Origin of the sequence: Rhodococcus sp. BP-241 (assembly GCF_019836145.1) — a bacterium.
Taxonomy (GTDB): Bacteria; Actinomycetota; Actinomycetes; order Mycobacteriales; family Mycobacteriaceae; genus Rhodococcoides.
Genome location: NZ_JABUEI010000015.1, coordinates 1 through 57481, shown reverse-complemented (window position 1 = coordinate 57481; position 57481 = coordinate 1). Strand labels below are relative to the sequence as shown.

Genomic DNA, 57481 nt, shown 5'->3' with positions numbered 1-57481 from the left:
CGACGACGGACGAGCCCGGCGCGATCGCCACCGCGTCGCCCAACTGCTCGGCGGTCGCCTCGACCACGTAGGCGCGCACCGAGGGCGGCTCGTCGGGCGGAGCCACGTCCAGTCGTACGAGGAACCGTTCGAGGGCGGCCGAGTCGTCCACCGCACTCAGCGGGACACAGGCCGTTCCGACAAGTGGGTGCGGTTCGAGGGCCTCCGCCGTCGCCACGTCGTCGACGGTCGCGACGAGCAGGTCGGCGAACAGGGCCTCGGGATCTCGCCGGGGGCGCACGCCCAGGGTCAGCATCGTGGGCACGCTCCGAGTCTAGTTCGACGTCTTGCGCACCGGCGCGAGGGCTGGTTAGCTAACCCTTACCTAATTACTTCCACCCGAGGGGGCCGTCATGAACGGTGTCGTCACCACCACCGCGCCGTCCACCGCCGAGCGGGTGCGCAGCGTGTGTCTGCGTGCCGAGCACACCGTCCTGGCGGTGGAGGGCAGCGCACCCGTCGCCACGACCATGCACTTCCTGCGCTCGCCAGGCGAGATCGTCATGGTGGTGCCCGCGGACAGCACCGTGGGGGCCGTGTCCTTCCAGGCCGGCTCCGCGGGGATCCCCGCCGTGCTCGAACTGACCGACCACACTCCCCTGGACCTGCGCGAACCCGTGCGCTCGCTGGTCTGGCTCAGCGGTGAGCTGCGCCGCGTCCCGGACACCGCCGAGCGTGCGGTCGCCGCGGCGGTCGCCTCCCAGTACCCGCACGCCGGACTGCTCGACATCGGACACAGCGGCATCCTGCTGCGTCTGCTGCTCGAGTCCGTCGTCGTGGCCGATGCAACGGGGGCGGAGCCGGTGCCGGTACGCGACCTCATGAACGCCGATCCCGATCCGTTCTGGGAGGTCGAGGGAGGCTGGCTGCAGCACCTCGACAGCGACCACTCGGACATGGTCGAGCAGATCGCGCGGCGACTCCCACCGTCGTTGCGCATCGGTCGCGCCCGGCCGCTGAGCATCGACCGCTACGGCGTCGGGATCCGGGTGGAGGGGCAGGGCCAGGACCACGATGTGCGGGTGCCGTTCGCGAACCCCGTGTCCGACGTGACCGAGCTCGGTCGCGCGCTGCGCGTGCTCGCCGGATGCCCGTTCATGAACGGCCTGCGGGCGCGCGACCACCACTGACCACGACCCTCGAGACGGGTCACGGGCACAATCGACCGGGTGCATCCGGAGAAGACACCCACCACCGAGTCGCCACGGTCGATCCGGATCGAGATCGTCGTCGTCCTGCTGTTCACGTTCGGGCTCAGCGGACTGTCGAGCATTCTCTCTCTCGTCGAGAGCGCGCTCGAGCAGGGCGCCCTGTCGGACCAGACCGTGGCGATCAACGTGCCGCAGTCGACTCTCGGACCGATCGACTTCCTCCGTCAACTGATCGGCGTCGTCCGGCTCTGCGCATGGGGGGCACTCGGTCTGTACCTGTTGTGGCGCAGCGGAATCGGGCCACGCGCCATCGGCTTCGCACGTCCCCGCCTGCGCCCGCACGTGCTGCACAGCGTGGGGCTCGCCGCGATCATCGGCATCCCGGGCCTGCTGTTCTACCTCGTCGCCGTCGCACTGGATCTCAACGTCACGGTGCTGCCGAGCACCTTGAACGACGTGTGGTGGCGCCCGATCACGCTGACGCTCTCCGCGGTGGCCAACTCGGTCGCCGAGGAGGTCCTGGTGGTGGCGTGGCTGATCTCGCGGCTGCGCGCCCTCGGGTGGACCGACAACCGATCGCTGCTCGCGTCGGCCGTGTTGCGCGGGAGCTACCACCTCTACCAGGGCTTCGGGGCGGGCGTCGGCAACCTCGTCATGGGTCTGATCTTCGGCCGGTACTTCCAGCGCACCGGTCGACTGTGGCCCCTCGTGATCGCCCACGCCCTCATCGACATCGTGGCGTTCGTGGGGTTCGCCGCCCTGCGGGATCACGTTTCGTGGCTGCCGGGCTGACAGGTCGGCCGGTTAGAGTCGCCGGATGAGCCAGCAACCTCCGTACGACCCGCGGCGGCGACCGCCACCCCCTCGCCGTCCGGGTCCGGAGGAACCGCCGGTGGTGCGGCGACGGGCGGGCAGCCCTCCGGGGTGGGCCGACCAGACCCGTGTGCAGCGGGGTCCTCAGCAGCCACCACCCCGGCAGGATCCGCGGGCGTGGTCGGCGGTTCCCCCGGCGCGGGACGCGCCACGGCGTGACGATCGGTACCGGGACGACCGGCGACCGTACGACGACGGGCGTGGGCCGGCCGATCGAGGCCGCGCCCCTGCTCCCGCCCCGGTTCCGCCGCGCCAGGTGCCGCCCGAGCCGACGCGTCGACGCAGGCGGCCACGGTGGGGTCGCCGCATAGGCATCGCCCTGGTGGTGTTGCTCCTGCTCGTCGTCGGGGGCGCCGTCTGGGCGGACACGTCGCTGTCCCGAGTCGACGCGCTCGGGAACTACGAGGGTCGCCCGGGAGACACCCCGGGGACCAACTGGCTGCTCGTCGGATCGGACAGTCGTACCGGACTCACTCCCGAGCAGGAGGCCGAACTCGCGACCGGTGGGGACATCGGTGCGGGCCGGACCGACACGATCCTGCTGATTCACGTGCCGGCGAGCGGCCCGACCACGATGGTCAGCCTCCCGCGCGACTGGTACGTGCCGATTCCCGGCAACGGCACCGACAAGCTCAACGCCTCGTTCTCCCTCGGCGGCGCGCCGCTGCTGGTGCAGACCGTGGAGGGTGTGACGGGCCTGCGCATCGACCACTACGCCGAGGTGGGCTTCGGCGGGTTCGCCGACATGGTCGACGCGATCGGCGGGGTGGACATCTGCGTGCCCTACGACATCGTCGACCCCCTGGCAGGAATCGATCTGCGTGCGGGCTGCCAGGAGCTCTCGGGTCCGCAGGCGCTCGGCTTCGTCCGCAGCCGCGCGACGGCACTCGCCGACATCGATCGGATGAACAACCAACGACTTTTCCTGTCGTCGTTGCTCTCGAAGGCGACCAGCCCGACCACCTTCCTGAACCCGTTCCGGGCGGTGCCGCTGGTACGGGGGGTCGTGAAGTCGCTGCAGGTCGACGACGGCGACCACATCTGGAATCTGGCGTCCCTCGGCTGGGCGCTGCGCGGGGAGATGGTCACCACCACCATTCCCGTCTCCGGGTTCGAGGACGTCGACGGCTCGGGCAACGTCCTGCTGTCCGACCGCGAGCGGGCGTCCCGGTTCTTCGAGCTCCTGGCCACCGATCAGCAGCTGCCCCCCGACCTCGTCGGCGGCGGATGACGCGTCCCGACGGACACGCTCGACCCAGTACCGTGTGTCGTCATGAGCCTCGACGACGTGTCCGCTGCCTCCGACGCCCGGGATTCCGGGGTGTTCCACGACAGGGAGTCCAGCGCGTTCCACCTTCTCCTCCGTGAACAGGTGCGACACGAGTTCACCGCCTCGCAGCAGTACATCGCGATCGCGGTCCACTTCGACGGGGCGGATCTGCCGCAGCTCGCCGCGCGGTTCTACGCCCAGGCCGACGAGGAACGCGGCCACGCCATGATGATGATCCAGTACCTGCTGGACAACGACCTCGAGGTCCGGGTGCCCGGGGTCGACGACGTCGTGAACGCGTTCGGGTCGGTGCGCGAGCCGGTCGAGCTGGCGCTGCGGCAGGAGAAGAAGGTCACCGAGCAGATCACGACGCTGGCACGCACCGCCCGCGACACCGGCGACTACCTGGGCGAGCAGTTCATGCAGTGGTTCCTCGCCGAGCAGATCGAAGAGGTGGCGTCGATGACGACGCTGCTCACCATCGTCGACCGTGCCGGCGAGAACCTCTTCCACATCGAGGACTTCATCGCCCGCGAGATGACGAGCGAGTCCCGCGGCGGCGGCAACGCGCCGAGGGCCGCCGGGGGACTCGCCTGATCGTCAGCGCAGGGTGACCTGGCGGCTGCGCAGGCCGTCACGGGCGCGCCGCTGCTCGGAGGTGAGCTCGCTGGTGTCGGCCAGGGTCTCGTCGAGCCTGCGGCCGAGAGCCGCTGTGCCCGTTGCCCATTCGTCGGGATGAACCTCGGGATCGAGGTCGAAGACGGGCACGAGCAGGCCGCGGGTACGGAACGAGCCGGCGAAGCGCGATCCCTCCCCCACATGCAGTTCACCCACCGACTGCAAGCGAGCCAGCGCGATCATCAACTGATCCTCGTCCTCGGGGCGGACCCAGCGGATGTGCGCCTTGTCGCCGGCGTCGACCCACCAGGCCGCGGACACACCGTCGGCCGTGATGCGGGCGGACGGGAGGATCGCACCGTTGGCGCGCTCGATGGTGGCGTCGACCTCGGGGTCCGCTCCCGCGCCCTCCGGGATCCACCACCAGAAGTCCTTGTGGACGGTGATGTCCAGGGGCGACGTCGCGTCCACGAGTTCCGTGAGCGCGGGCGTCTCGGCGGACGGGTTCGACGCCGCCGTCGAGGTTCCGGGCGTCGCCGAGGAGGCCCACACGACGGAGGCGGCGAGGTCGGCCGACAGATCCTCCGAGAAGGTCTGGACCTGCATCGCGACGAACGCGTTCTTCTGCTCGTCGTCACGCACGAGTGCGGCGACGGCACCGGGGAGCACGGTCGCGAGGGTGAAGGGACGGTCGCTTCCCGTCACCGGGAGGGATGCCGACGCGGAGGCGACGAACTCGCGCATCGCCACGATGTCGCACTCGAAGGCGAGGCCCTCGAACGGCCGCACCGGCGCGGACGACAGCGCCTCACGCTCGGCTCTGCGCTGTTCCAGCAGCTCCGCGCGTCGACTGTCGGGCTTCGGTCCGCTGTTTCTCTTGCTCTTCTTACCCACGAGCGTCGAACCTACCGGGTGATGCTGTCGTCCAACCACGCGAGCGCCTGACCCGGATGATCGGTGGCGAGCCAGCGCACCCCGAGGTCGTGGCACAGATGCACGTCCTCCTCGGTGTTCACGGTCCAGCAGTACGTCGCTCGACCGGCCGCCGCGGCGTGATCGACCAGGTTCGGATGATCACGCAGCGTCTTGATCGAGGGCCCGACCGCCGTGGCGCCTACCGTGGTCGCGGCGCCGCCGCCGATGTAGCGCGACGCGGTGCCGAGCAGCACGGTCGGCAGCATCGGCGCCGATCGCCGCACCCGCCACACCGCCGACGGCGCGAACGACATCACGACGGCGCGGGACAGGGATGCCGACCCGGGTCGGCCGATGCCGAAGCGGTGCAGTTCCGCCAGCACGGCGTTCTCGATCAGGCCTCCGTAGCGCACCGGGTGCTTGGTCTCGATGAAAATCTTGGCGGGCTTCGCCTTCCACGCCATGACCATGTCGATGAGATCGCTCAGCAGCAGCACGTTCGCCGGATCGTCGGCTGTCCCGTAGTCGTGGCCGGACAGTGCCTCGTAGGTGAGGGCACTGACGATCCCGGTTCCCGACGACGTCCGGTCGATCCGTCGGTCGTGGACGCACACCACCCGGCCGTCGCGCGTGAGCCGCACGTCGCACTCGACGCCGTCGGCCCCCTCGCGCAGCGCCTGTTCGTACGCCACCAGTGTGTGTTCCGGCCGCGTTCCCGACGAGCCTCGATGCGCGACGACGAGGGGTGTGGCCTCGTGTGCGGAGTAGATCATCGGACGTCGGCGAGCTGGTCGGGTGCGGTGTCCTCCGGGGCCGGGGTCGTGTCGGACACGGGGGTGGTCGGCAGGACCGTCCATCGCGTGAGGGTGCGGGTGTCGCCGCGCACGGTGCGGCCGTCGGCTCGGCGGATCACGGTGAGCGTGAGGGCGGCCACCCCCGCGGCGACCAGGTCGGTGATCGCGGTGAGGACCACACCGTTCGCCTGCGCCTGGATGCCGTCGACGGTGCGCCACGCGACAGTTGCCGCGATCAGCAGCCAGTTGCCGACCCAGGCCGCCCACCACCACGGCACCAGACGCTCGAGTCGGAGCCGGTGCTCGCTCGTGCGGGCCAGCTCCGTGAGGAAGACCCCGGGCAACAGCAGGGTGACGATCGGCAGCAGCGATCCGAGGTACAGGGTTCGCGTGCGCCGCGGATCGGTGAGTCCGTGACGGGCGTAGGCGCTGCGGCGCAACCGGACCACGCGGGCGACCGTCGCCACCGCGGCGACCAGACCGACTCCGAGGGACAGGAACGACAGGCACCACACGGCGGCGTCCGACAGTGCGAGGACCGCGGCGGGCATCAGTCGGTCGCGACTGACGAGCAGCACGACGTACCGGGCCAGCTCGGCGACAGCCGCCGCGACGAACAGGGCGCCGGTCGCCGTGAGCAGGGAGGTCGAGCGCCGGGCCAGCCGGTCCGTGGCGCTCCCCGGCGCACTCGGGTGCGGGCGCGGCGCGATCGGCAGACCCCAGGTGGGCATGACGTCGTAACGGGGGGTGGGGGTCGGCACCCGGCGGACACGGCGCCGCGGCGCGGATCCGGGCGCGGTGGCCACCCAGCGGAAGTTACGACGGACGGCCATCGGCGACTGCCCGACCGGGGCAGTCGACTGCCCGACCGGCACCGGGGAGAGCAGGACCCCGTGGCAGACGGGACACCACTGCCGCGGCGACGGCCCCACGTCGATGCGCCGTGTGCAGCGCGCACAGATCTGGAACCAGGCCACCGGCCGAGGAGCGGTCACAGCGTCAGTACACGGTGGCCGGGCGACCGGCGTCGTCGACGACCGGGAGGCCGGCCTGCTGCCACGCCACCATGCCGCCGTCCACGTTCACCGCGTCGACTCCCGCGTGCTGCAGGTACTCGACGACGCGGGCCGAACGCCCACCCTGGCGGCACACCACGTAGAGGGTGCCGTCAACGCTGATGTCGGCCATCCGCGACGGGACGTCGCCCATCGGGACGTGCAGCGCGCCGGGAGCGTGCCCGGCGGTCCACTCGTCGTCCTCACGGACGTCGAGCAGGGCGGCGCTGGGACCGGGCTCCGGGACGTCGGAGACGGACACGGACGGTACGGATCCGAAGCTCACGCACTCGATCCTGTCACGCCCCTCGCCCCGGTGCCACCGTCGACTACCAGTCGTTCTCGAACCGCCCGCTCTCGAACCGTCGTGCGCCGCGGGCCACCACCCACGTGGTCCCCACCTTCGCCGCGGGCAGGGTGCCCGCCGCGATCTGCGCGAGCACGGCCTGTCGGGAGATCGCCCGCTCCGCCGCCACCTCGGACACCGACGACCACCCGTCGGTGGGCGGCAGTCCGGAGACCGACTCGTGGTCTCGTGCCGAGCGGACGGACAGCGACACGAGGTCGCGACCGCCGACGAGATCTCGCAGCAGAGCCGAGGCGAGGGTGACGGCCTGCGGCAGGCCGTCGGCCGAGAGTGTGACCACCAAGCGCGCGCGGCCGAGATGGCTCCGGGTGAGGCGTCCGCGAAACGGCGCGACCGCCGAGGCCAGGGAGTCGATCTCCGCGGCGTGCAGGTCGTCGAGCGCGGCGGACAATTCGGCCTCGGCGGTGAAGTCCATGGGGAGCAGTATTGTCGATCGGCACCTTCTGCCTGCTTTGCGGGTTGCTGATCGACAATCACCATCCCCATCATCCACAGAAACATCCACAGAAACGGGACTCGATCCCGTTTCCTCCGCGTGTGTCGCACCCACGGTCGCTCCCCGACTCCGGCACGCCCTTCTACTGTCGAACCATGGACCTCAGAATTTTCACCGAACCGCAGCAGGGCGCGACCTACGACGACCTGGTCCGCGTGGCGCGCGCCGCCGAGGACTTCGGGTACGACGCCTTCTTCCGCTCCGACCACTACCTGGCGATGAGCACGGACGGCCTCCCCGGACCAACGGACGCCTGGATCACGCTGGCCGGCATCGCTCGCGAGACCTCCACGATCCGCCTCGGCACCCTCGTCACCTCGGCCACCTTCCGGTACCCGGGTCCCCTGGCGATCTCGGTCGCGCAGGTCGACGCGATGAGCGCCGGCCGCGTCGAACTGGGGCTCGGAGCAGGCTGGTACGCAGAGGAGCACGCGGCGTACGCGATCCCGTTCCCGTCGGTGGGCACGCGCTTCGATCGCTTCGAGGAGACCCTCGCGATCGTCACCGGTCTGTGGGGCACTCCCGCGGGTGAGACGTTCTCGTACCAGGGCGACCACTTCACCGTGACCGAGTCACCCGCTCTGCCGAAGCCGGTGCAGAGTCCGCCGCCCATCATCATCGGCGGCATGGGGAAGAAGCGGACGCCGGAACTCGCCGCGCGTCACGCGACGGAGTTCAATCTCCCGTTCGCGGACACCGACGCGACGGCGACACAGTTCGACCGGGTGCGCGCAGCGTGCTCGGACATCGGCCGTGATCCGTCGTCGATGACGTTCTCCAACGCGCTGGTGCTGTGCTGCGGCACCACGGAGGACGAGATCGCCCGCCGCGCCGCCGCGATCGGACGGGACGTGGAGGAGCTCCGGGCGAACGGCGCGGCAGGGACGCCTGCCGAGATCGTCGACAAGCTCGGAACGTACGCCGAGCTCGGATCGACCCGGTTCTACCTGCAGATGCTGGACCTGTCCGATCTCGACCACATCGAGCTGGTCGCCGCCGAGGTGATGCGTCAGCTGGCCTGAGGGCCGGAGGTCGGGTCACTCGAGGTCGGCTCGTTCGCGGTCGGGGCAGGCGTCCGCGGATGCCCCGACCAGTGGCGGGCGATCCACCGTGCCGCCGGCGTCTCGACGTAGCGGTACACGAGATCCGAGAGCACACCGGTGATCAGCGCGAAGACGAGCACCGCGACGGTCGCACCGAGATGCGGCTCGACGAGCGAGTAGATGCGGTAGAGCACCAGGGTGTGGACCAGATAGATCGTGTAGCTGCGCGTCGCGAGCCAGTGGATCACGCGCGAGCGGCCGAACGCGGTGTCGGTGGGAGCCACCAGCACCACCGCGACGACGAGCACCAGCACCGTCCACAGGTGACCCTGCTGACCGACGTGGAAGGCGTCCACCGTCGTCGCGAACCGGATGACGGCGAACTGGGCGAGACCCGCGAGAAGAAGGGACCGCCACGACGCCAGCCGGGCGAACGCGAGGTACACGATCTGGCCCAGGAAGACGGTGGGCAACGTCGCCGCGACCTTGTCGACCATGGGGATCGTGTACTCGTACGGCACCAGATCGGTGTAGAGCAGGATCAGCCAGCACACGACCGCGCCGACGACCGGAACCAGCACGGGGCGGGACGCGAGCACCCGGCGCATGCTCACCGCGTACACGTAGAAGACCCCCTGGACCACGAGCGTCCAGGTGACCCCGAGGACCACGACCTCCGGGCGCACGAAGAAGCCGCCGAGCACGAAGCTCATGGCGGCCTCGGCGTTGCTGATGCCCACGGTCTGCGAGAACATCCCGTTCACCCCGAGGCGGACCAGGACGATCGCGGCGAGGACCGACAGCCAGAACACCGGGAGCAGCCGCGCTGCCCGCCCCACGAGGAAGGCGCGCGGCGAGTTGCGGACGACGGACGCGGTCGCGACCAGTCCGGTGAGGATCATGAAGAACGCGACGCCCACGAACGAGAGATGGTGGTTCAGACCGCCGTGCTCGACGAACACGAGGGTGACGACGTCGATGAGCCACCACGGTGTTCCGAGATCGTCGACCAGGAAGTACGAGACGTGCGAGTACACGACGGTCAGGACCGCCAGCGCACGCAGGATGTCGACTCCGCCGAACCGGATCCGCGGCGGATCGGCCGCCGTACGGACGGAGACCACCCCACCGTCCGAGTCGGGCGTCGAGGAGGTCATCACCCTCGATCTTAAGGTTCCGTTCACCTGTCGGTCGAGTTCGCCCACGTCATCGCTGCGCGCGGGCAAGGGGACCACGGTCCGCATCGGCGTGTCTGCGCTGCACTCCGACTGCGTCGAACTCTTGCGCGAGGTGTACGAATGACGTTGGCTGGGTAACGCCAGCAGTCAGCTACAACAGATGCAAGAGAAGGGAAACACGTGTCCGAGTACACACTGCCCGACCTCGACTACGACTATGCAGCTCTCGAGCCCCACATCTCCGGGGAGATCAACGAGCTGCATCACTCCAAGCACCACGCCACCTACGTCGCCGGCGTGAACACCGCACTGGAGAAGCTGGCCGACGCCCGTGACAAGGACGATCACGGCTCGATCTTCCTGCAGGAGAAGAACCTCGCGTTCCACCTCGGTGGCCACGTGAACCACTCCATCTGGTGGAAGAACCTCTCCCCCAACGGTGGAGACAAGCCCGAGGGCGAGCTCGCGGCCGCACTGGACGACCACTTCGGCTCGTTCGACAAGTTCCGCGCGCAGTTCACCGCCGCGGCCAACGGTCTGCAGGGCTCCGGCTGGGCAGTGCTCGGCTACGACACGCTGGGCAAGAAGCTCCTCACGTTCCAGCTGTACGACCAGCAGGCGAACGTGCCGCTCGGCATCATTCCCCTGCTGCAGGTCGACATGTGGGAGCACGCCTTCTACCTGCAGTACAAGAACGTCAAGGCCGACTACGTGAAGGCGTTCTGGAACGTCGTCAACTGGGCCGACGTGCAGCAGCGCTTCGCCGCAGCCACGTCGCAGACCTCGGGTCTCATCTTCCCGTAGTCCCGCCGCACAGTCGCACCGCGAATGCCGCGTCCCACGAGGGCGCGGCATTCGTCGTCTCACCGGCCACATCTGGCACTCGTGACCACTTGTGTGCCAGCGCGATGGTGGTGTTCTCTTCCTCTACCCGACGTTGTGTGCCGATGGTCCGCGCACGTTCCGCGCAGGCCGTCCCGCTCGATGCCGGCCAGTGCGAGGAGAACGTCATGACCAGTCCCGATCGTCGCATCATCGGTGTGGCCCCGTTCCACGCCTCGGGAACCCTGCGCGGCTTCGTCATCTCCGGCCGGTGGCCCGACACGACGAAGGAATGGGCGCAGCTTCTCGCCTTCACGGTGCGGGTCGCGTCGACCCCCGGCCTGCTGGACACCAGCACCGTCTTCTGTGTCCGCGAGGAACTGCCCGACGACCCGCACGAGGGGACCGTGGGCATCGTGGTGTCCGAGGGCCCCGTCATCGGGGACCACGCGGTGACCCCGGAGCGCTTCGCGCTGCATCAGCCGGCCGCGCTGATGATGCTGCATCCGCCGTCGGAGACGATGCCGACGCTGCCGGAGTGCGCCGGGGCCGCGTCGGGGTGCGTGCTGTTGCCGGGTCTGCCGCACCTCGGGCTGGACCATCGCGCCGCCTGGGTCGAGGCCGAGGCGGACGGCACCGTGACGTCGATGATCAGCCGTGTGGGCCTTGATCCCATCAGCCATCCCGATACGGCCGTCCTCGCGATGTTGCTCGCTGCATGACACGACAAATTTCGGGTAGCCGAACAGGTTTGTCGAAGTTGCAGAAGCCTGACCAGGGCTTTAGCCTGGAGATCAGCGAAGGGGAGTAGCCCCCGATCATCCAGTCGACATACTGGCGCGCACCGGTTCGCCGGGGCGCTCCCGGCTCGGTGAACCGAGCTTCCACACACGTGGCAGCAGGTGGGCGAAACCTTTCGTCGACCGGCCGGCCTCCGGCCTTCCCGCACCGGTCCCGATGACCGCACGGTGCACTGCACCGAGCGTCGGCCAGGTTCTCCCCTCGTGTCGGTCGACGCGCCCTGTCCTGGAGGTTCGACGTGCTCGCCGCCCTGCTGCTCAGCTTCGGAGTCATCTTCGTCGCCGAACTCGGCGACAAATCCCAGCTGATGGCCATGACGTTCGCCCTGAAGTACCGCTGGTGGGTCGTCATCGGCGGCATCACGGTCGCCACGACGCTCGTCCACCTCGTCTCCGTCGCCGTGGGCCACTACCTCGGTGTCGCGTTGCCCACGCACCTGATCGGCATCGTCGGCGGCGTCGCGTTCCTGGTCTTCGGCCTGTGGACGCTACGCGGCGATTCGCTCGACGACGAGGAGAAGACGAAGGCCGACCGGGTGACGAAGTCCGCCTTCATCGCCGTCGCGTCCGCCTTCTTCCTCGCCGAGCTCGGCGACAAGACGATGTTGGCCACCGTCACGCTCGCCTCCGACAAAGACTGGGTCGGCGTGTGGATCGGCTCGACGCTGGGCATGGTCGCCGCCGACGCTCTGGCCATCGTCATCGGCGCGACCCTGGGCAAGCACCTGCCCGAGCGGCTCATCACCCTCGGTGCCGCGACCCTGTTCTTCGTCTTCGGCGTGTGGCTGATCCTCGAGGGGCTGCTTCCCGGCACACCCGTCGGACTGATCGCCGCGGCCGTGGTCCTCGCCCTCGGTATCGCGGCGACGAGCTGGACTCTCACCCGTCCGACGGCAGACCGGCATTCCGACGATGAAGTGACCGCATCTCCGCGCTGACCTCCGGTACGGGCCCCCGCACCCGGATCCGCGGCGCCACGTCGCCAATGGGCAGCGCGGCGACAGGGCCCGGCTCCAGACCCCACTCCGACCGCCACGCAGTGAGCTGAGCACTCGTCACCGCGACGACGATGTCGCCGAGCCCCACCCACGCGTGCGCCGCCGAACACATCGGGCAGTGCTCCCCCGACGTGTACACCGTGGTCCGGGCGCGCTCGTCGCTCGTCAGGTTCCGCACGGACCACTCCACGATCGTGAACTCGGGATGGCGCGTGGAGTCCCCGCCGCCCACGCGATTGCGGTCCTCGAAGAGCACCCGACCGTCCGCGTCGACCAGCACCGACCCGAACGGCTCGTCACCGGCGTCGAGTGCCTCGCGCGCGAGCGCGACACAACGCCGGACATGGACCTCGTCTGCCGAACCGGGGAACGTCATGTCCCGAGTCTGCACCCACCGACTAGGGTTCGTTTCAGTGAGCGGCCGGTAACCGAGTCGGCCGTCCGACGAGAGGACACGGCAGTGGAGATCGCGGGAACAGCGGCATTGGTCACCGGCGGCGCATCGGGGCTCGGCGCGGCCACGGCGAAGCGGTTCGCCGACAACGGCGTCACCGTCTTCGGCCTCGACCTGCAGCAGTCCATCGACAAGGCCGGTGACTCCGTACCGGACGGCGTGACGCTCATCGCCGCCGACGTCACCAGCGACGAGGAGGTACGGGCCGCCCTCGCACAGATCGGCGATGCCGGCGTCCCGCTGCGCATCGTCGTGAACTGCGCAGGCGTGGGCTGGGCGGGACGCATCCTGTCCAAGAAGGGCGTGCACGATCTCGAGCTCTTCCGCACGGTCATCACCATCAACCTGCTCGGCACCTTCAACGTCATGCGTCTGGCGGCCGATCACATGCAGACGCTGCCGACCGTCGACGAGGCCGGACAGCGCGGCGTCATCATCAACACCGCGTCGGTGGCCGCGTTCGAGGGCCAGATCGGTCAGATCGCCTACTCCGCGTCCAAGGGCGGCGTGCACGGCATGACCGTCCCCGCGGCGCGCGACCTCGCCCAGGTGGGCATCCGCGTCAACACCATCGCCCCCGGCATCGTCGACACCCCGATGCTCGCCGGCGTCACCCCGGAGTACCGCGCCGGCCTCGAGGCGGGCGTCCCGTTCCCGTCCCGACTCGCTCAGCCCACCGAGTACGCGCAGCTCGCACAGATGATCGTCGAGCACGACTACCTCAACGGCGAGACCATCCGCATGGACGGCGCACTCCGGATGGCACCGCGGTAACTGCTCGAAAAAAAGTTTTTCGTCACCACCCATCCACACCGGGTACTGGGACGAATCACATCTCGAGACGCTCGTCGTCGCTGCCAACCCCCGACTGGTAGCGATGGCGAGCGTTTCACTTCGTTACAGAGGAAATCCCGCCGAGCTCGTCCGCAGTCGGAATCTCCCGCGCGGCCGCCCCGTCCATCCAGACCCGCAGCGCGCGGGTGGCCTGCACGTCGTCCTCGTTGTACTCGAGCAACCGCGTGCGTTGCGACGCGTCGACGTCTCCGTCGTATCCCACCGCGCGGCGGTACCAGGCCATCGACGCCTCGCCGCCCGCCTCGTCGTCCCGCCAGTGGAAGCCCGCGACCGGTGCGACCTTCTTGAGGCCCTTGCCCGACGGACACACGAAGTTCTGGGACACCGCGATGTAGATGTCGACCCAGTCCGGCCCGTCGATGAACTCCCGCACCTCGGCCTCGGTGGGGACACCGGGCATGCCGGCGAACCGCCGCGCGGATCCCAGCAGCCATTTGTCCTCGGCGGCGCGCGAGTAGCAGTAGGCCGCGAACGTCAGGCCCTCCGCGTGCGCGTCCGCACGCACGCCCTGCATCCAGGACCAGAACTCGCCGAACGAGCGCGCCTCGTCCATCGTGGGGACCGGTTCCCACGTCACGAAGGCGCGGTACTGCGGCTCGGCACCGTCCCGCCGGTCGAGGAGCGTTCCCCACATGTAGGCGCCGTGCTCCTGGTAGCTCTCCATGTCGACGTCCACCTCGACGTCCGCCCGCTGGACCGTCACGGTGTCGCGGCGCCGGACGAGCGGCAGGTCGGCGATCCATGCACGGGCGATGACGACCGTCTCGTCGAAGTCGCCGTGCGGCCACTCGTCGGGCACGCCGCCCGTCCAGTCCGCCAGGTCGTCGATGGTGACGATGCCCGCGGACCGCAGGGCGTCCGCTCGCGACCCCGCCGCCACCAGCGAGACGTCCCGCGTGCGCCGCAGGGTCTCCCCGCACTCGGACCACCACGGACAGGACCGACATTCCGACACCTTCGACGGCGACGTGACGACCGAGCCCGACGCGATGGCCAGTCGGTCACCGAAGCGCGTGTCGTACTCCGCCTCGACCGCCGTCAGATCGTGCACGAGCATCACCTCGGCACCGAAGCCGATGACACCGGCTCGCGCCGACGCACCGGCCTGACCGATGCGGCCCAGGAGCCGATGCACGTGCACGGCCGCCAACTGGTCCCGTAACTGCGGTCGCACCTTGCGCGTGGGATCGAGAGCGGGGGCCCACGACGTGAACGGCGTGGTCACCGCGCCGCTTCCCGGATCGGTGACCTTGTGGTTGACCACCAGTACCGGGATGTACCCGCCGTCCGGATCGCGCACCAGCATGTCGCACCGGCCACGCCGACCGGCGTCCTCGTCGTCGGGGAAGGTCGCGTTCCAGATGCGCTCGACACCGGACTCGCACGCCGCGCGGGTGGCGCGGACCTGCATCGAGCGGGACATCGACGGGGAGATCACCACCCACGACTGCGGATCCGCGGCGACCAGGGTGTCTCGGATCTCGGCTCGGTACGCGGCGGCCGCCTCCCGGCGCATCTGCACCCCCGCGTCCTCCGCGGTGTCGACGAGCAGAGAGCGGTAGGCGGTGTCGAGATACACGCGGTGGCGGCACCGGGTGAGCGACGACGCGTCGATCAGCACGGAGGGGCCGGACGCCGGAGCGGGGGGCGGCACGACGTGGGACATTCTCGCAGCGTAGATCCACGGGCCGACACCTCACGCGGATGCAGCGCACCCGGAGCGGACCGATAGGCTGGCGGCAGGCATTCAGGCGCTCGTCGGTCACCCGGTCGGAGCGTTCTGGCGACGTAGTCGGACACGATAGGGGCACGTACACCATGGCTCTGCGCAAGAAGCGTTCTCGCCGTGCGACCCGGAAGGCCGAGGCCAAGGCCCTGCGCCACAAGGCGGGCCTCGAGGCGAAGTACACCGCCCGGAACGAGCGCAAGCATCTGAAGAAGCTGGCGAAGAACGACGCCAAGGCGCTGACCAGCCAACAGAAGGTGGATCAGGCGCACATCAGGACCCTGGCCGCACGGGAGAAGGCCGCGCGCGAAGGCAAGATCAACGCGGCGAAGGTGCGCAAGTACGTCGGCATCGGTCGCGTCCTGGCCCCCGTCCTCGTGCCGATCGCGTACCGCGCGGCGACCCTCCTGCGGGGTCAGCTCGACCAGTACCGGGCCGGCCGCATCGGCGTCGACGTGAAGGAGCTCGGCCAGTACACCGGACACGGTGCGAAGCTCAGCGCTCGCATCGTCGGTGCCGAGCGCTCCGTCGCCGAGGTCGCCGCGTCGCACCAGGACGCCGAGACGGGCGCCTTCGCCGACGCGATCCGGTCGCGCCTGACCGAGCTCACCACCGCGGTGCACGCCGCCGAGCAGATGCCGCCGTCGCGCCGCAAGCTGGCTCACGGCGCCATCTCCGACGAGCTCGACGGCATCGAGGCCGACATCCTCGCGCGCCTCGGCGTGCGCTGATCCCTGCCTGAGTCGACGATGGGGACCGAGCGCACGCGCGTGTGGCGTGGTGGTGCCGTGGGAGCACTCACGGCCACGCTCGCCGTCGCCGCGCACGGTGTCGGCGGTGGTGGCGTGCCCACCTCGTCCGCTCTCTCCCTGCTGCTCGCCGTCGCGATCGGTGCGGGCGTGCTCGCCGCCGGTGTCGGGACCGCCCGGACCGGCCCCCTCCCGATCCTCCTGTGGCTCGTGGGAGGACAGGTCGTCGCGCACGAAGCACTGGCCGCCGTCGCGGAACACGCCCACCCGCTCGACGCGTCGATGCTCGCGGCGCACGCCGTCGCCGTCGGTGTCGGCGCAGTCCTGGTCGCCTCGTCGGAGCGGCTGTTCGCCGCGATCACGTCGGTGCTGCGCGCACCGCGGCTCACGTTCTCACCGCCGCGTCGCCCCCGACCCGTCACCGCCACCGCGCCGCTCGATCGGCCGGTTCCCGTACCCGTTCTGTCCGCCGTCTCCAGGAGAGGACCACCGCAGGTGCTCGTGCAGCCACTCACACCGCGGTACTCCCTCACCTGAACGGAAGACATCTGTCATGACCAGCTTCTCCACGCGTGCCCTGGGCACGAGTGTCCTCACCGCCGCCGCCCTCCTCGCCTCCGCAGGACTGGCGTCCGCCCACGTCGTCGTGTCCGCTCCGGACGCGGCACAGGGTGGATACGGCGTTCTCACCTTCCGGGTGCCGACCGAGTCGGAGGCGGCGTCCACCACCTCCGTCACCGTCCAGCTGCCCGGCCTCACCTCGGCCCGCACGCAGCCCATGCCCGGCTGGACGGCCGTCGTCGAACGCTCGGCGGACGAACTGGCCACCTCGGTCACCTGGACGGCGGATCCCGGCAACCCCGGTGTCGGGCCCGGACAGTTCGAGCAGTTCCAGCTCTCGGCCGGCCCCCTGCCGGAGGAGGAGAGCGTGTCCTTCCCGGCCCGCCAGACCTACAGTGACGGCGAGGTCGTGAACTGGGACCAGCCGACACCGGAGGACGGTACCGAGCCCGAACTGCCGGCTCCCACACTGGAACTCGCCGCGAGCAGCGGCGATCATCACAGCAGCCCCACGGTGTCGTCAGCGTCCTCGACCACCGAGGCCGCCGCGTCGTCGTCCGACACCACGGCCCGGTGGCTCGGCGGGATCGGGCTGGTTCTCGGAGCACTCGGTGCCGCACTCGGGATCGGCGCCACGGTACGGAGTCGACGCTCGTGAGACGGTTCCTCGCTCTGCTGCTCGCCCTCGCCGCGGCGCTGCTGCTCGGCACCTCGACGGCGTCCGCGCACTCGGTGGTGGTGTCCAGCTCCCCCGAGAACGAGAGTTCCGTCGATCAGGGTCCGGCGGAGGCGACGGTGACGTTCAACGAGGCAGTGCAGTCGCAGTTCGCCTCGCTGACCGTCGTCGGTCCCGACGGCAACCTCTGGTCCGACGGTGACCCGCGGGTGTCGGGTTCCACCGTCGCGGTGGACCTCCGAGAGCTCGGGCCGACGGGCACATACACCATCGCGTTCCGCGTCACGTCAGCCGACGGCCACCCCGTGAGCGGTACGCGGACATTCGAGCTGACGACGGCCGGCACCGGGACCCCCGGTCCCGCGGCCGACACCGGCGCGTCCTCGACCGAGTCGGGGGGCGGTGTGCCGCTCTGGCCGTTCCTGGTCGCCGCCGCGGTGGTGTTCCTCGGCGGTCTCGCGTTCGCTCTGCGGAAGAAGAACTGAGTCGTGGCCGGAACGACGACGGCGCGGTGGTCACCGCTCGCCGTCGTTCCGGCTGCACTGCTCGGAGTGATCGCCGCTCTCGTACTGGCGCCCTCCGACCTTCCGCTCGACTCCCTCGTGCGGACCGGTGCCGACGTCGCCGGTGCCGTGGTGCTCGGGTTCGGTCTGCTGATCCTGTGGGCCCGCGATTCCCGGCACGTCGACGACCACCTCGCGTGGCGCGGCGCCCTCGTCGCGGCCGCGTGCTGGGCAGTCTCCGAGGTCACGCTGCTGGTGCTGGGGGCGGCGCGGTCCGATGCCGTCAGCGCCACCGCGGTGTCGCTCGGCACGTTCACCGACTACGTCCAGAACATCGCGAACGGCCGGATCGGCTCCGCGGTCGTGGTCGTCGCGCTCGCGATGGCCGTGCTGGCGGCCACTGCCCTCCGCACCGATCTGGAAGTCTCCGGCATCGTCGTCGTCGTACCCACCGCCGTCGCCCTCATCGCTCGCCCGATGACCGGCCACATGGCGCAGCAAGCCGTCGGCGCGCTGCTCGTCGCCGTGCACGTCGTGACGGCATCGGTGTGGCTCGGGCTGCTGGTCGCGATGGCGGTGACCCTGCGGTCACGGACCGCCTGGGCGGATCTGCTCCCGCGCTACTCGGCGGCCGCGCTGTGGTGTGTGGTCGCCGTCGCCGTCACCGGTGTCGTCAACGCCGCCGTGCGGCTCAGCTCGGTGACCGCCCTGGTCGACACCGACTACGGGCGGCTGATCCTGCTCAAGTCGGTCCTGCTGGTCGCCCTGGTGATCGGCGGGTGGTGGCGACGGCGCACGTGGGTGAGCGTCATCGGTGCCCACACCACGCACGCCACGGTCTCGACGCGGCGTGCCGTCGTCGAGACCGCGGCGATGGCCGTGGCGTTCGGCGTGGCCGCCGCACTGGCGACCACGGCCTGATCACGCGGGCAGCGGGTCCGCGCTGGGCAGCAACCGGACGAGCACGTCCGACATGGTGATGACACCGACCACCGCACCGCCGTCGCGCACCACCGCGAGATGGTTGCGGGTCTCCCGCATCTCCGCGAGCGCGACGTACACGGGCGCGGCGGCGTCGAGCTCGAAGGCCGGTCGCACGAAGTCGTCCACCGAGCGGGAGTCCTCCGCCTGCAACGTGTCCCGCACGTGGACCAGACCGATCACGTCGGCGCCGTCTCGCACCAGGATGCGCAGATGGCCCGTGCGCAGCGACGCCGCCCGCACGTCGGCGACCGTCGCCGTCGTCGCCACCGCGGTGGGCTCGGAATCGATGCGCACGAGGTCCGCCACCGTGAGCTTCTGCAGTTCCAGCGCACTCGAGAGCTGATCCGAGTAGCCCTTGTCCAGCGATCCGACACTCACCGAGTGCGCGACCAGCTGCTCGAGATCGTCCGGGTTCTGGCCCGACATCACCTGATCGGCCGGCTCCACACCGGCCCGGCGCAGCAGTGCATTCGCCATCCCGTTGAGCGACACCAGGATCGGGCGGGTGAAGAACATGAAGACACGCATCGGGATCGCGAGCATCGTCGCCGACTTCTCGGGATGCGCGATGGCCCACGACTTCGGCGCCATCTCGCCGACGACCAGGTGCAGGAAGGTCACGATGATCAGGGCCAGGACGAAGCCGAGCACGTCGGATGCCCAGTAGGGCAGACCGAGTGACTCGAACAGCGGCCGGAGCCAGTAGTGCACGGCGGGCTTGGTGAACGCACCGAGTGCCAACGTGCACAACGTGATACCCAGCTGCGAGCCGGCGAGCAGCACCGTCAGCTCGGTGGAGCTGCGGAGCGCGGCGCGCGCCGACCGCGAATCGGCCGCCGCGTCCTCGAGCCGGTGCCGCTTGGCGGCGAGGAGCGCGAACTCGACGGCGACGAAGAAGGCGCTGAGCGCGATCAGGCCGACGGTGACGACGAGGAACACCAGGGGGTTGCTCACAGCGCATCCTCCGTCTCACTCATGGCCGGGACGTCGTCGGAAGTGCGCTCCACGACCTCGAGCGTGACCGACGACGGCACGTGGTTGTCGATCTCCTGAATCCTCATGACGAGGAACCGTCGGGGCGGTTCGGCGTCGGTCGCGAGGTCACCGGGGTCGATGGGCAGCTCCAGTTCGATGACGTCGCAGACCTCGGGAAGCGATCCGTGGACGCTTATGGCCAGTCCGGCGATGGTCTCGATGTCACCCTCCGGAAGTTCGCGGTCCAGAGCACGTTCCACCTCGTCGAGGTGGACGTCGCCGGCCACCGTCCACACACCGTCGTCGCCGGGCACGGGTTCCGCGCCGTCGGCGTCGTCGTGCTCGTCGGTGATCTCGCCGACGAGCTCCTCGGCCAGGTCCTCGATGGTGACGACACCGGTGAAGGAGCCGTATTCGTCGATGACGCAGGCGAGTTGGTTCTTCGACGCGCGAAGCTCCCCCATGGCGTCGGGGAGCATCTGGGTCTCGGGGAGCACCAGTGCGTCGCGGGACAGCACGGCGACCGGTGTGTCGCCGGGCAGGTCGGTGGCGAGCACGTCGCGCAGGTGCACGACGCCCTCGATCGAGTCGTCGGCATGGAGCACCGGATACCGCGAGTGCTCGACGCTCATGAGGGCGCGCACCTCGGCGATGGTGGAGTCGGAGCGCACCGTCGCCACCTTCGCGCGGGGGATCATCGCGTGACCCGTGGTCTGGGTGGGGAAGTCGAGGATGCGGTCGAGCAGTGTGGACAGCTCCTCGGGCAGGTCACCGGTGCCCCGGCTCTCGGCCACGATGTGTTCGAGGTCGCGCGGGGTCGCCGAGTGCTCAACGTCGTGGACCGGCTCGATCTTCAGCGCCTTCAGCAGCGCGTTGGACGAGGCGTCGAAGATACGGATGAGCCAGCCGAACAACTTGAGGTAGATCGTCGTCGACAGCGAGAGCCATCGCGCGACGGGTTCGGGGCGGGCGATGGCGAAGTTCTTGGGGAACAGCTCGCCGAAGAGCATCTGCACGAACGTCGACACCACCAGCGCCGTCACCGCACCGACGGCGAGTCCGACACCGCTCGGAATGCCGACGCCGCCGAGCAGAGTCCCGAGGGACTGTCCGATGAGCGGCTCGGCGAAGTTACCGACGAGCAGGCCGGTGACGGTGATGCCCAACTGAGCGCCCGAGAGCATGAAGGACGTGCGCTTCGTGACGGCCAGGGTGCGCGCGGCGACGGTGTCACCCGCTTTCGAGCGCGCTTCGAGCCTCGACCGGTCCACGGTCATGTAGGCGAATTCCTGGGCCACGAAATAGCCTGTGCCGGCGGTGATTCCGACGACGACGACGATACCGAGGAGAAGCGTCAACAACTCGCTCATGTGCCGGTCACCGCCCTGGTCGCATCGGTCGATACGAGGGGGGCCATGACCGGCCCGGGTTTGTCGCTGTCCATTCGTCCTCTAGTCGCTGCGGGTGTTTCGCCCGATTCTACGGGATGCGCGCCGCTACCGTCCCGGCACGTACTTCAGCGCCCGGATGAAGATCGGCAACGTCTTCGCCCAGAGCTTCGGAGGCAGCCGTCGTCCGCCGAGGTTGATCAGGCGCGTCGTGGAGACGGTCTGCGACTCGGTGTACTTCAGGACGCCGTCCGGTCCGTGTCGACGACCGACGCCCGAGACACCCATGCCGCCCATCGGCGCACCGGTGCTTCCCCAGGTCGGCGCGTACCCCTCGTCCACGTTCACGGTGCCGGCGTGCAGTCGCGCGGCGATGGCCTCGCCCTGCGCCTTCGTCTTCGCCCACACGCTGGCGTTCAGTCCGTACTCGGTGGCGTTGGCCCGCTCGACAGCCTCGTCGACACTGGCGACGGGGTAGATGGAGACGAGGGGACCGAACGTCTCGGCTCCCCAGCACTCCATGTCGTCGGTCACGCCGGTGAGCACGGTGGGCTCGTAGAACAGCGGGCCGATGTCGGGGCGTGCCTTGCCGCCGGCGACCACGGTCGCACCCTTCACCTTCGCATCGTCCACGTGGTTCGAGATGGCCTTGACCTGGTCCTCCGAGATGAGGCTGCCCATCTCGACCCCGAACTCGTACGTGGCGGCCAGCGTCATGCGGCGCACCCGCTCACCGAACGCGGCGGTGAACTTGTCGGCGATCGACTTCTCGACGTAGATGCGCTCGATGGAGATGCAGAGCTGACCGGAGTTGGAGAAGCAGGCACGGACGGCCGCGTCGACCACCTCGGGGATCTTGGCGCCGGCGGCGACGATCATGGCGTTCTTGCCGCCGAGCTCGGCGGAGAACCCGATGAGTCGCCGACCGGTCTGCTCGGCGAGAAGCTGGCCGGTGGCGGTGGAACCCGTGAACATCAGGTAGTCGGAGGTGTCGACGATGGCGGTGCCCACCACCGATCCGGGGCCGGGAACCACGGCGAAGAGGTCACGGGGCAGACCGGCCTGGTAGAGCAGTTCGACACATGCGAGCGCGCAGTACGGCGTCTGGCTGTCCGGCTTCAGCACGATGCCGTTGCCGGCCATCAGAGCCGGGATGGCATCGGACACCGCGAGGGTCATCGGGTAGTTCCACGGCGAGATGATGCCGACGATGCCTTTGGGCTGGTAGTTGACCTGCGTCTTGGTCAGCACGGGAAGCATGCCCTTGACGCGCTTGCTCTTCAGCAGTTCGCCGGAGACCCGCGCGTAGTGCCGCGCCGTCATCGCGATGTCGAGCACCTCCTCCTGGGCGGCGGACCGGGACTTCCCGGTCTCTGCCTGCGCCAGGTCGATGAGCGACGCCCGGTGCTTCAACACGAGGTCGCGATACTTGTGGAGGATCTTCGCTCGATCTGCGATGGACGTCGTCGCCCACCGCTTCTGGGCTGCGCGGACCTTGTCGTTCGCCGCCAGCACGTCGTTGCGGGTGCCGACGGGGATGGTCGCCATCTCGCGGCCGGTGAACACCTCGATGACGGGCTTGGTCTCCCGGCCCGGTGCGACCGAGGCGAGGGCGACGAGTCGTGTGAACGTGTCTGCGGTCGGCGCTGACATGCGTATCTCCCAGTGGCGGATGAGTGTGACGACGGTTGACGGATACACCGTCGGTATCGACACGGTACGCCAGGAGTGCGTTCGGACACAGCCCCCGACCGGACGCCTCGGCGGATCGGGCCAAGATTGTGCTTGACCCTCACGCAACGGGAGGCAGGACAGTGACCGGTGTGAACGATGCACTGACCGTGGGACAGGTCGCCGCGCTGGCAGACGTCAGCGTGCGCACCCTGCACCACTACGACGCGGTGGGCCTGGTGGTGCCCGGCGGCAGGTCTCCTGCGGGATACCGCACCTACTCCTCGCAGGACGTGGAGCGCCTGTACTCCGTGCTGACCTATCGCGAACTCGGGTTCCCGCTGACCGAGATCAAGGAGATACTCGACGATCCCGCCGCGGACGCGCTCGAGCATCTCCGACGGCAGCGCACCCTGCTCGACCGGCGCATCGCTCACCTGACAGCCATGGCGAACGCCGTGGACACCGTGATCGAGAGGAAGACGATGGGTACGAACCTGACCCCGGCCGAGCAGCGTGAGATCTGGGGCGACGACTGGGCCGGCGAGAAGTACGAGGACGAGGCCCGCGAGCGCTGGGGAACCACCGATGCGTGGGCCCAGAGCACGGAGCGCACCGCCGCGATGTCGGCCGACGACTGGCGTGCGATCAAGGCCGACACCGAACAACTCGAGGCTGATCTCGCTGCAGCGATGCTCCGCGGCGTGGAGCCCGGTTCGGACGAGGCCGACGTCCTCGCGGAACGCCACCGAGCGTCGATCGACCGTTTCTACGACTGCGATCACGCGATGCATGTCTGCGTGGCCGGGATGTACACCGCCGACGAGCGGTTCCGCGCGCACTACGACGGGCGGGCCGCCGGGCTGGCGGAGTGGATCGTCGCCGTCGTCGGAGCGAACGCCCGCGAGAACGGGGCCTGACACACGGACGGAGCACGAGGCCGAGAGGCCACGTGCTCCGTCGTCAGTTCTGTCGGGGGCTCTAGACGAGGCCCGCGATCCTGCCCACGACACCGAGGACGATCAGCACCACGACGACGCCGACCGCGACCAGGAACACGATCGCGGGTGTCCGAGTGCGCTGGGGCGGTTCATGATTGGGACCCGCGGCCGACGTGGAGTCCGGCGGCGTGTCACCCGGCACGATGCTGCCACCGGGTTCGAGTCCTGCAGTCTCTGCGGGATCGGGGTTCTGGCCGGACATGGGGTGGTCCTCTCGGGTGGCGTCGCGCGCAGTCTCGTCACCGGTGTGACCGTCGTTGCCGTCGTGACTTGTACTCATGACGTGCGGGTTCCCCCGACCTGCACCGTCCAATCGACCTCGAGGGACCGAACCGCCGACGCACCAACCGCCGCCCCGGCGGGTGTCCCCGACAGCGTGACCCGACGTGCCGCAGGACTGCCGCTAGCCTGTGACGCCATGAGCACCTTCATCGCGACCGCCGATCTCGCCGACACCATCGGGCCGGACATCCGGAGCTGCGACACGCAGTTCCGTCAGCTCGGGGCCGTGCGGGAGTTCTGCGGACCCATCACCACCATTCGCTGCTTTCAGGACAACTTGCTGGTCAAGCAGACATTGTCGGAGCCCGGCAACGGCGGAGTCCTGGTGGTCGACGGCGACGCGAGTGTCCACACCGCCCTCGTCGGCGACATCATCGCCGGGCGCGGTGTGGACAACGGGTGGGCGGGCGTCATCGTCAACGGTGCCGTGCGCGACTCGGCCATCCTGACGACTCTCGCCATCGGGGTGAAGGCGCTGGGAACCAACCCGCGCAAGAGCACGCAGACAGGGTCGGGTGAGAAGAACGTCACAGTCGAGTTCGGCGGAGTCACCTTCATCCCCGGCGAGTTCGTCTACAGCGACGACGACGGTGTCGTCGTCGCGGCGCAACCCCTCCCGCCTCAGGGCTGACCGGCAGCTCAGGCCTGAGCGACGCGGGCGGACACCCCGCCGACGGTGACGGTGTCGCCCGCACGGAGCTGACGTCCTCGGCGCAGTTCGGTCTCACCGTTGACTTCGACGAGACCGTCCGCGATGACAGCCTTCGCCTCGGACCCCGACTCGATGAGGTCGGCCAGCTTGAGGAACTGCCCCAGCCTGATCACCTCGTCGCGGATCTCGACCGTTCGATCGCTGCTGTGATCCCGGCCGTCCTCCGGCCTTCCCGCGTGATCCCGGCCGGCCTCCGGCCTTCCCGCGTGATCCCGGCCGGCCTCCGGCCTTCCCGCGTGATCCCGGCCGGCCTCCGGCCTTCCCGCAGTCACAGGAACGTCACCCCCTGGGCGAGCGGCAGCTCCGAGCTGTAGTTGACCGTGTTGGTGGTGCGTCGCATGTAGGACTTCCAGGCGTCACTGCCCGATTCGCGCCCGCCACCGGTCTCCTTCTCGCCGCCGAACGCGCCGCCGATCTCCGCGCCCGACGGGCCGATGTTCACGTTCGCGATGCCGCAGTCCGACCCTGCCGCCGACAGGAAGCGTTCCGCCTCGCGCAGGTCGGTCGTGAAGATCGACGACGACAGCCCCTGCGGTACGTCGTTGTGGAGGGCGATGGCCTCGTCCAGATCGCTGTAGGTCATGACGTACAGAATGGGCGCGAACGTCTCACGGCGCACCACGTCGGTCTGCGCGGGCATCCGCACGATGGCCGGCTGGACGTAGACACCGTCCTCGGCGCCCGCCACTCGCACCCGCTCACCACCCGCGACGACGGTGCCGCCGTCCTTCCGCGCGAGCTCCAACGCGTCGGCGTACCCGTCGTGCGCGGCCTCGTCGATCAGCGGTCCGACCAGCGTCGACGAGTCGAGCGGCGACCCGACGGGCAACGACGAGTACGCGGTACCCAGTCGGTCGACGAGGGTGTCGGCGACGGACTCGTGCACGATGACGCGGCGCAGGGACGTGCACCGTTGACCGGCCGTGCCGGCCGCGGAGAACACCAGGCCGCGGACGGTGAGGTCGAGATCGGCGCTCGGACAGACGATCGCGGCGTTGTTGCCGCCGAGTTCGAGGAGCACGCGGCCGAACCGTGCCGCGACGCGGGGGCCCACCTCGCGGCCCATGCGGGTCGATCCGGTGGCGGAGACCAGGGCGATGCGCGGATCGTCGACGAGGGTCTCACCGACGGCACGGTCACCGACGACGAGTTGCGCCACCGCCGGCGACACCCCGGCACGGCGTGCGGCTTCCTCGAACAGCGCCTGCACGGCCACCGCGGTGACGGGCGTCTTCTCCGACGGCTTCCACACCACCGTGTCGCCGGCGACGAGGGCGAGCACGGTGTTCCACGACCACACCGCGACCGGGAAGTTGAAGGCCGTGATCACGGCGACGACTCCGAGTGGGTGCCACTGCTCCATCATCCGGTGGCCGGGCCGCTCGGTGGCGATGGTGTTGCCGTAGAGCTGGCGGGACAGTCCGACGCCGAAGTCGCAGATGTCGATCATCTCCTGGACCTCGCCGAGGCCCTCGCTGACGATCTTGCCGGCCTCGATGGACACCAGCTCACCGAGTGCGTCCTTGTGTTCGCGGAGCAGTTCACCCAGCTCACGCACCAGACCGCCGCGTACCGGCGCGGGAACGAGAGACCACGACCGGTAGGCGTCCGCGGCTGCGGCGATCACCGAGTCCACGTCGCTCGTGAGCGGCACGTGGCCCAGCACCGCACCGGTGATCGGGCTGGTCGCGGCCAGGCCGGAGTCGTGGTCGAGCGGCGCGGCCCCGACTGCGGCGAGCAGCTCGGACGTACGGGCGGACAGGTCGACGGTCGATGTCATGGATTCATTGTCTCCGATGGTCGTGACCGGATTTATTCCGGCTTAGATGTTGTTTGACAGTATTTTATCGCGTACTTTCGCCTTCATGACGCAGGTACTGCCATCGCGGCCCACCACCCCCGTTCCCGCCGGTGCGCCGGAGTCGGTCCACGACGTGCTGTCGCGTCACATTCTGGCCGACGGCTTCGACATGGTTCTCGACCTCGAGCGGTCGCACGGCTCCACACTCGTCGATGCGCGGACCGGTGCGTCCTATCTCGACATGTTCACGTTCTTCGCCTCGAACGCGCTCGGGATGAACCATCCGTCTCTCGCCCGCGACGACGAGTTCCGGGCGGATCTGCTGACGGCCGCGCTGCACAAGCCGAGCAACTCCGACCTCTACTCCGAGCCGATGGCCCGCTTCGTCGCGACCTTCGCGCGCGTGCTCGGCATCCCCGAACTACCCCACCTCTTCTTCGTCGAGGGCGGTGCGCTCGCCGTCGAGAACGCCCTGAAGGTGGCCTTCGACTGGAAGAGCAGGTTGAACGAGTCCCGCGGTCTCGACCCGGCACTGGGCGGACGGATCCTGCACCTCGAGCACGCCTTCCACGGCCGGTCGGGCTACACCATGTCGCTCACCAACACGGATCCGATCAAGGTCGCGCGTTTCCCGAAGTTCGACTGGCCCCGCATCCCGTCGCCGTACCTGCGCGAGGGCGCGGACATGGACGCTCTCGAGGCGCGCTCACTGGCCGCTGCGCGGGCCGCGTTCGAGTCCTTCCCCGACGACATCGCCGCCGCCATCGTCGAGCCGATCCAGGGCGAGGGCGGCGACCATCACTTCCGACCGTCGTTCCTCCTCGAGCTGCAGGCTCTGTGCCACGAGTTCGACGCGTTGTTCGTCGTCGACGAGGTCCAGTCCGGGGCGGGCATCACCGGCACCGCGTGGGCGCACCAGCAGCTGGGCGTCGAACCCGATGTCCTCGCCTTCGGCAAGAAGACCCAGGTGTGCGGCATCATGGCGGGCCGCCGCGTGGACATGGTGCGCGACAACGTCTTCGAGGTCGGATCACGGATCAACTCGACGTGGGGCGGCGGCCTGGCCGACATGGTGCGAGCACGGCGGATCCTCGAGGTGATCGAACGCGACGGCCTCATCGCCCGCGCCGCGGAGAGGGGCGCGATCCTCGGCGCCGCTCTCGACGCACTCGCGGTGCGTCACCCGTCGATCTCCGACGTGCGGGGACGCGGCCTGTTCCGGGCGTTCTCACTGCCGGACACCGCGACTCGCGATCGACTGATCACGCGGCTCCTCGTCGACGAGCGCGTGATCATGCTGGGGTGCGGCTCGCGCAGCGTCCGGTTCCGTCCCGCGCTGACCGTGACCGAGGAGGCGCTGGCCGACGCCGTCGCGGCGATCGACCGGGTTCTCAGCTCGTGACCGGATTGTCTGTGTACGCCGAGTGACAGGCACTGCGCCGGGCTCCGCTACCATCCGCCCATGACACTGCGCTACGACGTCGACGGTCACGGTCCCACCCTCGTACTGGTGCACGGAGTCGTTCACCGCCGCCAGGCGTGGGACGCGGTGCTGGACCTGCTCACGCCCTATCGGCGGGTCGTGACCGTGGACCTGCCCGGGCACGGGGAGTCGGAGCCGCTGCACGAGTCCGGTGAGAACGTGCTGCTCACGCTCCAGAACGAGGTCACCGAGTTCGTCCGCGAGATCGAGGAGCCGGACCACCAGGTGCACATCGCCGGCAACTCGCTCGGCGGCTACGTCGCGCTGTGTCTCGCCGCGCAGGGCGAGGTGGCGTCGGCCACCGCGCTGTCCCCCGCCGGCTTCTTCCTCAACCACACCGACCAGGCTCGGACCATGGTGACGTTCCGCGCGATGCGGACCGTCGCGCGCACGTTCGGCAAGGCCACACCGACTGCGCTCAAGATGCGGGCGGTGCGGTACCCCACGCTGCTGCCGTTCTTCGCGCATCCGAGCAGGGTGTCGTACGAGGCCGCCGTCGTCGACGCCTCGTCACTCACCACCAACGCGATGATCGACGCGGGCATCGACGCGCCGTTCGAGTTCCCGCCACTCACCGAACCGCTGGTGCCGGTGACGGTGGCGTGGGGCACGCGAGACCTGATCCTGCCGCACTACCAGGTGCGGGGCGTCCGTCGCCGCTTCCCGCACGCCCGCGTCATCTCGGTCCCCGGGGTCGGCCACGTGCCGATGACGGACAATCCCGAGCTGATCGCGTCGATCCTCCTCGCGGGAAGTCAGGACCGGTCCCCGACAGCAGATCCGTCCTGAGGTTCTAGGCGGTCTCCATCTCGGCGACGATCCGCGCGACGATGTCCGCGGCCGGCGCGGCGGTCACCGAACGCCACCCGGTACCGGCCCACAGGTTGGGCACGTCCGCTCGGCCGGCAGCCGTCGCCGCGGTGCGGATCGGGCCCGTGATCGCGTTGACATCGGGATAGCCGGCCGGTGCGGAGGCCGTGAACTGCGCGGCGAACTCGTTCTCGAGTCCCCGAGCCGGTCGTCCCGAGAACGCACGCGTCACCACGGTGCGCCGGTAGCGGCGGTCCAGCAGTGCGGCGCGGTGCACCGCCGAGGTACCGGCCTCGTCGGAGCACAGGAACGCGGTGCCCATCTGCGCAGCGACGGCGCCGAGTCCGAGAGCGGCCACCACGCCGGACCCGTCCATGATCCCGCCGGCCGCGATCAGGGGCACGTCGACCGACAGTCCGACGGCGAGCAGCAGGGACGGCAGCGACATCGCGTCACCGCCTCGAGGAGACGACGCGTCGTCGGTGAAAACGCCCCGGTGTCCGCCGGCCTCGCTGCCCTGGACGACGAGCATGTCGGCCCCGTCCTCGACGGCCTCGCGGGCCTCGTCGACGGAGGTGACCGTCCCGATCATCAGGGCGCCGATCTCGTGCACGCGGGCGGTGAGTTCGGCGCCGGGTCGACCGAACGTGACCGATACGGCCGCCGGGCGGTGGGCGAGCACCACGTCGATCACCGCGTCGATGTCGTCGGGGCCGGGTGTCGCCGGGCCGGGTTCGACCCCGAACTCGGCGGCGATCGGGGCCAGCGCGGCGCGGTACGACTCCATCTCGTCGGCGACCGCGATGTGCGCTGACGGGAGGAAGAGATTGACGCCGTACGGCGCCGACGTGAGGGACTCGATCTCGGAGAGCCGGCCGTCGAGCGCCTCCGGGCTCAGCAGCGCTCCGGCCAGGAACCCCAGGCCACCGGCATCGCTCACGGCGGCGGTCAGGGCGGGGGTGGACGGGCCTCCGGCCATCGGCGCGCACACGACGGGAAGCCTGGCAGGGAACACAGCGGTCATGCGGCCGATCGTACGTCGAGGGATGATCTCGGCTACCTACCACGAATACCCGATGTTTCACCGGTTTCGGGCCGACCAAACCGACTACACGTACACTTCACTGGTCACCAGCAGGGACACACGCCGCGTCGGGGGTCGCATCGAGTTCGAAGGGATTCTCCACGCATGTCGCACCCGACCCGTCCGCCGGTCACGCAGCGCGTCCGCGCGTCCCGCGATCGCGCTCGCCCGGGTCGACACAGCGGATCCCGGCGCATCCGCAACGCGCAACGCAGACCCCTCACCCACCGGCCTCGGGACAACGCACTCGACGTCGTGCGTCGGTGGCTGACCACGCCGCACGATTTCGACTGGATCTTCGTCCATCACTCCACCCGGTCCATACACGGCATCATCCGGCTGGTCTTCGCCGGCGCGGTGCTGCTCAACGCGACCGTGTCCATGTTGATGCTCGCCTCGCCCAACGGCCCCTCCGGCACGCCGGCGATCGTCTACGTCTTCCTCGTGCTGGCACTGCAGATCGCCGCGATGATCTGGGTGCTCACGGGACCGACGCCGGACACGAAGGCGCAGTTCCTCGGGTTCCTGATCTTCGGCGACGTCGGCATCACGTCCGTGATCCTGCTGGACACCCCGACGTCGGCACTGATCGGCACCTTCCTGTTCGCGATCAACGGCGCTCTCTGCACGTTCTTCCTCAGCCCACGAGTGCTGCTCGCCCATCTCGCGTTCACCAATGCCGTCATCGTCCTCATCGGCACCCTGGCGTACGTCCAGAACCTGTGGGGGCCGTGGGACGCGATCGCCGCGGTGCTGGTGGCCAGCGGCGCGAGCAGTGGGGTGCCGGTCTTCGCGTCCATCGCGTGGTCACTCGTCTCGACGGACGCGAAAGCCTCGGACCTCGATTCGCTGACCGGCGTCAGGAACCGCCGCGGTCTGCAGAACTCGGTCGAGGATCTGTGGGAGACGGCACTCGCGACCACATCGCCCGTGGTGGTCGTGATGATCGACATCGATCGTTTCAAGAGCGTCAACGACCGCTTCGGACACGATCAGGGCGACACCGTGATCGTCCTGGTCGCGACCCGGCTCGCCGAGCTCTTCGACGGCCACGGGGTGCTCGCGCGAACCGGCGGCGAGGAGTTCGTGGCGGTCCTCACCGATGTGGACGGTGACGTCGAGTCGGTGGTCGCCCGTGTCACCGAGACGGTCCACGATCGACAGGACACCATTCCCGTGACCGCCAGCGTCGGCGTCGCCGTGTTGACTCCCGACTCGTCGCTGTGGAGTTCCGGACCCGGGGCGATCGACCGCGCGACGCGGGGTGCGGACTCGATGATGTACCGAGCCAAGGCCGCCGGCGGGCATCGGCTGCTCTCGACCTTCCTGTGACACCCGCCCTGCACCGGACCCAGACGAGGAAACCCACCCCGTGATCGACATCTTCCACGCACTCGTGGTCATGAACTCGCTGTTCGCCGCGTCGGCGTGGTGCCTGGCGCGGCCGAACGCCTGGTCGATCTCCGCGGTGGTGCTCGCGTCGATCGGCTGGCTGCTCTTCAACGCGCCGCTCGAGGGCCGTGTGCTGGTGGTGTTCTCACTCCAGCACGGATTCACCGAGTCGGACGTGCTGTCCATCGTGGGCATGATCATCGGGGCGGGCGGCGTCGTGCGCGCGAGGCGACGAGCCGACCGCCCCGAGATCAGGCGTCGAGACTGATCAGACGCTGATGCCGAAGTCGCGGGCGATGCCGGCGAGTCCGGAGGCGTAGCCCTGGCCGACGGCGCGGAACTTCCACTCCGCACCGTTGCGGTACAGCTCGCCGAAGACCATGGCGGTCTCCGTCGAGGCGTCCTCGGTGAGGTCGTAACGGGCGAGCTCGGTGCCGTTCGACTTGTCGATCACGCGGATGTAGGCGCCGCGGACCTGGCCGAACGACTGCGAGCGCGCGTCGGCCTCGTAGATCGAGACGGGGAACGTGACGATGTCGACGGTGGACGGGACCGCTGCGAGATCGACGTCGATGACCTCGTCGTCGCCGTCGCCCTCACCGGTCTTGTTGTCACCCGTGTGCTGGATCGAGCCGTCCGGAGTCTTCAGATTGTTGAAGAAGACGAAGTACTCGTTGCCGGGCGCCTTCTTGTCCGGGCCGAGCGCGATGGCGCTGGCGTCGAGATCGAAATCCGTTCCGGTCGTCGTGCGCAGATCCCATCCGAGTCCGACGGACACCGCGGTCAGATTCGGTGCGGCCTTCGTGAGAGACACGTTGCCACCCTTGGTCAGGCTGACGCCCATGTGAGAGATCCCTTCTCGTTTCGCCCGATTCATCCGTATTCGGATCGGTGCTGCCCGGCCAACGAACCCGACGTCGTTCCGGTTCCCGGCCCTTCGTGACGACCCGCCGCGCAGCACAGGGCGCGCGGCGGCATCGAACGCTGCATAGTTGTCTGTCACAGCCTGTGTCCTGCGGAGCACGGGCTCGTCCCGTCATCCACGGTCCCGGCAGGAGGCGCTCGATCATGGCCACACAGGCGACCCCGGCGGCATCCGCCGCGGGCACTGCATCACCGTCCCCGTCAGGCCTGTCCGACGCGTCCCGCGTCGCCCGCGCCGATCGCCGGTCGCGCCACAAGGGGCGCCTGCGGCAGGTGCCGCACCACGTCGGCCTCGTGCTCGGTGTCTACGCGACGCTGGTCCTCCTGTGGAGCCTGTCACCCGCGCTCCGAGCCCTCGTCCACGTACCCCGCGAGTGGCTCGACTCGTACGTCATCGACGCTCCCGACACGAGCCTGTCCTACGGCTTCGTGGTCGCTCTGGTCGCCGCGGCGCTGTCGACGCGCAAACGCGTCGCGTGGTGGATCGCTCTTCTCTACACGGCCGGATCCGCGGTGGTGAACGTATCGACCCTGGTGGACGATCCCGGCAGCGTCGGGTCCTGGATCGGCCTCGTCCTGCAGGTCGCGGTGCTCGCACTGCTGCTCGCCTCCCGCACCGAGTTCGACACCAAGGTCCGACGCGGCGCCGGATGGAAGGCACTCGGTGTTCTCGTCACCGGTCTGATCGTCGGCATCCTCGCCGGCTGGGCGCTGCTCGAGGCCTTCCCGGGTTCGCTGCCGCGGAACGAGACCTTCCTGTGGTCACTCAACCGAGTGGCCGGCCTGGCACTGGTGGACAACGAGCAGTTCAGCGGCCGACCACACGGATTCCTCGACTTTCTTCTGGGACTGCTCGCCTTCGTCGCCCTCGCCGCGGCGGTGGTGACACTGTTCCGCTCGCAGCGTGCGAGCAACGCCCTCACCGGCACGGACGAGTCGGCGCTACGCGGACTCATCGCCCGCTCCGGCCACGACGACTCGTTGGCCTACTTCGCCACCCGCCGCGACAAGGCGGTGGTCTTCGCACCGAACGGCAAGGCCGCCATCACCTATCGCGTCGAGGTCGGAGTGTGCCTCGCCAGCGGCGATCCCATCGGCCTCGAGGAGTCCTGGCCTCACGCGATCGAGGCGTGGCTCGAGATGTCGTCTCGGTACGGGTGGGCCCCGGCGGTGATGGGAGCGAGCGAGACCGGTGCCGCCGCGTTCCGGCGGGCGGGACTCGCCGTGCTCGAACTCGGCGACGAGGCGATCTTGCAGACCCGATCGTTCAGCCTGAACGGACCCGACATGCGCCCGGTGCGTCAGGCGGTCAATCGGGCGCGCGGCAAGGGCGTGACGGTGCGCATCCGACGGCATCGCGACATCCCCGAGGACGAGTGGCCGGGCATCGTCGAGCGTGCCGACCGCTGGCGTGACACCGAGACCGAACGCGGGTTCTCCATGGCACTCGGGCGCATCGGCGACCCTCTCGACGGCGACTGCCTGCTCGTCGAGGCCGTGCTCGATGCGGACGACCGCGTCGTCGGCACCCTCTCCCTCGTGCCCTGGGGCGCGAGCGGAGCATCGCTCGACCTCATGCGCCGTGATCCCGCCTCACCCAACGGCACCGTCGAGCTCATGGTCTCCGAGCTCGCGTCCCGCTCGGACACCGTGGGCATCACCAAGGTGTCCCTGAACTTCGCCGTCTTCCGCTCCGTGTTCGAGGAGGGCGGCCGCATCGGTGCGGGACCTGTTCTGCGCCTGTGGCGTTCGACGCTCGTGTTCTTCTCGCGATGGTGGCAGCTCGAGGCGCTGTACCGATCGAACCTCAAGTACCAGCCCGAGTGGGTACCGCGGTACCTGTGCTTCGAGGACAACCGCGATCTGCCGAAGGTGGGTACCGCATCGGCCATCGCGGAGGGCTTCCTCACGCTGCCGGGCCTCGGTGCACGCACTCACACCGGCACCCGACAGGCTGTTCCCGCCGCGCTGCTGGCCGACGGCACGCTGCACGCCGACGGGAGCGAGCCCGACGACACACCCGTCGACACGCTGCCCGGCCGGCGACGGCCGGAACAGGTCCGGGTGCGGATGTCCAAGCTGGACAGGCTCTCCGCGGACGGCGTCGACGCCTACCCCGTCGCGCATCCGCCCACCCACACCGTGGACTCCGCGGCGAACGCCCCGGAGGGCACCACCGTGCGCGTGTCCGGTCGCCTGCTGCGCATCCGCGACTACGGCGGCGTCGTCTTCGGCCTCGTGCGCGACTGGAGCGGGGACCTGCAGATCCTCCTCGACAGCGAGCGCATCGATCGAGATCGGTTGCGACGCTTCACGTCCGATTTCGACCTGGGCGACCTGATCTCCTGCACGGGAGTGGTCGGTCGCAGTCGCACCGGAGCGCTCGCGCTGCTGGTGAGCGACTGGCGCATGAACGCGAAATCGCTGCACCCGCTGCCCGACAAGTTCCGCGGGCTCACCGATCCCGAGGCGCGGGTGCGTCAGCGCTACGTCGACATGGAGATCAATCCGCAGGCGCGCGCCCTCATGCGTGCCCGCAGCGCGGTGGTGAAGTCGCTGCGCGACACGTTGGGCGACCGCGGATACATGGAGGTGGAAACGCCGATCCTGCAACAGATTCACGGCGGCGCGAACGCGGCACCCTTCCTCACGCACATCAATGCCTACAACCTCGATCTCTACCTCCGTATCGCGCCGGAGCTGTACCTCAAGCGGCTGTGCGTCGGCGGCATGGAGCGGGTCTTCGAGATCGGTCGCGTGTTCCGCAACGAGGGCGCCGACTTCAAGCACAATCCGGAGTTCACGATCCTCGAGGCCTACGAGGCGCACAGCGACTACGAGCGCGCGATGGTGTTGTGCCGGGAGCTGATCCAGCGCGCCGCCGTGGCCGCGCACGGCCGCGAGGTGATCTACCGGCCGGCCGAGGACGGCACCATGACGGAGATCGACATCTCCGGCGAGTGGCCGGTGAAGACCATGCACGGCGCCGTCGCGGAGAAGATCGGTGCCGACGTCCGGCCCGACACACCGCTCGCGGAGCTGCAGCGTCTGTGCGATCTGCACGACGTCCCGTATCAGTCGACCTGGGACGAGGGGGCCGTGGCGCAGGAGATGTACGAGCACCTCGTCGAGGACTTCACCGAGTTCCCGACGTTCTACACCAATTTTCCCACGTCGATGTCCCCGTTGACCCGGCCCCACCGCAGCATCGCGGGCGTCGCCGAGAAGTGGGATCTGGTGGCGTGGGGGGTCGAGTTGGGCACCGCGTACAGCGAGTTGACCGACCCCGTGGACCAACGCGCTCGTCTCACCGCGCAGTCGATGCTCGCCGCGGGCGGCGATCCCGAGGCGATGGAACTGGACGAGGACTTCCTCCAGGCGCTCGAGCACGGCATGCCGCCGACCGGTGGCCTCGGAATGGGTGTCGACCGGGTGGTCATGCTCATCACGGGCGGGTCGATCCGCGAGACCCTCGCGTTCCCGTTGGCCAAGCCGCGGAGCTGAATGTTTCACATGAAACCGAACGGCGAGGTGGTCGTCGACGTACTGGGGACCGCCGTGCACGTGGTGGTCTCCCGTCCCGACGCGGCGGCGGCGCCCGCCCCGGTCGTCGTGCTGTGCGGGGGGCTCGCCTCGACGTGGCACGACTGGATCGACGTGTCCGCGCTGCTGGTGGCGGCCGGCCACACGACGGTGGCCATCGATCGACCAGGCTTCGGCTACAGCGAACCGCTGCCTCCGGACCGGGTGCCGACGGTGCACGAGGAGGCCGATCGCATCCTCGTCGTCCTGGACGCCCTCGCGATGACGGACCCCGTGGTCCTGGTGGGGCACTCGATGGCCGGCTTCTACGTCGAGGGCTTCGCGCGGTCGTACCCCGCGCGCACGGCGGGGCTCGTGCTGCTCGACTCGAGCGTCGAGAAGTCGCCGTCGGCCCTGGTGCCGCCGCGCATCCGCATTCCGGTGACTCGCGTGATCGCCCGCATCGTCTCGGCCGCCGGTCTGCAACGGTTGCTCGCCGATCCGGTGCGCCACGTCCTGACGCAGGCCATTCCCCCGGACGGGTACGCGCCCGACCGGGTCGACGATCTCCGCCGCATCTACCGCGATCCCTCCTATCTGGAGGCCGCCGCGATCGAGTACGCGGTGTACGCCGACATGGCCCTCGAGTTGAACCGCCTGCGCCGCACGACGCCCGTTCCGTCCGTCCCCGTCATCGTGGCCGCCGCGCACACGGGGCGACGGACCCCGTGGGGAGCGCAGTGGTTGCGGCGCCAGCAGCGTCTGGCCCGCTACCTCGGCGGCCGCTTCGCCGTGGTGTCCCCGTCGCACCACCACGCCATGATCGATCAGCCCCGGCGAGTCGCGGCGCTGGTGAGAACTGTCTCCACCGGCTGAACGCCGCACGAGCGCACACTGGAGAGATGAATCCTCTGCGCACGGTCCAGACCCGAGTGGGCGAGACCATCTTCGCGCGGGTCGCGGGCGACGAGGGCCCCGCTCGACGCGACCGGATCCACCTGGCCGAGGGGCCGCGTCGGTACGGCCCCGATTCGGCGATCCAGCGCGTCCACGCCGATGCGTCGATGTTCGTCGGCGGAATGCGCGCCCTGCTCCTGCAGTCGTTGCACCCGCTGGCGATGGCTGCCGTGGACGAGCACTCCGGCTACCGCGGCGACCCGTGGGGCCGTCTGCAACGCACCAGCACGTTCCTCGCCGAGACCACGTTCGGCACCATCGAGGACGCGGAGCGCGCCGTGCGAATCGTGCGCGCCGTGCACAAGCGCATCACGGGAGTCGCGCCGGACGGGCGGCCGTACGCCGCGTCGGATCCGCACCTGCTGCGGTGGGTCCACGTCGCGGAGATCGACAGCTTCCTGCGCGCGCACGATCGTTACGGTGCCCGACCTCTCGATGCCGGCGGCCGCGACGCCTACGTCCGGGAGTCGGCCTGGGTCGCTCGCGGGCTCGGCGCCGAGGACGTGCCCGAGACGGTCGACGAGCTGAACGAGATGCTGGCGATGTACCGGCCCGAACTGCGCGGCACTCCCGCAGCACGTCGCACCGCCCGCTTCATCCTGCTCAACCCACCGATCCCGTTGGCAGTACGCCCCGCCTACGGTCTGCTGTCGTCGGTGGCGGTGTCGATGATGCCGCGGTGGACCCGCTTCCCCCTCCGGTTGCCCTACCTTCCGATCACCGAGGCCACCGCCGTGCGCGCGAGCGGCATCGCCGTCACCACCGCCATCCGGTGGGCACTGGGCGCGGGCCCGACGGCGCAGGACGAGCTGACTCGCACCACGGCGTGACGCAGCGTCCGAACCGTGTGCATCTCAGCGGTCCATCCGACCTGACCGCGACAGACCGGCCAGCGCTGGTGCCGCGGCCCTCATCGACTGCTGGTCGTGGCGTGACAGGACTTCACCGGCGTCACGAACGCGCTCGTGTCTCAGGGTCATGACACTTCTCCTGGTAGCGGGAGAAGTGGCAGCTCGGGGAGCGGCGTGTGAGCGGAGCCGACGGCCTCACTTTCACTTCCAGTGCCGCCGGGCCAGCAGCCGGCGGACAGAGAAGGATTCCGCGACGTTTTCCTCACTCCTCCTCGGGTATGCGCCCGCCACGCAGACCTGAGGAGTGGTGGACGTGAGCATCGTCGAGACAGCGCGCAACGCGGTGAAGGCGGCAGCCGAGACCGCGCTGCAGAACCCCGCAGTGCAGAAGGTGACCGGCCGCGGCGAGACCGAGTCCGCCGGGCCCGTGACCCTGACCATCGCCGTGGACGTTCCCACCGCGCGCGCCTTCTGGACGGACACCCCGCAGTTGTCCCGCGTCCTGGGCGACATCGCCTCGGTGTCGGACGACGGCGGGGACGTGGTCACGTGGACCGTCTCCGACGGGAACGACGTCGCCGTCGCCGTGGAGACCACTCGGTCGGCCGACGACCACGGAGTGCGGTTCACCCGCCGCGACGACAGCGGCGACCTCGCCGTCGTGCGCTTCGCCGAGGCTCCGCTCGACCTCGGGACCGAGGTGACGCTGGAGCTCGATCTCCCCCTCCCCGACGTCGCGACGCGCATCGCGGCCTACAAGATCCTCTACCGCGCTCGGGCACTGCTGCAGACGGGCGAGATCCCGACACTCGTGCCCACTCCGTCCGCCCGACCGAGCGAGAAGTAGGAGACCGACATGCGTGCACTCTGCTGGACCGGCGTGAACACCCTGTCCGTCGAGACCGTGGACGATCCTGTGATCGTCAATCCCCACGACGCCGTTCTGGAGGTGTCGGTGACGACGACGTGCGGGTCCGACCTGCACTTCCTGAGCGGCTACCTCCCCGGCATGCGGGAGGGCGACGTCATCGGCCACGAGTTCATGGGCCGGGTGGTCGAGGTCGGCGCGGAGGTGACGGCCACGAGTGTGGGATCCCGCGTGGTGGTGCCGTCGTTCATCGCGTGCAACAACTGCTGGTACTGCGACCACGAGCAGTACTCACTGTGCGACACCACCAACCCGAACGCGGATCTGCAGCGACCGATCATGGGCTATCCCACCGGCGGCATCTACGGCTACACGCATCCGTTCGGCGGCTACCAGGGGTCGCACGCGCAGTACATTCGCGTGCCGTTCGCCGATCAGAACTGCTTCGCCGTTCCCGACGGCGTCACCGACGAGCAGGCGCTGTTCGCCTCGGACGCGATTCCCACCGGGTACATGGGTGCGGACTTCTGCTCGATCACCGGCGGGGAGACGATCGCCGTGTGGGGAGCGGGAGGCGTCGGCCTGATGGCGGCGCGCAGTGCACAGCTGATGGGGGCCGGCCGCGTGATCGTCGTCGACCGGATCCCGGAGCGACTGGCCATGGCGCGCGACGAGATCGGTGCCGAGACCGTCGACTACACCGCCTCGGACAGCGTCACCGACGAGATCCGCGAAATGACCGGCGGCCGCGGACCCGACGCGGTGATCGAGGCCGTCGGCATGGAGGGCCACGGCACCGGTGTCGGCCAGATCTACGACAAGGCGAAGCAGGCGCTGCGCCTCGAGAGCGACCGCGCGACGGCGCTGCGGGAGGCGATCAGGACGGTCCGCAAGGGCGGCGTCGTCTCGGTGCTCGGCGTCTACGGTGTCACCGACAAGTTTCCCATGGGTCTGGTCATGAACAAGGGCCTCACGCTGCGCTCCGCACAGCAGCACGGACAGCGGTACGTCCCGCGTCTTCTGGACCACCTGCAGTCCGGCGAGCTGGACCCGACATTCCTGATAACGCACGACATGTCGCTCGAGGAATCACCCGCGGGGTACGCGATCTTCAAGGAGAAGGCGGACAACTGCGTCCGGGCGATCTTCCGGCCGTGACCGGTGGCATCATGCGGGAGTGACGCGTGACGTATCTGCCCACCTCGACGTGACCGTCGTCGACCCCAGCAACCTCGAGTTCCAGATCGCGGTCGCCGAACTGCCGGGGACGACGGTCACCGAGTCGCTGTCGTTCCGGCTCGACGGCGAGGAGATCACGCCCACGGTGATCCGCGCGGAGACCGGCGGGCGCATCCACCGATTCGATTGTGGGCGTGGTCAACTCGTCGTCGACTACCGCGCCCGCGTGGAGGGCGAGGCGGATCCCGCCCCGGTGGTCGAGCGGGACCTGTCGGTCTACCTGCGGCCGAGCCGCTATAGCGAGTCGGACAAGTTCCTGGGCTTCGCCGAGACCGAGTTCGGGCGCTACACCTCCGACGCCGACGTGCTCGAGCGCGTCTCAGCCTGGGTCGGCCGCCGTCTGCGCTACGTCCCCGGCAGCAGTGACCCCATCGACGGCGCCACCGACACCCTCCTCGCGGGTAGCGGAGTCTGCCGCGACTACACGCATCTCGTCGTCGCGTTGCTGCGGGCGATGACGGTGCCGGCCCGCCTCGTCGCGGTCTACGCGCCCGGCTGCGACCCGATGGACTTCCACGCGGTCGCGGAGGCCTACGTCGACGGCGTCTGGCGCGTCGTCGACGCGACCCGGCTGGCCCCACGGCAGAGCCTCGTGCGCATCGCCACCGGGCGGGACGCGTCCGACACCGCGTTCCTCGACAACCACGACGGGTACATCGTTCTGGACCGCATGCAGGTCATGGCCACGGTGGACGGGATGCTCCCCTACGACGACGTGCACGAACTCGTGTCCATGCGCTGATCGTGATCACCTTCCGGCGGGTCACCGAGGACGACTTCCCGCTGCTCGCGCGCTGGTTGTCGCACCCGCACGTGGCGCGGTGGTGGAACCACGAGGTCAATGCCGAGGCCGTCGCCCGCGACTTCGGAGCGTCCGCCCGCGGCGAGGAGCCGTCCGAGGATGTGCTGGCTCTCGACGACGGAACCCCCGTCGGCCTGCTCCAGCGCGCCCGGTGGCACGACTACCCGGAGTACGTCGACGAGCTGGCGCCGTTCTGGGCGGTGCCCGCGGAGGCCGTCACCATCGACTACCTCATCGGCGAGGCGCACCTCGTCGGGCACGGCCTCGGCACCCGCGTGCTGATCGAGTTCACGGCCGACACGTGGCGGCGGTACCCGAGCGCGACGTGCGTCGTCGTGCCGGTGGCCACGGGCAACGTGGCGTCGTGGCGGGCGCTCGAAAAGGCCGGGTACCGACGTGTCGCCGAGGCCCACCTCACCCCGGACAATCCGATCGACCCCACCGACCACGTGGTGATGGCGATCGACCGCCCGGCTCGATGACGAGGGCCTAGTCTCCTCGGTCATGGAGCATCCTGTGCGATTCCGCGACGACGATCCGTTGTTGGCCACGGTGCGGGAGCGAGCCCTGCGCCTGCCGGGCGCCACCGAGAAGGTCTCCCACGGCCGCCCCAACTTCCGCACCACGAAGGTCTTCGCGATCTACGGCGCCACGGTGAAGGGGGATCACCCCTCCACCCGCTGGGATCGGTCGCTGCAGGTCCTGCCCGACACCGACGAGCGAGCGGCGCTGCTGGACGACGAGCGATTCTTCGAGCCCGCGTACACCGCGGCGAGCGGCTGGGTGGGACTCGACCTGACGATCGGGACCCCCGACTGGACCGAGGTCGACGAACTGCTCGACATGTCGTTCCGGCGGACGGCGCCGGCACGGCTGGTGGCAGAACTCGGAACGCTCTCGTGACCGTGAGACAGTGGCCGCTGTGCAACTGCTGCTGATCCGCCACGCTCTCCCGCTGCGTTCCGACGCGGATGCCGATCCCGCCCTCGCGCCGCTGGGACTCGAGCAGGCCGCGCGCGTGCCCGACGGGCTGCGCGCCCATCGGCTCGCGCGCATCGTCAGCAGTCCACAACTGCGCGCCCGGCAGACCGCGGAACCGCTCGCCGCGGACACCGGACTACCGGTGGACGTGCTCGACGGTCTGGCCGAGTACGACCGCGACTTCCCGGGTTACCTCCCCATCGAGGAGGCGCGCGAGAAGTTCCCCGCCGAGTTCGAGCGCATCAAGGCCGGGCATCTGCCGAGCGCGGTGGACGCCGACGCCTTCCGCCGACGGGTGTTCGACGACATCGCCTCGGTGGTGCGGGACGCGGAGCCGGAGGACACGGTCGCGGTCTTCGCCCACGGCGGGGTGATCAACGTCCACCTGCAGGATCTGCTCGGCACCGCCATGCCTCTGACCTTCCCGATCGACTACGTCTCGGTCACGCGAATACTGTTCTCGCGCAGCGGCAGACGTACGGTAGCGTCGGTGAACGAGACGCAGCACGTGTGGGATCTGCTCCCCCGGAACCGCGCACGATCCTCACCGACTTCTTAATCGCGCAGGTCACAGGGCATTACGGGCACGATCGGTGCTCGGCACGGTCCGTCGAGCGCGTCGGCACCGGTTAGCCTGAGCAGTATCATGACTTCTCCCTCAGCACACGGTGCCCCGCGTTCGGGTCTCGTCGCCACGTTGTCGCGGCCCGTGATCGTCGTTCTCGTGATCGCCCTCCCCCTGCTCCTGGCCGGCCTCTACGCGTCGTTCAGCGGGAACGACGTCGTTCCCCTGGCCTCGCAGAGCAGTTCCGAGACCACCACCTCGGCAGACGGTTCCGAGGGCACGGACGGCGGCACCCCCGCTGCGGGAGACCCGCTGGCGAAGACGCGCTCGGCTCTCACCCAGACGCAGTTGCCCCTGAGCCTGCTCAGCGGTGGACTCACTCAGCTGACCGACGCGGCGCCGCAGCTCACCGACGGAGTCACCCAGCTCTCCGACGGCCTCGGGCAGGCGCGCTCCGGGTCCCAGCAGCTCGCGGACGGCAACTCTCAGCTGGCCGGCGGACTCGTGCAGCTGCAGGGCGGAGTGGGCCAGCTCGGTGACGGCGCCGTGCAGATCAGCGGCGGCGTGAACCAGCTGACGACGCCCCTGTTGGCGCTCGGCGAGAAGCAGGCCCAGGTCACCTCGTCCATCGCGGACGTCGCGAACCGCATCGAGGTGCTGAACAACCCGATCACCACCGACGCGGCACGGCAGCTGCGTGAGCTCATCGACACGCTGAACGCGCAAGGCATCGGCCCCGACACCGTCTCCCAGATCAACCAGCTGCGCGACGGCGCCGCCCTGCTCGCGTTCCAGCTCGACGATCCGTCCAGTGAGTTCGTCACCGGCGTGAACACCGCCGTCGACGGCAGCGCGCTGCTCTCCACGGGCGCCGGCCAGCTGAACGACGGCATCATCCAGCTCGACGACGGTGGCAAGCAGCTGAAGGCGGGCACCGACCAGATCACGACCGGCATCGAGCCGATCGGCGGCGTCGTCAGCACCCTGCAGACCAACGTGAAGACCGCGCAGACCTCGCTGCCCGCGGCCAACGCAGTAGCGGCGACCACGACCACCGACGAGAACGGTCAGACGCAGACCACGCTCGTCGTGCAGGGAAGCACCCCGTCGAACTACTACCTGATCGCGGCACTGGTGGCCGTGGCCGCGGCTGCCGCGGTGAGTCTGATGCGCCTTCTGACGCGTCGGGACCGCGTGGCGCGCATCGCACCCGTCCTCGGGGCCCTCGCGGTCACCGCAGCTGCGGGTATCGCCTACTGGTTCGTCGGCGACGGTCTCAGCTTCGGCTCGCTCCTCGGCGGCATCGTCTTCCTGTTCCTGGGTTCCGCGGCGTTCCTCGCCGCGGCGGGCGCCGTGCAGATGGCGTTCGGCCGTGCCGTCGGCCAGTCGATCAACCTGGTGCTGCTGCTCGTCCAGCTCGTCCTGGCAGGCGGAGCCCTGGTGGGGTCGCCCGACAGCTCCGTCTTCGGCAAGGCCGCGGCCTTCACGCCCGTCGGGTGGCTCGCCGCCGGACTCGAGCGCATCGCGGCGGACGCCATGGACTCGACCGGCTGGCTCGCCGTCCTCGTGATGGTCGCCCTGCTCGCGGTGTCCGGTCTCGTCTACTCGCTCGTCGCCCGGTCCGACCCGGAGGACGACCGCGCGGCCTACCGGGACGAACCGCGCCTCGCCTGACTCAGGCGGGCGTCAACGGGTGGATCGCCAGGGCGCCCAGCTTGGCGCCGTGGCGACCCATGATGTCGGCCATGTGCGGTGACGCCATGTGCCCGTCGAGGGCCGCCTGGTCCCGCCACACCTCGACGGTGACGATGGTGTCGGGCGCCGCGTTCGAGGTGTAGACGTCGTACTCCAGGCAGCCGTCCTCCTCGCGCGTGAGAACGGCGAACTGCCGCATCGCCTCCAGCACCTCGTCGAAGCCGTCCGTCACCGGAATGGTGGCCACCACGTGCAGATCACTCATCGTCGTTCTCGTCTCGCTCGTTCGTCATCGGTCCACCCGAACGTACGGCGAGGAGCGGCGGCGGGCGTCGGTTATCGCCCGACTGCCCCCTGACGACTCAGCCCTGGAACCCCTCGTCGTTCTCGAAGGCCGTGACGACGGCCGCCAGATCGTCGGCGCCGTGCCCCGCGACGCTCGCGTCCACGTACGCACTGCGCACGGCCTGCAGCAGGCGGGAGGTGCGCGGATCCACCGCATCGATCATCAGGTCGACGTCCTTGACCACGCCGTCGATCCCGAACGACGGGGTGAAGTCGCGCTCGATCATCGAGCGGCCCTTCATCTGTGTGTACGGCGCGTTGATCGGACCACCGTCGAGCGCTTCGAGGACGAGCGAGGGCTCCAGGCCCAGTTCCGACGCCATCGCGAGTGACTGCGCCGTGGCCGCCGTGAGCGTGGACACCATCGCGTTGCACGCCAGTTTGAGCGCACTCGCCCGGCCGGGCGCCGTCCCCGCGTTCACGATCTTCACCGTCATCGACTCGAGCACCGGGCGCACCGACTCGAGCGCCTCGGCGGGTCCGGAGGCCAGCGCCGTCAGCTTGCCCGACTCCGCCGGCTCCTTGGTCCCCAGCATCGGGCAGTCGAGAAAGGCGACCCCGTGGTGCTGCGCCAGATCGGCCAGCCGTCGGGCGCCGGCCGGACCGACGGTCGCGGACTGGACCCACACGGCGCCGTCCTTCACCGCGGACAGGAAGGTGGTGGCCGTGTCCGCGGTGGCCGACTCGTCGTAGAGCATCGTGACGATCACGTCGGCGTCAGCGACGCAGGCCGCCGGATCGTCCGCGACGGTCGCCCCCTGGTCCTTCAGCGGCGCCGCGCGATCGGCGTTGCGGTTCCACACCGTCACCTCGTGGTCGCCGCGGAGCAAAGACCCCGCCATGCCCGCGCCCATCGTTCCGGTTCCCAGTACTGCCACCCGCATGTTCGTTCCCTCTCACCGGCTGGAGCGGATTCTTTTCCGACCCGCTCCGTGTGTTGCAATGCAGGGTGTTCCCCTCACGGAGCACCACCACACGCACTCTCGAACGGATCACGCATGACCAGCACCGACACGCCCGCCACCGAACGGGCGGGGCGTCGCGAGTGGTGGGGTCTCGCCGTCCTCGTCGTCCCCATCGTCCTCGTCTCGATGGACATGTCGGTCCTGTACCTCGCCCTGCCCTCGCTGACCGAGGATCTCCAGCCGAGCAGCTCGCAGCAGCTGTGGATCCTCGACATCTACAGCTTCATGCTCGCCGGCCTACTGGTCACGATGGGCTCCCTCGGCGACCGCATCGGCACCCGTCGGCTGCTCATGATCGGGTCGCTCGTCTTCGGCATCGCGTCCGTCGCCGCCGCCTTCTCGCACACCCCGGAGGCCCTCATCGCCTCGCGGGTGCTTCTCGGAATCGGCGGCGCCACCCTCGCGCCGTCGACACTGTCGTTGCTGCGCAAGCTCTTCGTCGACCCCGTGCAGCGCGGTGTCGCCATCGGAATCTGGACGGCCGGATTCGCCGGCGGTGGCTCGTTCGGCCCGGTCATCGCGGGCGCGCTGCTCGAGTACTTCTGGTGGGGCTCGGTGTTCCTCATCAACATCCCGATCATGGTGGTCCTGCTGATCGCCGCGCCGGTGATGCTGCCCGAGGCGAAGAACCCGAACCCCGGCCGCTTCGACCTGCCCGCCGTCGGCGCCTCGATCGTCGCGATGCTCGGTATCGTCTACGCGCTCAAGCACGCCGCGCAGAACGGCCTCGACTGGCAGGTGGCCGCCGCGCTCGCGGTGGGGCTCCTGGTCGGCTGGTGGTTCGTGCGACGTCAACGCGCGAGCACGCACCCCGTCATCGAGTTCGACCTGTTCCGCACCCCGGCCTTCTCCGTCGCGGTGATCGTCATCCTCGTGTCGGTCTTCATCATCACGGGCTTCAATCTGATGCTGTCGCAATATCTTCAGCTCGTCATGGGGCTCGGCACCCTCGAGGCGGGACTGTGGTCGCTGATCCCGGCGATCGCGACGGCCACCGCCTCACTGACGGCCCCCCTGATCATGAAGCGCCGCCCGCCGGCCGTCATCCTCGTCGGCGCCATCTCCGTCATGTTTGTCGGTGCCGTCGTGATCGGTGCGGTGGCCCTCCCCTCGGACGTCGGGTCGGGCGCCACGCTCGCGATCCTGCTGTGCGGCATGGTGATCGCTGCGTTCGGTGTGGGTACCGGCACGACGTTCGGCTCGGATCGGGTGCTCGCCACCGCGGCACCGGAGAAGGCGGGCGCGGCCGGTGCCGTGTCGGAGACGGGCGCGGAACTCGGTGGGGCACTGGGCATCGCCGTGCTCGGCTCCATCAGCGTGGCCACGTACCGCCTGGTGCTGGGGCCCGCCGACACGTCCGGAGACGGCACGCTCGCCGGCACCCTGGCCGAAGCCGGCCGGATGTCACCCGACGTCGGGCCCGACCTCGCGTCCCGCGCCCGCGAGGCGTACGTGGACGGCATCGTCGCCGCGTCCGGGGCCACGCTCGTCACGCTGCTGATCGCCGGCAGCGCGGCCGCCGTCCTGTTCCGTCGAGCGCGCTGACGCACCGACTCCCGACACAGAACACCCCCTGCAGCAGGCTGCAGGGGGTGTTCTGTTCGTACCGGGTGTGTGGGCTCGCTACCGCTGGGGTGCCTGGGTGGGCACGATCGGCGCGGGCAGCGCCGTCTTTCCCATGAGGAACGAATCGACCGCGGACGCGCAGGAGCGGCCCTCGGCGATGGCCCACACGATGAGCGACTGACCGCGGCCCATGTCGCCGGCCACGAAGACGCCGTCGACGTTGGTGTTCCACTTGTCGGTCCGCGACACGTTGCCGCGCTCGTTGAGGTTCACCCCGAGATCGGTGAGCAGGCCCGGCTTCTCGGGTCCGGTGAAGCCCATCGCGAGGAACACGATGTCGGCCTCGAGGTGGAAGTCCGACCCCTCGACCTTGGCGAAGCGACCGTCCTTGAACTCGACCTCGTGCGCGTCGAGTCCGGTGACCATGCCGTTCTCGCCCGTGAAACGCTCCGTGTTGACGGAGAAGACGCGCTCGCCGCCTTCCTCGTGAGCCGAGGACACGCGGTAGACCAGCGGGTACGTCGGCCACGGGGTGGATCCGGCGCGCTCCTCCGGCGGGCGGGGCATGATCTCGAACTGGTGGACGCTGGCCGCGCCCTGACGGTGCGACGTGCCGAGGCAGTCCGCGCCGGTGTCGCCGCCGCCGATGATGACGACCTTCTTGCCCTTCGCCGTGATGGGCGGCTGGCCGTACTGGTCGACGACGTCGTCGCCGAGCTGGACACGGTTGGCCCAGGGCAGGAACTCCATCGCCTGATGGATGCCGCCGTACTCGCGGCCGGGGACCTCGAGGTCGCGGGCCTTGGTGGCACCGCCCGACAGGACGACCGAGTCGAACTCCTCGCGGAGCTCGTCCGCGGTGATGTCGACACCGACATCGACACCGGTGCGGAAGATGGTGCCCTCGGCCTCCATCTGCGCCAACCGGCGATCGATGTGGCGCTTCTCCATCTTGAACTCGGGGATGCCGTAGCGCAGGAGTCCGCCGATGCGATCTGCTCGCTCGAACACGGTGACGGTGTGGCCGGCACGCGTGAGCTGCTGCGCTGCAGCGAGACCCGCGGGGCCGGAACCGACGACGGCCACCTTCTTGCCGGTGAGGTACGTCGGGTAGACGGGCTGGACCCATCCCTCGTCGAAGGCGCGATCGATGATCTCGACCTCGACCTGCTTGATGGTCACCGGGTCCTGGTTGATGCCCAGGACGCACGACGCCTCACACGGGGCCGGGCACAGCCGGCCCGTGAACTCCGGGAAGTTGTTGGTGGCGTGCAACCGGTCGATGCTCTCGCGCCACCGGTCCTTGTACACCAGGTCGTTCCACTCGGGGATCAGATTCCCGAGCGGGCACCCGTTGTGGCAGAACGGAATGCCACAGTCCATGCACCGGCTGGCCTGGGTGCGGAGGGTGTCCGTGGAGAAGTCCTCGTACACCTCCTTCCAGTCCATCAGGCGCAGGTCGACGGGACGCCGCGACGGGAGCTCCCGCGACGTGTTCTTCAGAAATCCTTGTGGATCACCCACGAGCTGCCTCCATGATCGCCTCGTCCACGTCCGCGCCGTTCTTCTCGGCCTCGGAGATCGCGAGCAGTACCTTCTTGTAGTCGCGGGGCATCACCTTCACGAAGTGATTGACCTGCTGCGACCAGTCCGCGAGGATGCGCTCGGCGACCTCGGACCCGGTCTCGTCACGATGCCGCGTGATCGCATCCTTGAGCCACGCGAACTCGTCACCCTGGAGCTCCTCGATGTCGACGAGCTCGGTGTTCAGGTTGTCCTCGAAGGTCGAGTTCGGGTCGAAGACGAACGCCACACCGCCGGACATGCCGGCACCGAAGTTGCGGCCGGTCTCGCCGAGAATGACGACCTTGCCACCGGTCATGTACTCGCACCCGTGGTCACCGACACCCTCGACCACCGCGACGGCGCCCGAGTTACGGACGGCGAACCGCTCACCGACGACACCGCGGATGAGCGCCTCACCCTCGGTGGCACCGAAGAGGATCACGTTGCCGGCGATGATGTTGTTCTCGGCGACGAAGCTCGAGTTGGCCTGGAGCGACGGGCGTACGACGATCCGCCCACCGGACAGACCCTTGCCGACGAAGTCGTTGGCGTCGCCCTGCAGTCGCAGCGTCATGCCCTTGGGCACGAACGCTCCGAAGCTGTTACCGGCCGATCCGGTGAAGGTGATGTCGATCGTGCCTTCCGGCAGACCGTCCTCGCCGTACGCCTTGGTGACCTCGTGGCCGAGCATCGTGCCCACGGTGCGGTTCACGTTGGTGATCCGCGTCGAGAACTCGACCTTCTCGCCCTTGTCCAGTGCCTCGCGGCTCTGCGCGATGAGTTGCTGGTCGAGAGCCTTGTCCAGCGCGTGGTCCTGCGTGCCGGTGCAGTAGAGATCCTGGTTCATGAACGCCGACTCCGCGACGTCCAGGATCGGCGACAGATCGAGCTTCGACGCCTTCCAGTGATCCTTCGCCGCGGTGGTGTCCAGCAGCGCGACCTGGCCGATGGCCTCGTCGAGCGTGCGGAAACCGAACTCCGCGAGGTACTCGCGGACCTCCTCGGCGATGTACAGGAAGAAGTTCTCGACGAACTCCGGCTGACCGGCGAACCGCTTGCGCAGCAGTGGGTTCTGCGTCGCCACGCCCACCGGGCAGGTGTCGAGGTGGCAGACGCGCATCATGATGCAGCCCGAGACCACCAGCGGCGCGGTGGCGAAGCCGAACTCCTCACCACCGAGCAGCGCGGCGACCATGACGTCGCGACCGGTCTTGAGCTGACCGTCGACCTGCACGACGATGCGATCGCGAAGACCGTTGAGCAGCAACGTCTGCTGGGTCTCGGCCAGGCCGAGCTCCCACGGTGCGCCGGCGTGCTTGACCGACGTCAAGGGGGTGGCGCCCGTGCCGCCGTCGTGGCCCGAGATGAGCACCACGTCCGCGTGCGCCTTGGAGACACCGGCGGCGACCGTACCGACACCGACCTCGGAGACGAGCTTCACGTGGATGCGCGCCGACGGGTTGGCGTTCTTCAGGTCGTGGATCAGCTGAGCCAGATCCTCGATCGAGTAGATGTCGTGGTGCGGGGGCGGCGAGATGAGGCCGACACCCGGCGTGGAATGACGCACCTCGGCCACCCACGGGTACACCTTGTGCGCCGGAAGCTGGCCGCCCTCACCGGGCTTGGCGCCCTGCGCCATCTTGATCTGGATGTCGGTGCAGTTGGTCAGGTAGTTCGACGTGACACCGAAACGACCCGACGCGACCTGCTTGATGGCCGACCGACGCCAGTCACCGTTCTCGTCGGGGAGGAAGCGTGCGGTGTCCTCGCCGCCCTCACCCGAGTTCGAGCGACCACCGAGGCGGTTCATCGCGATGGCCAGCGTCTCGTGCGCCTCGGCCGAGATGGAGCCGTAGCTCATCGCACCCGTGGAGAAACGCTTGACGATGTCGCGTGCCGACTCGACCTCGTCGATCGGGATCGGGGTGCGACCCTCGGTCTTGAAGCGGAACAGTCCGCGCAGCGACGCGAGCCGCTCGGACTGGTCGTCCACCATGCGGGTGTACTCCTTGAACACGGAGTACTGACCGGTGCGGGTGGCATGCTGGAGCTTGAACACCGTGTCCGGGTTGAACAGGTGGTACTCGCCCTCGCGGCGCCACTGGTACTCGCCGCCCGTCTCGAGCTCGCGGTGCGCGCGCTCGAACTTGTTGTCCAGGTATGCCACTCCGTGACGCACCGCGACGTCGGCCGCGATCTGATCGAGGTCGATGCCGCCGAGCGGCGACTGCACGCCGTAGAAGTACTCGTCGACCAGGGCCTGCGACAGGCCGATGACCTGGAACAGCTGGGCGCCGGTGTACGAGGCGAGCGTCGAGATACCCATCTTCGACATCACCTTCAGCACGCCCTTGCCGGCGGCCTTGATGTAGTTCTTGACGGCACTGTCGTAGTCGATGCCCTGCAGGGTGTCGCGATCGATCATGTCCTCGATCGACTCGAACGCCATGTAGGGGTTGACCGCTGCGGCACCGAAGCCGACGAGGGTGGCCATGTGGTGGACCTCGCGGGCGTCACCGGCCTCGACGATCAGCCCCACCTTGGTGCGGGTCTTCTCTCGGACGAGGTGGTGATGCACGGCCGAGGTCAGCAGCAGCGACGGAATCGGTGCCAGCCGCTCGCTCGACTCGCGGTCGGACAGGATGACGATGCGCGCGCCGCCGTCGATCGCCGCGGAGACCTGCGAACGAATGATCTCGAGCGAACGACGTAGTCCCTCACCGCCTTCGGCGACCGGGTAGAGGCCGCGGACCACCACGGAGCGCAGTCCGTCCTGGGTGCCGTCGTCGTTGATGTGGACCAGCTTCGCCAGCTCGTCGTTGTGCAGGATCGGCGACTTCAGCACGATCTGCCGGCATGCTTCGGCACTGGGCTGCAGGAGATCCCGCTCGGGTCCGATGGTGCCGCCGAGGCTGGTGACCACCTCTTCCCGGATGGCGTCCAGGGGCGGATTCGTCACCTGGGCGAACAGCTGGGAGAAGTAGTCGAACAGCATGCGCGGGCGGTTCGAGAGCACGGCGACGGGCGTGTCGGTGCCCATGGACCCGATGGCCTCGGCGCCGGCCTTGGCCATGGGAGCGACCAGCATGGTCAGTTCCTCGGTGGTGTAGCCGAAGATCTGCTGACGGATCAGCACACGGTCGTGCGTCATGTGGACGTGCGGGCGCTCGGGCAGGTCGTCGATCTCGACGAGACCCTCGTCGAGCCACTCCTGGTAGGGGTGCTCGGCGGCGAGCTCGTCCTTGATCTCGTCGTCGCTGACGATGCGGCCCTGCGCGGTGTCCACCAGGAACATGCGGCCGGGCTGCAGGCGAACCTTGCGCACGATCTTCGACGGCTCGATGTCGAGGACGCCGACCTCGGACGCCATGATGACCAGGCCGTCCTCGGTGACCCAGAGACGGCTCGGACGCAGGCCGTTGCGGTCGAGGACCGCGCCGATGACGGTGCCGTCGGTGAAGCACACCGACGCCGGTCCGTCCCACGGCTCCATCAGAGTCGAGTGGTACTGGTAGAACGCCCGGCGAGCCGGATCCATCTTGTCGTGGTGCTCCCACGCCTCGGGGATCATCATCAGCACGGCGTGCGGCAGGCTGCGACCGCCGAGGTGCAGGAACTCCAGCACCTCGTCGAAGCGCGCGGTGTCCGACGCTCCGTGCGTGTTCACCGGGAAGATCTTCTCGAGCTTCTCCGGGCCACCGAAGACGTCCGACTCGATGAGGGCCTCGCGGGCACGCATCCAGTTCTCGTTGCCGGTGACGGTGTTGATCTCACCGTTGTGCGCGACCCGGCGGAACGGGTGTGCCAGCGGCCAGGAGGGGAACGTGTTGGTGGAGAAGCGCGAGTGCACCAGACCGAGGGCACTGACGACGCGCTCGTCCTGCAGATCGAGGTAGAAGCCTCGCAGCTGCGGCGTCGTGAGCATGCCCTTGTAGACGATGGTCGACGGCGACAGCGACGGGAAGTACACGGACTCGCGTCCGGGACCGTCCTTGCCGGGGCCTTCGAGGCCGAGCTCGTGCTCGACGCGCTTGCGCACGACGAACGCGCGGCGCTCGAGATCGATGCCGGACAGTGCACGGTCGGGAGCGGCGACGAACAGCTGGCGGAACGTCGGCATGGCGTCGCGCGCCAGCGCGCCCAGGGAGGCGTCGTCCGTCTCGATGTCGCGCCAGCCGAGAACCTCGAGGCCCTCCTCGGTCACGACACGCTCGACACCGGCGACAGCCTCGGCGGACGCGGCGCGCGCCTGCGGGAGGAACGCGATACCGGTGGCATAGGAACCCTCGGGCGGCAGATCGAAGTCGACCACGGCGCGGTAGAACGCGTCGGGGACCTGGATCAGGATGCCGGCACCGTCACCCGTGTTGGGCTCGGCACCCGCAGCGCCGCGGTGTTCGAGATTGATCAGCGCCGTGATCGCCTTGTCGACGATGTCGCGGCTCCGTCGGCCGTGCATGTCGACCACGAACGCGACACCGCAGGAGTCGTGTTCGTTGGCGGGATCGTAGAGGCCGCGCGCTGATGGGTACCGGTGTCCGGGAAGCTGCATGTGTCTTGCCTAACTGACGAGTCGAGCCAAGATCCGCGAGAGCGCGGCCACGTCCGAGATTCGACGCGAGCCACCGCGGGGCGATGCGAGAGCGGGTTCACCGTTGAACACGCACTCCGATGGGGCTCCGGCCACTCTCGGACAACGATCCGTTCCGAGGTGGTGACCGAGTGTTTTCGGGCAGGGGCGATCCTTGTGGGTCGACCCCGCAGCTGAACGATAAGTCAGGAACCGGTCGAATTCACAAATCAGGGCATCCTCATTCGGGCCTGACCTGGTCGTTCCCCCGGCGGTGTGGGTGTGTGCGCGACGTTGCGCGGTACCTCGGCGTTCGTTCACGAGAATACTCCGGGAGCGCACGAGCTCGACGTCGGAGATCTCACACCGAGACGTACGTCCGATGAAAGACTACTGGCCGTAGCGATTTCTCGGCTACGGCCAGTGTGGTGGGCGAAGGGGGACTTGAACCCCCACGTCCCGAAGGACACTGGCACCTGAAGCCAGCGCGTCTGCCATTCCGCCACTCGCCCGAGCGACAGGACGAGATTAACACGACCCGTCACTCGGGCAGAAATCCATACCGTCGGTCCGGGTTTCCGGTCCCGAGGCGGGGCCGGGAACCGGTTCCGGGCGTATAGCATGGATCGGTAGTCGCACGACGGAAGGACACGCGAGGCCGCACGGCCTGCGCGGACGTCGGCGGCGTGGACGCCTCGGGGACGGTTCCAGCATCATGAGTCTCCGACGCACGGACGCAGTACCGATGTGAGACGCAGTACCGACGAAGACGGAGAAGGAGGGTGTCATGGGAGTGGTTCAGCGATTCGAGAGAAAGCTGCAGAGTGCTGTCGGTGACGCCTTCGCTCGCGTCTTCGGTGGCGGTGTGGTGCCGCAGGAGGTCGAGGCGGCCCTCCAGCAGGAGGCCACCATGTCGGTCCGCACGCTGGACGGCGGACATCTGCTGGCACCCAACGCCTACGTCATCACCATCAGCCCGTCGGATCACGACAGGCTCGCGTCCGACCACGACCTCACCACTCGCGCCTTCTCACGCCATCTCCAGGACTTCATCACCGACCAGGGATGGCAGACGTACGGGCGCGTGGTGGTCCGCTTCGAACCGTCCACCACACTGCACACGGGACAGTTCCGCACGTCGGGAACAGTCGATCCCGACGCGTCACCCCAGCAGAGCGCTCCACCTCACCAGTCCACTGCACAAGACCGACCGTCGTCGACATCAGGAGCCGGCCCCATGACCCAGAACTCAGGGACTCAGAACCAGGGCGACGAGCCCGACCGCGACAACGATCGGCCCGCATCGGGCGTCGCCGCCCGTGCCCCTCGCAACGGCAGCGCGTACCCGTCCGAGGCGTACGACCCCGAGGCGTCGGGCCGCGTCGACCCGGCGGCGGAGAACCGGGTGCGCCCGCCCCGCGCGTACGGCGACTCCGAGCAGGACGCCCGCGGCTACGGCCGCCCGCCCGCCGGTCAGGAGCAGGGCGGATACGGACGCGCACCGTACGGACAGGGGCACGATCAGCAGGGCTACGGCCAGGCCGGGTACGACCAGCAGGGGTACGGCCAGGCCGGGTACGACCAGCAGGGTCACGAGCAGGGCGGCTACGACCAGGGTTACGGACGCCAGCCGCAGAACCGCGCCCCCTACGACTCGCGTGCCTACGGCCAGCAGCCTCCCGCTCAGCAGCCGTACGACCGCCAGGCCTACGGACAGCCGGCGGCGGATCCGCGCGGTCACGGCCGTCCTCAGTACGACCAGGGTGGACCCGATCCCCGCGCCTACGGCCAGCAGGGCTACGGCCAGGCCGGGTACGACCAGCAGGGCTACGACCAGGGCGGCTATGACCAGCGCGGGTACGACCAGGGTGGTTACGACCAGCGCGGCTACGACCAGGGCGGGTACGACCAGCGCGGCTACGACCAGGGCGGCTACGACCGGTCGGGCTACGACCAGCACGGTCAGGACCAGCACGGTCAGGACCGTCAGCAGGCGTACGGCGACTACGACCAGCGCGGCTACGCCGACGGTGGCCAGGCCGCACAGCCGCGGGCGTACGGCGCTGCGGCGGCGTACGACCAGCCGGCCACACAGGGCTACCAGCAGGTCGCGGACGGGGACGACTACGACCGCCCGGCCGCGTCTCGCGGGCTCGCCGCCACCCTGCAGCTCGAGGACGGCAGCGGCCGTCACTACCAGCTGCGCGAGGGCGGCAACGTCGTCGGTCGCGGCCAGGAGGCCCAGTTCCGGCTCCCCGACACCGGCGTCTCGCGTCGGCACTTCGAGATCCGCTGGGACGGCCGGGTGGCCATGCTGTCCGACCTGGGTTCCACCAACGGCACGACCGTGAACGGTGCACCGGTCCAGGACTGGCAGCTGGCCGACGGCGACATCGTCCGTGCCGGACATTCGGAGATCCTCGTCCGCATCGTCTGACACGACCGGACCGGCGACGGGTGCGGCGGCCGACACCGGCCGTCGGCGCCTGCCCTTATGATGCTCCGAGACGGGACGTCCCCGGGCGACCGAGAAAGCCGTGACCCGGCTTCTGGTGACACGAGGAGGTGACACGCTGTGCAGGGATTGATTCTGCAGCTCACTCGAGCTGGCTTCCTCCTGATCCTGTGGTTGTTCGTCTGGGCAGTGCTGCGCACCCTGCGGTCGGACATCTATGCGGCCTCCGGGCTGCGGGTGGCACCGCGCTCCCGCACGTCACCGGTGTCGCTGCAGGGCCGCAAGGCGAAGGTGGCCAAGCAGCTGGTGGTCACGCAGGGTTCGCTGGCCGGTACCCGCATCACGCTCGGGTCGCAGCCGGTCCTCATGGGTCGGGCGGACGACTCGACGTTGGTCCTCACCGACGACTACGCGTCCACGCGCCACGCACGGCTGTCTCCTCGCGGGGGTGACTGGTACGTCGAGGATCTCGGTTCGACCAACGGCACCTACCTCGACCGGGCCAAGGTCACGACGGCGGTGCGCGTCCCGCTGGGCACGCCCGTCCGCGTCGGCAAGACCGTGATCGAGCTGCGCCCGTGACACTGGTTCTCCGCTACGCCGCGCGCAGCGATCGCGGTCTCGTGCGATCCAACAACGAGGACTCGGTCTACGCCGGTGCGCGCCTGCTCGCTCTCGCCGACGGCATGGGAGGGCACGCCGCCGGTGAGGTCGCGTCCCAGCTCATGATCGCGGCGCTCGCCCACCTCGACGACGACGAGCCGGGAGACGATCTCCTGGGCAAGCTCGAACGGGCGACGCGCGAGGGCAACGCCACCATCGCCGAGCAGGTCGAGGAGGATCCCGAGCTCGACGGCATGGGAACGACCCTGACGGCGATCCTGTTCGGCGGCAGAAAGATCGGGCTCGTCCACATCGGCGACTCGCGTGCCTACCTGCTGCGCGACGACGAGCTGACGCAGATCACGCGAGACGACACGTTCGTCCAGTCCCTGGTCGACGAGGGCCGGATCACGGCCGAGCAGGCGCACTCGCACCCGCAGCGGTCGCTCATCATGCGCGCGCTCACCGGTAACGAGATCGAGCCGACGCTCACGGTGCGGGAGGCCCGCGCCGGGGATCGGTATCTCCTGTGCTCGGACGGCCTGTCCGACGTCGTCAGCAGCGAGACCATCGCCGACACGCTCCGCGAGGGCGAGAACGACGAGTGCGCCGATCGGCTCATCGAGCTGGCGCTGCGCAGCGGTGGCCCCGACAACGTCACCGTCGTCGTCGCCGACGTCATCGATCTGGACTACGGCCAGTCGCACCCCATTCTCGCCGGAGCCGCGTCGATGTCCGACGAGGAGGACGCGCCGCCGCCGAACACGGCAGCCGGCCGCGCCGCCGCCATGCGGCCGCCCCGCACCACCCCGAAACGTGTCGTGACACCACCGCCCGTGCCGGAGAAGAAGTCGCACAAGCTCCGGTGGTCACTCGCCGGCCTCGGCGTGGTCGCCCTTCTCGTCGTCGGTCTCGTCGTGGGATGGCAACTGCTGCAACGTAACTACTACGTCGGAACCGACGACGGTCGCGTGGTGGTGATGCGCGGAGTCTCCGGTTCGGTGCTCGGCTTCTCGCTGCAGGAGGTCGATCTGGTCGGCTGCGTCCGCGACGGGGCCACGGCCACCGAGGACGCGACGGTCGAGCTGCGCGCTCCCGGCGACGCCGACTGCACGATCCTGGGTGTCGACGATCTCCAGCCCTCGGCACGCGAACAGGTGCGCTCGGGTCTGCCGTCGGGCACCCTCGACGACGCGCGCACCCAGGTGGCGCGACTTGCGTCCGGTGACCTGCTGCCCCCGTGCACGCCGCCGGCGAGCGCCACCACCACGCCGAGCGCCACCCCCGAGGCCACGCCTGCTCCCACGGCCGCACCGCCCGCTCCGGACCCGGCGGTGCCCGTCGATCCGGCGGCTCCCGTGACCACCACGATCGAGCCCACCCCGGCACCGACGCCGACGCTGGTGGCGGGCCAGACCTGCAGGACGGGTTCGTGATGTCCGCTCCGAACCTGCCGACCCCGAACCGGCCCACCCCCAGCC

Annotated in this window: 55 protein-coding genes and 1 tRNA gene (1 of these 56 cut by a window edge); 34 read left to right on the top strand and 22 right to left on the bottom strand. The window is 69.3% G+C overall.

Annotated elements, in window-relative coordinates; genetic code table 11:
- A protein-coding gene (locus HQ308_RS21245; protein ID WP_222647817.1) for a hypothetical protein crosses the window boundary here: on the bottom strand, positions 1-304 show its start. Its footprint begins 392 nt before the window's first position; the window shows 304 of its 696 coding nt (coding positions 1-304); it begins with the start codon at positions 302-304; the stop codon falls past the left edge of the window.
- 88 nt (positions 305-392) lie between these two features.
- Between HQ308_RS21245 and HQ308_RS21240 the strand changes: the two genes are divergently transcribed.
- Genes HQ308_RS21240 through HQ308_RS21225 form a run of 4 tightly spaced genes read left to right on the top strand, consistent with a single transcriptional unit; the run spans position 393 to position 3930 of the window.
- Positions 393-1169 carry a DUF2470 domain-containing protein gene (locus HQ308_RS21240; protein ID WP_027507320.1) on the top strand — a complete coding sequence of 259 codons (777 nt, stop codon included), beginning with the start codon at positions 393-395 and terminating at the stop codon, positions 1167-1169.
- Positions 1170-1199: 30 nt separating this feature from the next.
- Positions 1200-1982, top strand: a complete 783-nt coding sequence (locus HQ308_RS21235) for a CPBP family intramembrane glutamic endopeptidase (protein WP_222647829.1) — start codon at positions 1200-1202, stop codon at positions 1980-1982.
- A 25-nt stretch (positions 1983-2007) separates the two neighbouring features.
- Positions 2008-3294, top strand: coding sequence for an LCP family protein (locus HQ308_RS21230; RefSeq protein ID WP_222647815.1), 1287 nt, complete (start codon positions 2008-2010; stop codon positions 3292-3294).
- A 42-nt stretch (positions 3295-3336) separates the two neighbouring features.
- Positions 3337-3930, top strand: a complete 594-nt coding sequence (locus tag HQ308_RS21225) for a ferritin (RefSeq protein ID WP_081821499.1) — start codon at positions 3337-3339, stop codon at positions 3928-3930.
- A 3-nt stretch (positions 3931-3933) separates the two neighbouring features.
- Here the strand turns inward: HQ308_RS21225 and HQ308_RS21220 are convergent, their stop codons facing one another.
- The 5 genes from HQ308_RS21220 to HQ308_RS22810 are packed head-to-tail and all read right to left on the bottom strand — an operon-like array spanning position 3934 to position 7497.
- A complete protein-coding gene (locus HQ308_RS21220) occupies positions 3934-4845 on the bottom strand; it encodes a DUF5926 family protein (protein WP_222647813.1) in 912 nt (303 codons plus the stop codon).
- Between the two features lie 11 nt (positions 4846-4856).
- Positions 4857-5639, bottom strand: coding sequence for a glycerophosphodiester phosphodiesterase family protein (locus tag HQ308_RS21215; protein WP_204869492.1), 783 nt, complete (start codon positions 5637-5639; stop codon positions 4857-4859).
- The gene (locus tag HQ308_RS23055; protein ID WP_222647811.1) at positions 5636-6655 is read right to left on the bottom strand and encodes a DUF4328 domain-containing protein; all 1020 of its coding nucleotides are present in this window, start codon (positions 6653-6655) and stop codon (positions 5636-5638) included. Before HQ308_RS23055 ends, HQ308_RS21215 begins: the two co-directional genes overlap by 4 nt.
- Before the next feature lie 4 nt (positions 6656-6659).
- A complete protein-coding gene (locus HQ308_RS22815; protein ID WP_204869490.1) occupies positions 6660-7001 on the bottom strand; it encodes a rhodanese-like domain-containing protein in 342 nt (113 codons plus the stop codon).
- Positions 7002-7044: 43 nt separating this feature from the next.
- The gene (locus HQ308_RS22810) at positions 7045-7497 is read right to left on the bottom strand and encodes a hypothetical protein (protein ID WP_261776415.1); all 453 of its coding nucleotides are present in this window, start codon (positions 7495-7497) and stop codon (positions 7045-7047) included.
- 176 nt (positions 7498-7673) lie between these two features.
- On the opposite strand from HQ308_RS22810, the gene HQ308_RS21200 reads away from it, so the two are divergent.
- Positions 7674-8600, top strand: coding sequence for an LLM class F420-dependent oxidoreductase (locus HQ308_RS21200; RefSeq protein ID WP_222647808.1), 927 nt, complete (start codon positions 7674-7676; stop codon positions 8598-8600).
- Here the strand turns inward: HQ308_RS21200 and HQ308_RS21195 are convergent.
- Positions 8588-9778: an acyltransferase gene (locus HQ308_RS21195; protein WP_261776414.1), complete on the bottom strand. Its 1191-nt coding sequence runs from the start codon at positions 9776-9778 to the stop codon at positions 8588-8590. The two genes, HQ308_RS21200 and HQ308_RS21195, sit on opposite strands and share 13 nt — an antisense overlap.
- Before the next feature lie 201 nt (positions 9779-9979).
- On the opposite strand from HQ308_RS21195, the gene HQ308_RS21190 reads away from it, so the two are divergent.
- The 3 genes from HQ308_RS21190 to HQ308_RS21180 all read left to right on the top strand — a co-directional run bounded on the left by HQ308_RS21190 (position 9980) and on the right by HQ308_RS21180 (position 12359).
- Positions 9980-10603, top strand: a complete 624-nt coding sequence (locus HQ308_RS21190; protein WP_027507329.1) for a superoxide dismutase — start codon at positions 9980-9982, stop codon at positions 10601-10603.
- Between the two features lie 206 nt (positions 10604-10809).
- Positions 10810-11343: a hypothetical protein gene (locus tag HQ308_RS21185; RefSeq protein WP_027507330.1), complete on the top strand. Its 534-nt coding sequence runs from the start codon at positions 10810-10812 to the stop codon at positions 11341-11343.
- 317 nt (positions 11344-11660) lie between these two features.
- Positions 11661-12359: a TMEM165/GDT1 family protein gene (locus HQ308_RS21180; protein ID WP_222647806.1), complete on the top strand. Its 699-nt coding sequence runs from the start codon at positions 11661-11663 to the stop codon at positions 12357-12359.
- Here the strand turns inward: HQ308_RS21180 and HQ308_RS21175 are convergent.
- Positions 12301-12795, bottom strand: a complete 495-nt coding sequence (locus HQ308_RS21175; protein WP_222647804.1) for a nucleoside deaminase — start codon at positions 12793-12795, stop codon at positions 12301-12303. The two genes, HQ308_RS21180 and HQ308_RS21175, sit on opposite strands and share 59 nt — an antisense overlap.
- An 84-nt stretch (positions 12796-12879) precedes the next feature.
- On the opposite strand from HQ308_RS21175, the gene HQ308_RS21170 reads away from it, so the two are divergent.
- Positions 12880-13647, top strand: a complete 768-nt coding sequence (locus tag HQ308_RS21170) for an SDR family NAD(P)-dependent oxidoreductase (protein ID WP_056440773.1) — start codon at positions 12880-12882, stop codon at positions 13645-13647.
- Positions 13648-13762: 115 nt separating this feature from the next.
- Here the strand turns inward: HQ308_RS21170 and HQ308_RS21165 are convergent, their stop codons facing one another.
- A complete protein-coding gene (locus tag HQ308_RS21165) occupies positions 13763-15394 on the bottom strand; it encodes a TM0106 family RecB-like putative nuclease (RefSeq protein ID WP_222647802.1) in 1632 nt (543 codons plus the stop codon).
- 152 nt (positions 15395-15546) lie between these two features.
- On the opposite strand from HQ308_RS21165, the gene HQ308_RS21160 reads away from it, so the two are divergent.
- Genes HQ308_RS21160 through HQ308_RS23050 form a run of 5 tightly spaced genes read left to right on the top strand, consistent with a single transcriptional unit; the run spans position 15547 to position 18864 of the window.
- Entirely contained in the window at positions 15547-16185 is a 639-nt protein-coding gene (locus HQ308_RS21160) for a DUF6474 family protein (RefSeq protein WP_027505892.1), read from the top strand.
- Positions 16186-16242: 57 nt separating this feature from the next.
- Positions 16243-16740 carry a hypothetical protein gene (locus HQ308_RS21155; protein WP_222641339.1) on the top strand — a complete coding sequence of 166 codons (498 nt, stop codon included), beginning with the start codon at positions 16243-16245 and terminating at the stop codon, positions 16738-16740.
- A gap of 16 nt (positions 16741-16756) precedes the next feature.
- Entirely contained in the window at positions 16757-17422 is a 666-nt protein-coding gene (locus HQ308_RS21150) for a YcnI family protein (protein ID WP_027505893.1), read from the top strand.
- Positions 17419-17925, top strand: a complete 507-nt coding sequence (locus tag HQ308_RS21145; RefSeq protein ID WP_222647800.1) for a copper resistance CopC family protein — start codon at positions 17419-17421, stop codon at positions 17923-17925. Before HQ308_RS21150 ends, HQ308_RS21145 begins: the two co-directional genes overlap by 4 nt.
- A 3-nt stretch (positions 17926-17928) precedes the next feature.
- Complete coding sequence (locus tag HQ308_RS23050; RefSeq protein WP_222647798.1) at positions 17929-18864, top strand: CopD family protein; 936 nt, start codon at positions 17929-17931, stop codon at positions 18862-18864.
- On the opposite strand, the gene HQ308_RS21135 is transcribed toward HQ308_RS23050, so the two are convergent.
- The 3 genes from HQ308_RS21135 to HQ308_RS21125 all read right to left on the bottom strand — a co-directional run bounded on the left by HQ308_RS21135 (position 18865) and on the right by HQ308_RS21125 (position 22943).
- Positions 18865-19881 carry a CNNM domain-containing protein gene (locus tag HQ308_RS21135; protein WP_027505896.1) on the bottom strand — a complete coding sequence of 339 codons (1017 nt, stop codon included), beginning with the start codon at positions 19879-19881 and terminating at the stop codon, positions 18865-18867.
- Positions 19878-21272: a hemolysin family protein gene (locus tag HQ308_RS21130; RefSeq protein WP_222647797.1), complete on the bottom strand. Its 1395-nt coding sequence runs from the start codon at positions 21270-21272 to the stop codon at positions 19878-19880. Before HQ308_RS21130 ends, HQ308_RS21135 begins: the two co-directional genes overlap by 4 nt.
- A gap of 126 nt (positions 21273-21398) precedes the next feature.
- The gene (locus HQ308_RS21125; RefSeq protein ID WP_222647795.1) at positions 21399-22943 is read right to left on the bottom strand and encodes a succinic semialdehyde dehydrogenase; all 1545 of its coding nucleotides are present in this window, start codon (positions 22941-22943) and stop codon (positions 21399-21401) included.
- Positions 22944-23113: 170 nt separating this feature from the next.
- On the opposite strand from HQ308_RS21125, the gene HQ308_RS21120 reads away from it, so the two are divergent.
- Positions 23114-23881 carry a MerR family transcriptional regulator gene (locus HQ308_RS21120; protein WP_027505899.1) on the top strand — a complete coding sequence of 256 codons (768 nt, stop codon included), beginning with the start codon at positions 23114-23116 and terminating at the stop codon, positions 23879-23881.
- 61 nt (positions 23882-23942) lie between these two features.
- Here the strand turns inward: HQ308_RS21120 and HQ308_RS21115 are convergent, their stop codons facing one another.
- Positions 23943-24242, bottom strand: coding sequence for a DUF6480 family protein (locus HQ308_RS21115; protein WP_231476342.1), 300 nt, complete (start codon positions 24240-24242; stop codon positions 23943-23945).
- Between the two features lie 138 nt (positions 24243-24380).
- On the opposite strand from HQ308_RS21115, the gene rraA reads away from it, so the two are divergent.
- Positions 24381-24875 carry a ribonuclease E activity regulator RraA gene (gene rraA / locus HQ308_RS21110; protein WP_056440786.1) on the top strand — a complete coding sequence of 165 codons (495 nt, stop codon included), beginning with the start codon at positions 24381-24383 and terminating at the stop codon, positions 24873-24875.
- A gap of 8 nt (positions 24876-24883) precedes the next feature.
- Here rraA and HQ308_RS21105 read toward each other — a convergent pair whose 3' ends face one another.
- Together HQ308_RS21105 and HQ308_RS21100 are read right to left on the bottom strand one after the other, a co-directional pair.
- A complete protein-coding gene (locus HQ308_RS21105; RefSeq protein ID WP_027505902.1) occupies positions 24884-25081 on the bottom strand; it encodes an RNA-binding S4 domain-containing protein in 198 nt (65 codons plus the stop codon).
- Positions 25082-25224: 143 nt separating this feature from the next.
- Entirely contained in the window at positions 25225-26736 is a 1512-nt protein-coding gene (locus HQ308_RS21100; RefSeq protein WP_027505903.1) for an aldehyde dehydrogenase family protein, read from the bottom strand.
- An 85-nt stretch (positions 26737-26821) separates the two neighbouring features.
- Here HQ308_RS21100 and lat point away from each other — a divergent pair, with 85 nt between their 5' ends.
- Positions 26822-28159 carry an L-lysine 6-transaminase gene (gene lat, locus HQ308_RS21095; protein ID WP_222647793.1) on the top strand — a complete coding sequence of 446 codons (1338 nt, stop codon included), beginning with the start codon at positions 26822-26824 and terminating at the stop codon, positions 28157-28159.
- A 60-nt stretch (positions 28160-28219) separates the two neighbouring features.
- The gene (locus tag HQ308_RS21090) at positions 28220-29029 is read left to right on the top strand and encodes an alpha/beta fold hydrolase (RefSeq protein ID WP_027505905.1); all 810 of its coding nucleotides are present in this window, start codon (positions 28220-28222) and stop codon (positions 29027-29029) included.
- A gap of 4 nt (positions 29030-29033) precedes the next feature.
- On the opposite strand, the gene HQ308_RS21085 is transcribed toward HQ308_RS21090, so the two are convergent.
- Positions 29034-30074 (bottom strand): nitronate monooxygenase family protein, encoded by a 1041-nt coding sequence (locus tag HQ308_RS21085; RefSeq protein ID WP_222647791.1) that lies wholly within the window; start codon positions 30072-30074, stop codon positions 29034-29036.
- 165 nt (positions 30075-30239) lie between these two features.
- On the opposite strand from HQ308_RS21085, the gene HQ308_RS21080 reads away from it, so the two are divergent.
- Both HQ308_RS21080 and HQ308_RS21075 read left to right on the top strand, forming a co-directional pair.
- Positions 30240-31466, top strand: coding sequence for a diguanylate cyclase (locus HQ308_RS21080; RefSeq protein WP_222647789.1), 1227 nt, complete (start codon positions 30240-30242; stop codon positions 31464-31466).
- A gap of 40 nt (positions 31467-31506) precedes the next feature.
- Entirely contained in the window at positions 31507-31794 is a 288-nt protein-coding gene (locus HQ308_RS21075) for a hypothetical protein (RefSeq protein ID WP_308115851.1), read from the top strand.
- Here the strand turns inward: HQ308_RS21075 and HQ308_RS21070 are convergent, their stop codons facing one another.
- A complete protein-coding gene (locus tag HQ308_RS21070; protein WP_027505908.1) occupies positions 31795-32370 on the bottom strand; it encodes a TerD family protein in 576 nt (191 codons plus the stop codon).
- A 224-nt stretch (positions 32371-32594) separates the two neighbouring features.
- Here HQ308_RS21070 and lysX point away from each other — a divergent pair, with 224 nt between their 5' ends.
- From lysX to HQ308_RS21020, 10 genes are all read left to right on the top strand, one after another.
- Entirely contained in the window at positions 32595-35954 is a 3360-nt protein-coding gene (gene lysX / locus HQ308_RS21065) for a bifunctional lysylphosphatidylglycerol synthetase/lysine--tRNA ligase LysX (RefSeq protein ID WP_222647788.1), read from the top strand.
- A gap of 9 nt (positions 35955-35963) precedes the next feature.
- Positions 35964-36848: an alpha/beta fold hydrolase gene (locus HQ308_RS21060; RefSeq protein ID WP_261776412.1), complete on the top strand. Its 885-nt coding sequence runs from the start codon at positions 35964-35966 to the stop codon at positions 36846-36848.
- A gap of 26 nt (positions 36849-36874) precedes the next feature.
- Positions 36875-37759 carry an oxygenase MpaB family protein gene (locus tag HQ308_RS21055; RefSeq protein ID WP_222629337.1) on the top strand — a complete coding sequence of 295 codons (885 nt, stop codon included), beginning with the start codon at positions 36875-36877 and terminating at the stop codon, positions 37757-37759.
- Positions 37760-38093: 334 nt separating this feature from the next.
- Positions 38094-38627, top strand: coding sequence for a hypothetical protein (locus HQ308_RS21050; protein ID WP_222647784.1), 534 nt, complete (start codon positions 38094-38096; stop codon positions 38625-38627).
- Positions 38628-38636: 9 nt separating this feature from the next.
- Entirely contained in the window at positions 38637-39806 is a 1170-nt protein-coding gene (locus HQ308_RS21045) for a zinc-dependent alcohol dehydrogenase (protein ID WP_222641384.1), read from the top strand.
- A 19-nt stretch (positions 39807-39825) separates the two neighbouring features.
- The gene (locus tag HQ308_RS21040; protein WP_027505913.1) at positions 39826-40629 is read left to right on the top strand and encodes a transglutaminase family protein; all 804 of its coding nucleotides are present in this window, start codon (positions 39826-39828) and stop codon (positions 40627-40629) included.
- Positions 40630-40631: 2 nt separating this feature from the next.
- Positions 40632-41171, top strand: coding sequence for a GNAT family N-acetyltransferase (locus HQ308_RS21035; RefSeq protein WP_222647782.1), 540 nt, complete (start codon positions 40632-40634; stop codon positions 41169-41171).
- A gap of 22 nt (positions 41172-41193) precedes the next feature.
- The gene (locus HQ308_RS21030; protein ID WP_222647780.1) at positions 41194-41592 is read left to right on the top strand and encodes an MmcQ/YjbR family DNA-binding protein; all 399 of its coding nucleotides are present in this window, start codon (positions 41194-41196) and stop codon (positions 41590-41592) included.
- Positions 41593-41611: 19 nt separating this feature from the next.
- Positions 41612-42229, top strand: coding sequence for a histidine phosphatase family protein (locus HQ308_RS21025; RefSeq protein ID WP_222641406.1), 618 nt, complete (start codon positions 41612-41614; stop codon positions 42227-42229).
- Positions 42230-42316: 87 nt separating this feature from the next.
- Entirely contained in the window at positions 42317-43909 is a 1593-nt protein-coding gene (locus HQ308_RS21020; protein ID WP_222647778.1) for a phage infection protein, read from the top strand.
- 1 nt (position 43910) lies between these two features.
- Here the strand turns inward: HQ308_RS21020 and HQ308_RS21015 are convergent, their stop codons facing one another.
- Positions 43911-44195, bottom strand: a complete 285-nt coding sequence (locus HQ308_RS21015; RefSeq protein ID WP_222647776.1) for a putative quinol monooxygenase — start codon at positions 44193-44195, stop codon at positions 43911-43913.
- 97 nt (positions 44196-44292) lie between these two features.
- Positions 44293-45159 (bottom strand): NAD(P)-dependent oxidoreductase, encoded by an 867-nt coding sequence (locus HQ308_RS21010; RefSeq protein WP_222647774.1) that lies wholly within the window; start codon positions 45157-45159, stop codon positions 44293-44295.
- 114 nt (positions 45160-45273) lie between these two features.
- On the opposite strand from HQ308_RS21010, the gene HQ308_RS21005 reads away from it, so the two are divergent.
- On the top strand, positions 45274-46785 hold the full coding sequence (locus HQ308_RS21005; RefSeq protein ID WP_027505920.1) for an MFS transporter: 1512 nt from the start codon (positions 45274-45276) through the stop codon (positions 46783-46785).
- 78 nt (positions 46786-46863) lie between these two features.
- Here HQ308_RS21005 and HQ308_RS21000 read toward each other — a convergent pair whose 3' ends face one another.
- The 3 genes from HQ308_RS21000 to HQ308_RS20990 form a co-directional block, all read right to left on the bottom strand.
- Positions 46864-48330, bottom strand: coding sequence for a glutamate synthase subunit beta (locus HQ308_RS21000; protein WP_222647772.1), 1467 nt, complete (start codon positions 48328-48330; stop codon positions 46864-46866).
- Positions 48323-52924: a glutamate synthase large subunit gene (gene gltB, locus HQ308_RS20995; RefSeq protein ID WP_222632497.1), complete on the bottom strand. Its 4602-nt coding sequence runs from the start codon at positions 52922-52924 to the stop codon at positions 48323-48325. Before gltB ends, HQ308_RS21000 begins: the two co-directional genes overlap by 8 nt.
- A 444-nt stretch (positions 52925-53368) precedes the next feature.
- A tRNA-Leu gene (locus HQ308_RS20990) sits at positions 53369-53454 on the bottom strand.
- Positions 53455-53729: 275 nt separating this feature from the next.
- Here HQ308_RS20990 and HQ308_RS20985 point away from each other — a divergent pair.
- The 3 genes from HQ308_RS20985 to HQ308_RS20975 all read left to right on the top strand — a co-directional run bounded on the left by HQ308_RS20985 (position 53730) and on the right by HQ308_RS20975 (position 57436).
- Entirely contained in the window at positions 53730-55379 is a 1650-nt protein-coding gene (locus HQ308_RS20985; protein WP_222647770.1) for a DUF3662 and FHA domain-containing protein, read from the top strand.
- 138 nt (positions 55380-55517) lie between these two features.
- Positions 55518-55979 (top strand): FHA domain-containing protein, encoded by a 462-nt coding sequence (locus HQ308_RS20980; protein ID WP_027505924.1) that lies wholly within the window; start codon positions 55518-55520, stop codon positions 55977-55979.
- On the top strand, positions 55976-57436 hold the full coding sequence (locus HQ308_RS20975) for a PP2C family serine/threonine-protein phosphatase (RefSeq protein ID WP_222641398.1): 1461 nt from the start codon (positions 55976-55978) through the stop codon (positions 57434-57436). The genes HQ308_RS20980 and HQ308_RS20975 overlap by 4 nt, the downstream gene beginning before the upstream one ends.
- The last annotated feature ends 45 nt before the right edge of the window (positions 57437-57481 follow it).

Coding starts and splice junctions, on each gene's coding strand:
- HQ308_RS21240 (WP_027507320.1), top strand. CDS start 393: ATGAACGGTGTCGTCACCACCACCGCGCCGTCCACCGCCGAGCGGGTG.
- HQ308_RS21230 (WP_222647815.1), top strand. CDS start 2,008: ATGAGCCAGCAACCTCCGTACGACCCGCGGCGGCGACCGCCACCCCCT.
- HQ308_RS21225 (WP_081821499.1), top strand. CDS start 3,337: ATGAGCCTCGACGACGTGTCCGCTGCCTCCGACGCCCGGGATTCCGGG.
- HQ308_RS21215 (WP_204869492.1), bottom strand. CDS start 5,639: ATGATCTACTCCGCACACGAGGCCACACCCCTCGTCGTCGCGCATCGA.
- HQ308_RS22810 (WP_261776415.1), bottom strand. CDS start 7,497: ATGGACTTCACCGCCGAGGCCGAATTGTCCGCCGCGCTCGACGACCTG.
- HQ308_RS21200 (WP_222647808.1), top strand. CDS start 7,674: ATGGACCTCAGAATTTTCACCGAACCGCAGCAGGGCGCGACCTACGAC.
- HQ308_RS21195 (WP_261776414.1), bottom strand. CDS start 9,778: ATGACCTCCTCGACGCCCGACTCGGACGGTGGGGTGGTCTCCGTCCGT.
- HQ308_RS21185 (WP_027507330.1), top strand. CDS start 10,810: ATGACCAGTCCCGATCGTCGCATCATCGGTGTGGCCCCGTTCCACGCC.
- HQ308_RS21175 (WP_222647804.1), bottom strand. CDS start 12,795: ATGACGTTCCCCGGTTCGGCAGACGAGGTCCATGTCCGGCGTTGTGTC.
- HQ308_RS21165 (WP_222647802.1), bottom strand. CDS start 15,394: ATGTCCCACGTCGTGCCGCCCCCCGCTCCGGCGTCCGGCCCCTCCGTG.
- HQ308_RS21160 (WP_027505892.1), top strand. CDS start 15,547: ATGGCTCTGCGCAAGAAGCGTTCTCGCCGTGCGACCCGGAAGGCCGAG.
- HQ308_RS21150 (WP_027505893.1), top strand. CDS start 16,757: ATGACCAGCTTCTCCACGCGTGCCCTGGGCACGAGTGTCCTCACCGCC.
- HQ308_RS21130 (WP_222647797.1), bottom strand. CDS start 21,272: ATGAGCGAGTTGTTGACGCTTCTCCTCGGTATCGTCGTCGTCGTCGGA.
- HQ308_RS21125 (WP_222647795.1), bottom strand. CDS start 22,943: ATGTCAGCGCCGACCGCAGACACGTTCACACGACTCGTCGCCCTCGCC.
- HQ308_RS21115 (WP_231476342.1), bottom strand. CDS start 24,242: ATGAGTACAAGTCACGACGGCAACGACGGTCACACCGGTGACGAGACT.
- rraA (WP_056440786.1), top strand. CDS start 24,381: ATGAGCACCTTCATCGCGACCGCCGATCTCGCCGACACCATCGGGCCG.
- HQ308_RS21100 (WP_027505903.1), bottom strand. CDS start 26,736: ATGACATCGACCGTCGACCTGTCCGCCCGTACGTCCGAGCTGCTCGCC.
- lat (WP_222647793.1), top strand. CDS start 26,822: ATGACGCAGGTACTGCCATCGCGGCCCACCACCCCCGTTCCCGCCGGT.
- HQ308_RS21090 (WP_027505905.1), top strand. CDS start 28,220: ATGACACTGCGCTACGACGTCGACGGTCACGGTCCCACCCTCGTACTG.
- HQ308_RS21085 (WP_222647791.1), bottom strand. CDS start 30,074: ATGACCGCTGTGTTCCCTGCCAGGCTTCCCGTCGTGTGCGCGCCGATG.
- HQ308_RS21080 (WP_222647789.1), top strand. CDS start 30,240: ATGTCGCACCCGACCCGTCCGCCGGTCACGCAGCGCGTCCGCGCGTCC.
- HQ308_RS21070 (WP_027505908.1), bottom strand. CDS start 32,370: ATGGGCGTCAGCCTGACCAAGGGTGGCAACGTGTCTCTCACGAAGGCC.
- lysX (WP_222647788.1), top strand. CDS start 32,595: ATGGCCACACAGGCGACCCCGGCGGCATCCGCCGCGGGCACTGCATCA.
- HQ308_RS21060 (WP_261776412.1), top strand. CDS start 35,964: ATGAAACCGAACGGCGAGGTGGTCGTCGACGTACTGGGGACCGCCGTG.
- HQ308_RS21055 (WP_222629337.1), top strand. CDS start 36,875: ATGAATCCTCTGCGCACGGTCCAGACCCGAGTGGGCGAGACCATCTTC.
- HQ308_RS21045 (WP_222641384.1), top strand. CDS start 38,637: ATGCGTGCACTCTGCTGGACCGGCGTGAACACCCTGTCCGTCGAGACC.
- HQ308_RS21030 (WP_222647780.1), top strand. CDS start 41,194: ATGGAGCATCCTGTGCGATTCCGCGACGACGATCCGTTGTTGGCCACG.
- HQ308_RS21020 (WP_222647778.1), top strand. CDS start 42,317: ATGACTTCTCCCTCAGCACACGGTGCCCCGCGTTCGGGTCTCGTCGCC.
- HQ308_RS21015 (WP_222647776.1), bottom strand. CDS start 44,195: ATGAGTGATCTGCACGTGGTGGCCACCATTCCGGTGACGGACGGCTTC.
- HQ308_RS21010 (WP_222647774.1), bottom strand. CDS start 45,159: ATGCGGGTGGCAGTACTGGGAACCGGAACGATGGGCGCGGGCATGGCG.
- HQ308_RS21005 (WP_027505920.1), top strand. CDS start 45,274: ATGACCAGCACCGACACGCCCGCCACCGAACGGGCGGGGCGTCGCGAG.
- gltB (WP_222632497.1), bottom strand. CDS start 52,924: ATGCAGCTTCCCGGACACCGGTACCCATCAGCGCGCGGCCTCTACGAT.
- HQ308_RS20985 (WP_222647770.1), top strand. CDS start 53,730: ATGGGAGTGGTTCAGCGATTCGAGAGAAAGCTGCAGAGTGCTGTCGGT.